Here is a 57,671-nt window from a genome sequence, read left to right as displayed (position 1 = left end):
GACCCGTCGGGCGTGTCGCAAACCCGGGCGTGTCGCGCGCGGCATATCCTCAGCATCGCTCGCCCGGCCGCCGGTGCCTGCGGTGCTTCCTATGGGGGTGAACCGCTCGTGAGAGCGTCGCCACCCGGCCGTCGACGAGTTCGCTTCCTGCCTACCATGTTGGCGCGCGCGGACGTCCGTGCGGCCGGAGAACCCGATTGGCGGCAGGCACATGAGCGCCCGTGATCCCGACGCGTCCAGGATGCGCACCCGGTGGCAGCGCGTACGCCGCTCCCCCATCCTGCATCTCGTGGCCGCACTGCTGGCGCTCTCTCTCCTGCAGGCGTTCGTCGTCAAGCCGTTCCAGGTACCGTCCGAATCGATGTCGCCGACGCTCGAGGCGGGTGACCGCATCCTCGCCGACCGGATCACCCTCATCGGTTCGGATCCTCGCCAGGGCGACATCGTGGTGTTCTCTCGCCCCGAGGCATGGGAGACGGATGCCACGGCGCCGAGCCCGCTCCGTCGGGCGGTGGGCTGGGTCGGAGATCTCGTGGGCTTCGGTCCGAGCAATCTCGATGCGCTCGTGAAACGGGTCATCGGCGAGCCCGGGACGACTGTGCAGTGCTGCACGGCGGATGGCCGGGTCGAAGTGAACGGGACCGCGCTCGACGAGGACTACGTCCGCAACGACCTCGCATTCGCCCCCGGGCAGCTGGATTGCGACAGCGTCCCGGCGTCGTCGCGGTGCTTCGGCCCCGTCACCGTCCCCGACGGCTCCTATCTCGTCATGGGCGACAACCGGGCGAGTTCGTCGGATTCGGTGGTGAAGTGCCGCGGCACGACGTCGATCGACGGATGCGCGCGCTTCGTCCCGCGCGATCAGGTCATCGGGACCGTCTTCTCGATCGTCTGGCCGCTCGACCGGCTCTCCTCACCACTCGGCTGACGACGACGAAGCGGCACCGCCCGTCCCCGGGCGGCGCCGCTTCGTGTGGCTCCGGGTCAGGCGTTGCCGATGTGCTTGTCGACGTTCTGACGCACCTCGTCGACCTTCGCGTGCTGCTCCGCCGGAACGACCTTCTTGATGGCATCCGCCGCGCCGTCGAGGATCTTGTCGCTGACTTCTTCGGCTTTCTCGCTCTTCAGCGCCTCTTCGATCTTGTCGCGATTCTCATCGAGCAGCTTCTTGCCCTTGTTGATGATGTCGTCCACGCCCATGCGCGTCTCCCTTCAGGACCGGTGCCGGCGGGGATGCCGACGGGTTGCGGTTCATTCTTATGAATCGGCATGCCCCCCACCACCCCGCCGGGTGCGAGGTGAATGACTTTTTGCCCCTGCGGGAAGCAGGTTTACATTCATAAACAACTTTCAGGTATGCGTAAGGTCGTGATCGTGAAGGGCATCAAAGTCGGAATCTGCGCGCTGGCATTACTCCTGTCGTGCTCGGGGTGCTCCTTCGGCGAAACAGCGTCCGAGCCCGCTTCGCCGTTGCAGAGCGATAGTGCGCCCACCCGATCCACTTCTCCGGACGAAGGCCCGTCATCTTCGGTTCAAGATGCGCCGAATGAAGCGCAACCCATCACACCCGAAAACGAAGCGCAGCTCGCCATTGGTCCCGAAGAAGCTTTTTTGAGCGCAGTCTCGAATGGATGGCAAGGCGAGGCGTCTTCCGAATCTTCGTGGATCGAACTCGGAAACAACGCGTGTTCCGACCTCGAATCCGGCATCCCCCTCGCCGAGGTAAACATCGTGAACGAGGACTCGGACGCCGCCCGGTCCAACAACAGCCTCATCGTCTCTCAAGCGCAGAAGAACCTCTGCCCTCAGTTCGGATGATCGCGGGCCGATCTTGACCCCCGCCCGAAGCAAGACCCCTAGACACCTTTTGCACCGCAGAACGATCGAGGAACAGACATGACAGCGTCCGAACACCCCTCCCCCCATGCGAGCGCCACGACGCAGTCCCGCCGAGGTCTGCTCGCTGCCGGGGTAGCAGTAGTCGGCGGAATGGGAGCGGGAGCGCTCCTGCCCTCGGCTCGGGCGCGCGCGGCGGACGGCTCGGTTTCCTCCGTGAACGGCCGGTCAGGGCGGGTCGCCCTCACCGCGGCAGACGTTTCGGCGGTAGATTCCGAGACTGTCGATCTCATCGCTGTGGTGGCGACCCCGGAACGATTCCCGGGTCTCGATCCGAGCGGGGCCGCGGACTCCGCCCCCGCGCTGAAGGCTGCCATCGGAGCTTGCCCAGATGGTGGGACTCTCATCGTTCCCGCGGGAACCTACCGCCTCGCATCAACACTCTCGAATGAGGGGAAGAGCATTACGCTCCTCGGCAACGAGGCGACGCTCGTTCGCGCGCACCCCACGGCGGCCGCAGTGCTCCTGACAGGCGCATACGACGATCCGATACAGGTGACGTCGATCACACCGGTAACCGTTGAACTGGGCGGTGGCCAGCAACCCGGGGTGCAGCTGGCGATGACGTCAGCACCTGGATGGGCGCGCGGCGACGTCGTCAAGGTTTACGCAGACGACGAGATCCCCGAGGTGAGGCAGGACTCGGGAAACAAGTCACGAGTAGGTGACTTCATGATCGTCGACCGAACGTCAGGAAATTCCGCGGTTCTCGTCGGCACGCCCAACGGACCCTTCACGTCGAACATCAGAGCAGCGCGTCTACGCGACGTTCCGGTGCGGTTCGAGGGTTTCCGAGTCGACACGGACCCGAACGGCCTGAGCGCGGGCTGGGGTGGAACCACGATCGTCGTCTCCGCGCTCATGCGCCCCGCCGTGCGCGACATACACGTTCGCGTGTCGACAGCAACCGCCATACTCATGCGCGGCTGTTACGCCTATGACGTCGAGAACGTGCAGATCGACCGAGCGGTGGACAACCCGTCTGCCGGTCAATTCGGATATGGAATTCTTGACAACTCGAGCGCTTACGGCGTTGTCCGCAACCTCCATGCCCGACGAGTAAGACACGCCTACTCGGACGACACTCCCCGCATCGCGACCAACTCCTCCGTGGTCTTGTATGGAGCAACCTACGGCACTCGCATCGTCGACTCGGTGTGCCATGGCGCTTCCGCGGCAGCCTTCGACACTCACTCCTGCTCGGAACTGGTGACGTTCGACAACTGCATGGCCGTGGATAGCCGTGAAGGCTTTTCTCTGCGGGGACGCAAGCACGTGATTAAGGATTGCACGGCGGTACGCTGCACCACCGGGGCTCAGGTGATCACTGAATCGAGCGGGGCGGATGCGTCATGGGGCCATATCATCACGGGCTTCCTCGGTGATGGGCTCTCGGGTGCCGGCATCCGCATCATCCCGCGTACGTCGTCTTCCCACTCGCAGTACAACCGGCGTGAGACGCGAGGGGTGCTCTTGCAGAACATCACCCTCCGGAACTCCGCGATGCCCTTTCTTCAGGCAAACAACATCGTGCTCGATGTACACGGCCTGCATGCCACAGCACGAGCGCAGGTCGACGACGTCGCGAACGGCGCGATCCTGAGCAACAGCGTTGTGCAGGCGAAGGATTGGACGATCGATCTGCAGAACGTCACCTCTGGATCATCGCTGCGCGGGCTGCAGAGCAGGCAGACGGGCGAAGTGAGCGTTGACGGGATCGAGCTTCGTTGGCGCGACGGGGACGGTGGCCGAATTCAGGGCGTGGTTGTCGGAGAGTCGTCCGTCACAGTGACAGTGAAAAATGCTCGCTTCCCGGAGTCGCTTTCCACGCCTTCCGTGGGGTTCGCGCGAGGGTCGACGATTGACTGGACCACAAAGACACAAGCGTCACGCCTCATCACCCGACGACAAGATGAGGTGAGTAACAGCGAGACGGTTCGACTCATCTACCGCGCCGGGGACCCACAGGTGATTCTGTTGTGCACCGTGACGGACGGTCGGACCGTACCCGCACTCGTCGCGAGCGCCGTGCCTGGCCAGATTCTCTACGTTGTGAATTCCGGCGAGAGTTCAGCTACCGTGACCGTGCGACACGGTGCCACCTATCTGACCAGTTTGCGCGGAGCCGCCAACCGGCGCATGACGCCGAACTCGATGATGTCACTCGTCTGGACCGGAACCATCTGGCAACAGCTCGCATAGGCGAGCGAAGGACCATGGCTACAGTGATCTGGTGAAGAGCCAGCATTCAGTAGAACCCCGGCCGCCAATCGAAGTTCTCATGCGCCCTTCGAAAGGCACCAATCCTCGTGCCCCGATACACGCCTTGGTCTCCGCGCTACCCGATGACATCCGAGTGGTCAAGTTCTCCTGGAGACGGGCTCTCCTCGGACGTTGGGATGTCATTCACTTGCACTGGCCGGAATCGACCATTCGCGCGTCATCGAAGACGCGCCGGTGGATCAAGTACGCTCTGTTCGCGACCCTGATGCTGAGGATCCGAGCACGACGAAAGCCTTCGGTGTGGACTGTCCATAACGAGTCACCACACGAGCGAGGAACGTCCGCAGAGTCACGGCTTCTGAAATGGTGGGAGTCATCCGCCACCCGACGGGTCTACTTGTATCCCTCCGTGACGCCCGATGCGCCGGAAGCGGTGTTCATCCCCTTCGGCGATTACAGCCAGGTCGCGAACGAGCTAGCCACCGGTCCCGACCTCGCGCGGGATGCGCGTCGCATGCTCTTGTTCGGACTCCTGAGACCCTACAAGGGCATCGAGCAGCTCGTCGACGCATTTACGGCGCTTCACCTCACGGATAAGACGTTCCGCCTTGCCATCATGGGGCGGCCGGTCGATCCCGCATACGGGCGAGAGGTTGAGACGCGGCTCCAATCAACAGGATCCGACGTCGAGTTCCGCGCCGAGCTCCTGGAGTACGAAGAGCTCGTCGCCGAGATTCGTCGGAGCGCATTCGTCGTACTGCCATACCGGCGCATGTACAACTCGGGAGCCGCGCTCCTCGCCCTGAGTTGCGGGACTCCCATCCTCGTGCCCACTTCAGCCACGATGAACGACCTGATGGAGGAGTCTGGCCCCGAGTGGGTGCAGACCTACGACGGCGATCTGACTCCGGAGATCCTGCGCGCAGCATCGCAATCGTTCGAATCGACTGCTTCCCGGCGCGACGGCAGGAACGCCCTGCCCCGCCGATCGTGGTCCGCCGTCGGTGCCGAGTACGGACGGCTCTACCGTCAGATCACTCGCGGTCCATCCGATCAGGAGGACGGAAGCAGCTCAGACCGCACGCGCTGACCGAGCGTTTCGAGGCGGTTACGGGCGCTTGCCACTGCATCGATGAGTTGCTCTCGACGATCGGCAATGACCATCCCGCGCCGGACAATCTCTTTTGTCTCGAGACCCCGATAGTCGAACGAGACATCGTGGATGCCAGCTGCTGCAAAAGTCCGGTCGAGCTTCTCGGAGGAACCGCTGGTCGCCCCGATGGGAAGGGCACCCTCGGTAAGCCCGATCACCAAGGCGTGGAGACGGTCGCTCATGACGAGCTGAGTTCGCGCGTAAACATCGCGAACAACGCGCTCGAAGTCGTCGTGGGGGCCTCCGGACCATGGTGCGATGTATTCCACGTCCATGGCGTGCGCCATCATGGCGGAGCGGGCCTTATCCCGCACGACTTGGTTGATGACGACGGGACGCAAGCCGCGTGCCGTGGCGAGCGTCTTCACTGACTCGAAGAACGCCGGAGTCGGCTCTGGACGGTCGCCGCGCATGGTCACAACGAGCAGATCCCGTGCTCCCGACCTCGCGCCCGACCCATGGAGCGCGAAGGCCCAATCCGGTGTCACTTCACCCACCCCCGCGTAATCGCGGCTCGGCTGATCCCTCCACGTGGCGATCTTGCTCAGACGGGAGACGATGGCGATCTGCCACGGAAAGGGACCATGCGGCTCACGGAAGGCCATCCCTGTCTGAATAGGCACGCCCCCGCGGGCGCGCACAATTGCAGCAGTAGGTATGTCCGCGACGGCAATCTTGGTGCGTCTTCTGTTCAACTGCACCTCGCCCGCATTGGTCACAAAGCCCGCTCTCTGCTGTACCGCCGAGGACAGGGCTGCGCGTTGCCACCGGGCTCGCGAGGCGTACACGCGGTCATCACCGGTAAGGCCAAGACCAGCGGTGTAATCGCTGCCGCCATGCTCGACAAGTACGTGACGCTCGATTCTCGTGTGAATGAACGCGTCCAACATCGCTCGCCGAAGAACCGAATCTCCCAGGTTGTCGGGCTGGCCGTGCGCGGCAATGAATACTCTCAAGACTTATCTCCCTGCGGTCGGCGGTACTCGACGACCACGTGACCTCGCGCCGCATCCAAGACGCCCCAACCCCGCATCCACGTGTTGAGTGACGAACTGTTCAGCGGATTACGCCGCACACGATCAAACATCAATTTGGCGGAGCCTGCGACGATACGAGCGACACCTTCGATCCACGCGCGCGACCGCCGCCCGTCCTCGACGAGGAGCCGACCCCTGACGTTTCCGGTTCGACGAGCGCGCTGCCGAAGCCAGGGGAGGCTCATTCGGCTCAGCGGAACGTCCTCGTACACGATCGCCTCGTCGCACCACACGATGCTCCCGCCCGCGTTATGGATGCGATGGAAGAGGTGCGAGTCGCTGCCGCCACTCTCCGAGAAGCTTTCGTCGAACCAAGGATGCGCCAGCTTATCGATGGAGGCGCGACGCACCAGCACATTATTCGTCGCGGCCTGATCGAAGATGGTTCCCGTTGCGTATCTCGATCGACTGAAGAATCCCCCTTGGTGGACCCACGCCGGTGTCTCGGGTGGAAAAACAGATACGACCGGACCCCACACGGCATCGGCTCCGCTTCGGGCGAGGCAGTCGCGAAGTGTTCGTAGCCAGCGCGCATCGGGGTACTCATCGTCGTCGATGAACGCGACGAGGGGCTCTGTTGAGCCTGCAAGTCCGGCGTTGCGAGCCGCGACGATGCCCGGTTCAGGCTCCCTCAAGTACTCCACGTCAATGTTCGAGTCGGTCGCGGCCTGTTCTCCCGTGCCGGCAGGGTCGTTGTCGACGACGTAGACGCGAAATGGGCCTGCGTCTTCTTGCTTGCTCAGGGCGTCCAGAAGCGTGCGCAACTGGCTGGGTCGCTGGTAGGTTGCGACGCACACTGCGATGGGATCAGGAATGCTCAACGCCCAGCCGATCCAAGAGCGCAACGGCCTTATACCGCCAGGTAGTTCCGGCAGGAATTGTGGTCGTCTCGCGTGGGACGCGCTCACCCCCGGCGATGAGCGCAGCGAAGACCGACTTCTGGGTTTCACGGCCCGCGACACGGACACCCGTCAATCCTCTGTCGTTGGCTCCCAGTACGGGTGTCGTCACCACGGGCAATCCAGCTGCTCGGTATTCGTAAGTCTTGATGACGTCGCCACCGACCTCCCCTGCTCCGACACGATGCGGAACCCAGCCGATGTCGAACGTCTGAAGCAGCGCCGGCACTCGGTCGTAGTGAACATCGCCAAGAAGGCGAATGTTTGCTTGGGATCGCAGTGGCGCCTCATACTCCCTGTCGAGAATCGGCCCCGCGAAAGTGAAAACGACTTGGGGAAATGCTGCGGCAATGCCGAGGACGAGCTCGAGATCTACTCGCTTGCCGATCTTGCCGACATACCCGACTGTTGTCGGTCCTTGAGCAAGGGATGATGTGGGGAAACGCTCGGGATCACACCCGTTCGTGACCAAATGAGCGTCAGATCGACCGAATGCGTGAGCTGTCGCCAAGGTCGCTTCCGAATTAGCTGTCACGATATCGACGCGGTCGAAGAGACGCTGATAGGCGAGCTTCACCTCACTGCGGATCACCTCGAACGCATAGTGGTCAGTCCAGTCATCCAGCATGTCGAACGCTATCCTGCGCCCCGTGTGAGCAACCGTGTCCCATACGTTCGATACGCTCACGAAGGGATTCCAGATGACCGTCGGGGAAGACGTGTCCAGACCATGCGTGGAGTACGAGTCGCGGGAGGTCCACCACCATCGTTGGCGCGGACCCTTCGTTGGTACCCGCCAGCTCCAGCTGTCTACAGCGATCGTGTTCTGAGCCAGAGCACCCGTCCGATGGACCGGACGGAGTGCCTGCGGCTCGGGTCTCGATCGGACAGCCACAGGCCCGCTGCCGTCAAGAAGACGACCGAACCATTCAATGAAGTGTCCGTCCCGTGTTCGATATCCCTCATTAGAGAGCTTGCGCTGCCCATGCATCGGAAAGGTCACAAGGCTTTGTTCCATGGTCACTTCCGCCTCACACGATCGAGTTCGGCTTCATACGCCGCACACACGAGATTCCACGAGTAGTAATCGGCCGCTCTGGCCGTGACGACCGCCGCGAGCCGAGCGCGCTCCTCTGGGTCGTTCATCAGCGAGTTCACGCCGTCAGCGATCTCTTGCGGACGCGGCAGTACAAATTTCCCACCCTGCTCCGAAAGAACCTCCCGGTTGAATACGGTGTCCCTGGCCACCGTTGGGGCACCGCATGCCATTGCCTGCACAAGGGCCGGATTAGTTCCGCCGACACTGTGCCCGTGGAAGTAAACGCCGCAGTGTTGCCAAAGCGAGAGGAGAAGATCGTCGTCGCGTACATGCCCCATCCAGGTCACGTTCGCGTTCTCCTCAGCGAGCGACTTGGCCCGCTGGTCGAACTCGCCTCCGTACCCGGACGAACCCACGATCACGACACGATGCCTTTGCGCAATCAGTGGGACGGAGTCAAAGAACTCGCCGATCGTGTTCTCCGGGACGAACCGGGCGACAATAAGGACGTAGGCTCCGCTTTCCATACCCGCAGGAGACGCGCCGACCTTCGGCACATCACCGCCATAGGGGATGAAAACTCCCGTGCGTTGGAACTCCTTCGCCCAGTAGTCGCCGATTGCGCGGGCATCGAATACGAGAGAATCCGCCCACTTCGCGGTCGCGAGCGCGCCCGTCCGGAAGACGGCCTTGGCTAGACGACCCCATTTCTCACGCTCCCACTCGATCCCATCGACGTTGACGACCGTTGGGATTCCGCGCGCTTTCAGGAGGGGCAGCCAGTAGCCGTTGGCTACGTTCATCACCAAGGCGACGTCCGGTCGACGGCGCATAGAGTCGAGGGCCGAAGTCGCTCCATACGACAATGTGCTCAGCGACTTCGTTTCTACTCCCCGCGTCGTGCGTGCTGTCACTCGAGAGTCCGGGACGAAACCTGAACCCGCAGCAGTTCCCCCAGGCCGCCCGTACACCGTGACGTCCCATCCCTTGTCGGCAAGGTACGGCGCAAGCGAACGAACCGCCGTCTCAAAGCCTCCGTAGAAGCTTGGATACCCGCGCGTTCCGAGGATGGCGACGCTCCGCCGCGACGATGAAGAGCCATTCATTTCCCCGCACTCTCCAACTCAATCCATGCACGTCTCACCGATCTTTCTTCCAAGTACTTCTTCGGCGAGTAGTTAGTGAGAGCCAACGCGAGATAGGCGTACTTCCTCAGTGGGTTCTTCGCTAGGTGATACTTGATCCTGTAATAGGAAAGGCGCAGATGACGCCTGTCCCGCAGGCGCAGGTGTGCTGCGTGCTTCGCCATGTAGACCTTGGTCCCGGCAGCGCGACGTTCAGTGTTCCCCGTCAGCTGACCCGTGCCGTGTTTAACCTGCAGGGCGAGGCGGTCAGGGACGGATACATATGTGTTACCGGCGAGCAAGAACCTGAAGAAGAAGTCAGTGTCGTTCTTCACGGGGATGGCCTCGTCGAATCCACCCACCCGGAGGAATGCGTCGCGAGTAACAACCATATTGCTGCCTGTCGTCCCTAGGCTCACGGCAACGACGTCTTGTGCAGTCTTGCCGGACTCCAATCGCGGAGCCGCGACGCGCACGTCGCCCTTGACCATCCACCGGGCGACGACGGTCATGTCAGTGGCCGCGGCCGACCCAGCATCGATCGCCACCCGTAGGTATTCAGGCTCCCATGAATCGTCATCGTCCAGGAAAGCGAGGACGTCGCCTTGCGCGACCTTCGCACCGCCGTTCCGCGACGCCGAGGCCCCTCCCAGAGTCTCGGGGTCGTAGATGTACCGCAATGGAACTGCGGTCGACGCAGCCAACTCCGTGACCATTGCTTCCGTTGCGGCATCCTCAACGTCGCTGCAGACGATGATCTCCAGCGGAGCCCTAGTTTGCGCCAGAACCGAACCGACGGAGGCGCGCAAGAAGTGGGCGCGCTGATGAGTGGGAATGACCACCGAGACCCGCGAGGCGTCCCGGATTGGGTCGGAAGCAGCCACCGACGCTGTCTCACCCTCGCTGCGCAACGGCGCAAGCCCGTCGAAGTTCTTGGCTGATAGAGCGTTGACGGTGGGCAGCCGGTCCGCGATTCGGCTTCTCATCGACTCCAGGAGACGCGAGTTAGCGACACGCTCCGCAATCACCTCGCCGAGTCCACGCTCAGCGGAAACGGCAATCTCATCGCATCCGAACAGCTGCCCTAGGCCCTCGACTTTTCCCTGGGTCGAAATAACGAAGGCGGGAACTCCGAGCGAAAGAGCCATGATACCCAAGTGCATGCGCCCGGTAATCACCACGTCTGTCAGGGAGAGCAGCGCTCGGATCTGCGCAGGCCTCAGCAACTCTTGAACGACGTACCAGGCCTCACCGGGGCTGGCGTCGACGACCGCCTGCACCGCCGCCTTGTCTCCTCCCGCTCCCCTGTGCACGTGAGGCAGCAGTACGGGGAGATAGCCCTGGTCGCGAAGCGCGGCGAGAACACGGCTGTATTCGGAGGGCTGGTCGAGCCGCTTCGAAACCAACGCGCTCGCGTTCACGAGGGCGATTCGCCCGCCCGCCGCGCGGGCCTGGTTCAACCGGGCGAAGACGTCGGTATCCGGGTCTTGCTCGTGAAGCGAGAAGACCGTGTCGCTCGCCCCAACGGTGGGCCCGATAGACGCCTTCGCCATGCGGGCTCGGCTGAGCGGGTCACGCACGTAGAGCTGGACTCCAGCTCTAGCGGCCGTCGCCGCCGCGTAGGACACGGCTCGCGGAGCCTTGCCGTTCCAGCTGAAACCCAGGATTCGGCTTTCCACCCCTCCGCGCTGAGCTGCGACAGCAAGCCTCCACCGAAAGAGACTCGCGTCGGCGTTGTAGCCGCCATCCATGATGTCCGCGCCGGTAACAGAAAGCGTCTGGGCACCACGGAGCACCCGCGCGATACGGAAGAAGGCAGGGATGAAGGTCAGTGGGTTGCGCGACATCAGGCCAGCAATCACGACGCCTTCCCGGGCGCCGTTCCCATATTGCGGAACCACGACGGCATCTGGCTTCATGAGGATCATGTGCACGTCGCCGACGACCTGCTCGCAGAAAGCATCGGCCATAGCCTGGTCACCGATGTTGCCTCCACCAGGAGCTGCGAACAGGACGTGGTATCGACCACGCCGTCGGCCAGCCAACGCGCTCCGCACGGAGAGACTAAGCGCGGCCCCTCTGACACCTTCCAACACAGACAAAGTAAATTTTCTCGGGTTCACCATCGCCTCGAAGCCCCCATCTCAGTCAACGACGCACGACACGGCACACGACGCGATCTCCACCATTCTATGAGGAAGCCCAGAACCTCCAACTTCGGGGACGTGTAGACCCGTAAATCAGCGTCCGGCCTCATCGCTCGGCGTGCGAGAACCGTCGAGTGATTTACGATCGAGCTGGACACACGTGCGATTTCTACGAGCCGGAAGGACGAACGTGCCAACTCTCCTTCTGGGTTTGATCGCCGTCGCCGTATTTATCGTGATGCTCGGAACGCTCAGATGGTGGTCGACCGCGCTGATCGCAGTCATCATCGCGACGACGCTCGTTCCGCGACCCATCGGCTTTGAGATCGCTGGAGTCCCCCTGCAGACATACGACGTCGTCATCGTCGGAGTCTTCGTGATCGGGTTCGTCGTCAGCCGTCGCCCGAACTTCGCGCTCTTCCTCCCGTTCCTCGTTCTGCTGGTCCTAGGTGCGATCTTTGAGTGGGAGCCCGACCCGCAACTATCAACCAACGTGCTGTACCTCCTGGTGGGCGTCGCCGCGTGGGCCGTGGGCACCTACTTCGCTAAGCACTACGTTCCTGGAAGTCGGCACGAAACCGTACTGATCGTGTCTCTGACCGTCCTCATCCTCTTTCAGGCGGTAGTCACCGTGCTTCAGGCCAGCGGAGTTCCCATCTTCGCGCTCCAGGGCCGCACTGCCGAGCTTGAAGGCGGCCGCGCGAGCGGGACCTTCAGTCATCCTGGAACCGTCGGCAAGGTCATGATCCTTTTCATGGCTATCCTGCTCCCGCTAACGGGATCGGCGACGGCCCGCACTCGCCGGCTCGCCTACTTTGCGGTCCTCGTGGCTCTGGTACCCGTTGGCTTGTCGGAAAGCCGGGCGAACTTCGTGGGTTATCTCCTCGCGCTCCTCGTGTGGTTCATCATCATGCCTGCGAGGTCAGCAAAGGCTTCTCGATTCGTCGTGCCGGCTGTCGTGCTCGCGGGAGCCCTGATCTTCTCTGGCACCATCATCGACCGCTTCACAGGTGACCCCGAGGGAGGTGCACGTCAACACTTCGTCGAGGTCGCTCTCGAGGCCATCTCCAAGAACCCCTGGTTGGGCGTGGGCCCAGGAAACTACATACCGGTCGTTGGGCAGACTGACAACTTGACCGCCCAAGGATGGCGGGTTCACAACGTGTTCCTCCTCGAGATCACGGAACTCGGGATCCCGACCGCACTGTTCTTCTTCCTGCCTGCCGTGGTTCTCATCATTCTGAGCATTCGTCTGATGCGTCGAGTGGATGACACCGGAGCCTGGGCGCGAGGCGCCATCGCGGCAGCCGCAGGAACCCTCGTGACCGCGGTGACCGGCTGGGGCCTAATGAACGGGTCGATCTTCATGATCTGGTTCCTCTGCATGGGGTTCAGCTTTGGGATGCTGGGGCGGCGGGGCTCGCCAAAGTTTGGGCCCACAGCAGCCACGGCTCGCGCCAAACGAAGTACCCGCACTCGTCAAGCACGAGTGACCGCGGCATGATGCTCATCGCAGGAATGAAGCGCGCCGGATGACTTCGCTTGCAGGAGCCGCTGCTCGGGGCGCTGCGCACACACTGTTGGCTCAGTTCCTGAGATTCGCCATTCAATTCGGCGCGTTGATGATTCTCGCCAGGCTGTTGACGCCCGCAGATTACGGCACCGTGGCTCTGGTCACGGCTATCACGGGATTGGCGCTTCTCCTCGCCGATTTCGGCCTTTCCTCGGCCGCGATCCAGGCGCGCGAGATCACGCACCATCAAAAGTCCAATCTGTTCTGGCTGAACACGGTAGTCGGCGTTCTCGTATCTATCGTCGTCTTCTTCGCCGCTTACCCCATCTCCTGGTTTTACGGCCGGCCCGAGCTCGTACAGGTCGCTCAAGCGCTCTCTGTGGTCTTTCTCCTCTACGCTGTTACCGCGCAGTTTCGAGCAGAAGCGTCGAAGGCGCTCCGTTTCAAGGCGATGGCAATTGCCGATGTCTCAGCTCAGCTACTGTCGTTTGCGGCGGCCATCGTCGCAGCAATTTTCGGTGCCACATACTGGGCACTCGTCCTCCAGCAGGTTCTGTCTGCGTTCCTTCTTTTGATTTTCCTTTGGGTCGCGTCTCGATGGACGCCGACCTGGCCATCACGCAAAGCCAGTATTCGCTCTTTCATCAGTTTTGGCGTAAACAACCTAGGCGTACAGCTCGTCACATACGCGAGCAACAACATCGACTCAGTACTGATCGGGCGATTCTGGGGCGTTGAGCAATTAGGTCTGTACAGCCGCGCGTACCAGCTCTACAGATTGCCGCTACAGCAGTTGGCGGCGCCGATGACGCGGGTGGCCTTTCCTGTACTCTCCAAGATCGAGGACGACGCTACTTTCCAGCGATATGTGCGACAAGCGCAGCTGTTGCAGACTTATGTCATAGGCGGCGTGTTCTTCGCAGCTACAGCCCTGTGCTCCCCGCTCGTGGAAATCGTCCTGGGACCTGAGTGGGATGAGACAAAAAGCCTCTTCGCTATCTTGGCCATTGGCGGTGTCTTCCAGACGCTGGGTTACGTGTACTACTGGGTCTTCCTGTCGAAGGCACTCACTGGAATGCAACTGCGATACACCCTCCTGTCTCGTAGTCTCATGATCGCTCTCATGTTCGCAGGCGTCCCGTGGGGCGCCATAGGGGTCGCGATCGGCATGACGATCGGGCTGTTGCTGAACTGGGCCATCTTGACCTTCCGCGCGATGCCAAGAGCTGGGCTTGCCCCCCGCCCGATGGTCGTGGCTGCCGCCCGACCGGTCGCTCTTTATACGGTGATGCTGTTGATTACTGCGCCCGTCATCTGGTTGACGTGGGATCTCGCCCCCTGGTGGCAGGTCCTCGCCATTCTGCCCACGATGAGCGCAGTGCTGCTCGTCGCCTACCTCACCGTTCCCGCCATCCGCGTCGACGTTGCGGATGTCCTACGTATGGCCAAGCGGGGTCGACGGTGACGAAGCCGCCGCCCCAAGACGCCGGCCCAATTCCGGCGGGAATGACATCGCACAGCCGCCGCGAACTTCTTGCCGGCGGGCTCGTCGCCGCAAGTGGCGCAGTCATCCTAGATCGAGCCCTACGGACCACTCTGCAGCCTCGACCGTCAACGGGACCCAGCTCGTCATCGACCTCCAGCGCCTCGGTGTACATATCCTCGGACACCTATCCGGGGATAGACCCGACCGGGAGGAACGAATCCGGCCGTGCACTGTCAGACGCACTGCGGACCGTCCCTTCCGGGTGGGAAGCCATCATCGCTCCCGGCACCTATCAATTGAGCAGTCCCATCGCGGCCTCTTCTGACGTGCTGCGGCTGTCTGGTTACGGTGTGACACTGGTGCAGGTCGGCGCCGCGCCCGTCATTTCAGTAAAGGCGGAGTGGGGGACGCCATTCACGGTAAAGTCTCTAACGTCAGTTAGGACGGGTGACAGCGCGGCTGGGTCGACCACAAAGATCACGATCGATGGCAGTGTTGGCTGGCGCGCCGGAACGCTCATCAAGGTGTTCTCCAACGATCCCATCCCCGGAGCGCGATCAGCGTCGGGCGATCGCGTCGCACGAAGTGGTGAATACGCGATCGTTGCCTCCAGCAGCGACGGCGAGGTGCTGACGATGGCGCCCCTTCGTCAAAAGCATTCGGACAACACGCGCGTCGTCGAAGTCAGTCGTCGGACCGCCGACATTCGCGGATTCACTGTAGAGGGACGATCTCCCACTGCGAAGGTCGTTGGCGCACCACTGATCTATCTGGCTGGACTACTCGCCCCGTGGGTGGATGACATCCGGTGCATCAGTGCGCACGGTCCGGTCATCCACATGAAAAGTTGCTACTCCTTCACCGTTTCGCGACTCGATGTCGCGTTCGCGGAGGACGACGCGCCCCGACTCCTCGGCTATGGCGTGCTAGATAACTGCAGTGCGTTCGGCACGGTGCAGAACAGCACCGTGCGACATGCACGGCACGCATACACGGACGACGCGCCACCAATCTCCGCCAGCAGCACCGATCCTCATGGATATGGAAGCTCCTACGGAAACAAGGTCGTCGCTTGCAGCGCCGTCTCGCCTTCGCGATCGGGATTCGACACGCACCACCCGAGCGAGGGAACGTCATTTCTGGGGTGTTCAGTCAGTGCCGCCGCGGATGACGTCGCCGCGTTCTCTCTTCGTGGGAGAAACCACCGCGTGATCGGTTGCTCGGCAGAGGATGTGGGCACCGGCGTTCGAGCCTTCACCGAAGCGACGCGTGGAGGCGAATCCTTCGGCCACATCGTGCAGTCCTTCAGCGCGCGCACGATACGTGGGGCCGCCGTAGCCGCCGATATCAACCCGACGGGCCACCCTAGTGCGGGAAAGTTGGAGTCGCGCCCTGTGCTGACGATCACGGGGGTAACCGTCGACGGTGTTGTGAACGCAATCCGAGCGAGGAACGCATCCGTCTTCGTTCGCGATGCGTCGATTTCCGTGACGGCGGATCAAGAAGGATCGAGCTTTGTTCAGAACGAAGGCTCCGATTTGTACATCGACGACTCGTCGTTCCGCGCTGACGTGACCGCGAAGTGGTCACCGATCGCCTCGACCGCAGTGGAAGGTCGAAGCGTGAGACTCTCACTACGCAATGTGGCCTTTCAGATGAGCCCCTCATCAATGGCCCAGGCTGACACGATCTTCACCGGCGCGGCGCCGAGGGCGGACCTCCGCGCTGTGACGTTCTCAGACCTTCCCCCGAACGGTATAGGCGCGGTCGAAGAAGGAAGTTCGTTGCAGTGGGAGACTCAGTCATCCGACCCCAGGACCCCATCGCTGTCCTCCGCGGCCCACAAGTTCAGTGGCGACCTCGCGAGTCAAATGCCTGAAGTATGGAAGTCGGCTGACGCACACGTCGTCGTTGAGCTCAGCGCGGACAGCGACCGCGCTTCCTCGGTGCCACTGCAGGCGGCGCAACGACAGTTCCAGTTGTTGACCCTTATTTGCGCACCTGAGAGCGTCGCCCTTCAGCTGGTGGGCTCTCCGACGGCACCGTTGAATACGCAGAGCGAGACAGCCCGATCGATTCAGCCCGGACAAGCCGTGACACTTGTGTGGTCCAGCCGCGGTTGGACCACAACGGCGTAAGCCGCATGTAACAAATTGCTCAGTGATCCATGATCACTGTCGAGACCTCGCGCCGAGGCGACCGCGCACGTCTGTGGCCACCGCGACCGTACCCGATAGCCACCATCATGATGATTAACTCCGAGTCCTCCGCATTCAGGTGGCGTCTCAGCGCCTCTGCCTTTGGCGTGGGCACACTCATGTTCAGCATGCAGGAGTCCAGGCCGAGTGCGTGCAGAGCCCACACGAAGGACATCGCGAAGATGCCACCATCGATCCATCCCTGATTGCGCTCTTTCGCGCCTGCGAAGGCGCGCGCGTCAACGCTTATGACAGCCACCGCAGGAACGATGTCTCGAAAGCCTGCGCTCCCGTTCTGGAACGTCAGCGTCTGCCTCGCCTCTTCCCCGTGACGGAAGTAGATGCGCCAGCTCTGGCGATTGCAAACGGATGGTGAGTTCAACGCGAGTGCTACCGCGCGCTCGAGGACGTCCGGCTCGACCGCACGGGTGGAAAAATCGCGCACACTGTGACGAGTTCCGAAGAACGAGGCGGGGTCAGGAAGAGCAGGGTCACTGGCGAGCTGTCGCACGGGGCTGATTTCTTCGGCGACACCGCCTCCGGTATTCCACTCTTGGAGTGCGGCAAGCGCACTCTGAGCGTGCTGGACGTATGGCGCGGTCGGATCGGCCATCGGCAGGAGCCGCTCGAGGCGCTTCTGCACTTCGAGACCAAACGGCCGGCGTGGCTCCTTCAGAGCCAACCCCTTCTCGATGCGGTGGTAGTCCTTCGTTATCTGCGCCTCAAGATTCATTCCTGAAAGCGAGAGACCGATCGCCCTGTCATCGGGGAGCATGGACGCGGCATATCGCCGCCGATCAGCAGCGAACTCCCGGCGGACATCCTGGTGAACTTTGACACGTTTGATGAACCGTCGGAGCGCGCGCGGCGCCAATTTATTCAATGAAGGCATGACTTCCTCACGAAATGACGACCGGCTTCCGGATCAGCCGTCAGAGATGCGACAGCCAAGGACCCTCACAACAATACGCGTTAGCGCACCGCATGGCTCACGCTCAGCTCGCTCTATTCAGCAAACCCGGCGAGGAAGGGGTCGCACGACGCGTCGATCGTCACGGGAGTGTCGTTCGCCGTCGGCGTGTGACGCAGGTCGAGGGGACCCAGCGGTCCCGCCGGCAACTGCACCGTGTACGAGATCGTCCGGTTTTCGTTCTGACCAAGGGTGACCATCCGGCTCTCGCCCGTGTTGTTGTCTTCGACGCCGCTGCGTGAGAGCGACGGGATGTCGCCATCTCCCGGGTCCATCGCGGTGATCGTCGCCCCCGGAGGGGCGAAGAAGAGCGCGTTGAGCATCATCGTGGTCTTCGGCAGACCGTAGTCACTGTTCCGGAACCCGAGGGTGTAGGCGTTGGTGATGTCATCGGTGATGCCGTTGTGCATGTTCATCGAGACGTTCACCGTGCGATCGGCCGCGTTGCACGTGGCAGAGACATCGGTGGTCAGGTGGTACTCGAGCTTCCCGATCGAGAAGTCGTTCAAGTAGATCCCGAGCTGCGTCGAGGTCGTGTTGTCGGGACGCAGTCCCCCATCGAGCCCCACCTCCGTCACGAGCGCCTGGGCCTGCTCATCCGTGAACCAGAGATTGATGCGTTGTTCCTGCGCGCTCCGCGTCAACTGATCGAACATCGCGATGGGGTTCCACTGGCCTCCCGCGAGGCGCGAGAAAACGGTGGACGACACCATCGCGAAGAACTCGTCGGACGAACGCCCGTTGTCACCGGCATCGCCGAAGCGCTGATAGGCGTCACTCAGCAGGAGTTTGACGGCGTTCTCGGAGGTGATCTGCTCGCCCGTCGGCAGATCGACCGGCCCGAGCACCTCGAGCATGTGCGCGAGTACGACCGGATCGATCGACATCACGCCGTCGAACTGCGAACCGTCGGTTCGCTTCCACAACGACTCGAACAGTCGCGCCGTCGTCGGGAAGTCGGGGGTGAAAGTGTAGTCCTGCGAGTAACGCGTGAACGTGTCGGGGTAGAGGGACAGCGTGCTCTCCGGAAGGTCCAGCACGGAGCGCCCGGCCTGTCCCGCCGCGTAGAAGGCCATCGAATCGGACTGCTCTTTGAGCTCGATTCGTCCGTTGTCGACGACCATGACGCTGGAGGCAGCCGGGTTGCCACCGGTCGCGCGAATCTCGGCGTTGTTCTGGAACACGACGAGGTACGTCTTCGGGCCGTCCCCGCCCGCTGCGGCGAGCAAAGACGGGAGGTACTTCTGGACCAGGGTGAGCGAGGGAGCCGCCTGGTCGACGATCTGCGCCACCTGGTCGAGCGGCTCGGTGACGATCGGGAGCAGGTTCGTCCGGTCGATACCGTCAGTGACCGCCTTCGCATCCGTGAAGGCGCTCGTGATCTCCGGAAGAGCGCCCTCCGCCTGCCGGAACGGCTCGAGATTGATACCCCCACCCTCGACGGCGAGAGAAGAGAAGTCGGATGCCGACAACAGGGCGACCGTTGGCGGCAGGGCGCGGCCGGTGAGGTCGCGCGTCATCGCCGTGAGCTCCTGGACCGCCTGGGTGTTGTCCTTCACGAAAGGGATCGACGACGCCAGGTCCCACAGGGGGCCCGAGGATCCGGCATCCGCGCGTTCCGTCATCTGGAGCACTTCACCGGAGACCTGGTTCAGCCCGTTGATGTCTCGGTTGGCAACGATCTGCGGAACGAAGGACAGCTTGGTCTGCGCTCCGAGGAGGTCGGTGCGCACGACGCCCGCCTGCTGCATGAACGCCAGGGCGACGACGCCGACCGCACACAAAGCGAAGCCAAGGACACCCAAGGTCCACCCGAAAATCGCCCCGGCGACCCTGCCTCGATCGCGCGAGATCGGCTCCGGTGATTCACGACGTTGGCCGCGACGCGTCTGATGCTCGGGCACCGCCGTCATGCGGTGCCACCTTCGATTGGAGCGGTCGGGTCGGGGTTCGGGATCGACGGTTCCGTCGGTTCGGGCTCGGGATCCGGCGTCGGTTCCGGTTGGGTGGGCTCCGGCGACGGCTCGGGGTCCGGCGAGGGAGCGGGCTGAGAAGGCTCCGGCGAGGGGGCGCCTGGTTCGGAAGAGTCCGAACCGCCGCCGCTGTCGGTGCCGCCGTTCGGATTGCTCGGCCGGTTCGGCGTGGCCTCCCGCTCCGCCTCCTCAAGGGCGACGACACGCGCATTCTCGGCGCGCAGCGCGTCCACCGCCGCGGCGTACGCCGGCATGTCGGAGAGGCCGTCACCGCCAGAGCGCTGAGCGGTCACGATGCGTGCCGCGGCGTCAGTCACCGCAGATCGGAAGCTGGACCCTGCCGAATCGTTCTCAGCAACGAGCTTCTCTGCCTCCGCCTGGATTGCCGTCCCGACCGAGGCGAGCGCCGACCTGTACTCGTCAAGTGCCGAAACGACGGTTGAACGCGCGTCACGAGCTTTGGCAACTAATGGTGGGAGTGTCTCACGCGCGAGGCGGACATCGTCGATCGCCTTGCCGACCTGGTCGAAGGACTGCTCGTCAATCTGATCCCGTGCGTATACCGGGACAGCGACCGGCGCCGTCGGGGTCGCCTTCTGGAGCAGAGCAAGACGAGCGCTTTCCGCAGAAGCCAAAGCCGCCGCGTCAACGCGTCCCTGAAGCCCAGCGAGAACGGGAGCGCTGGTCTCGGCCAACGATGCAGCGTCCGCAATAGAGCCCGCGTAAAGGTCGACTGCGGTCTGCAGCACCTTCGTTTCGTTGGCCAGTTCCGCTTCCCGCTCGCGCAAACTGATCATGGCTGCATCCGCGGGGTTGGCGGTTGCGCGCTGGACGACGGCGAACGACGCGGTTCCGACGAGCGCGATGACAGCTAGCGCCGCCACCGCCACGCTCATGTAGTTGACGGCGCCCGCTTTCCTGCGGCCACCAAACAATGGTCTCCGACCGGCCTGCGCGAGGTCGGGCGCCCGCCACCCCTCGTCCGCACCTCGCAGGTCTGCGCTGGACTCAATCAATTTCGACAGATCCAGTCGTGCTCCTGCCCGGCCCGACGTCTCCCGCGCCCCAACAAGCGCGGTCAAGTCGGCGGTGGTTGCCGTTTCCGAAGCACGAGGCGGCCCCACGAGATCCGAGAGATCGGGAACAGCGGAGGAAGAAGCCGTCGACGACGCGCCAACCAATTCTCGAATGGTTCGTGTAGAACCTGACGGCACGTTTTGCGTCGTCACGCCTACCAACGCCTTCAATGAGGCCGAGTCGGGTGACGGAACACTTTTGCTCGACTCCGCCCCATCGCGTTCCACAGTCGACCAGAGCAAGGTTCGCAGGTCGTTCATGGGGTCTCCTGGGCGCCATCTCCAGCGCCGTTCGTCGAATGTCGTAGGGTAGTCGAGGGGGCGCCCAGTTCAGCGCGGATTTCCTAGGAAAAGGATATCCCGAGAATCTACGGACTATAAACGGCCCTCCATCATCTTCCACCAGGGAATGGACGAGGCTTGGAACTGCGCGACTATCTCAGGATTCTGCACCGCAACTGGATCCTCATCCTTGCGCTGACGATCCTTGGCGGGGCCGGAGCCTTCGGCTACTCCTTGCTGCAGACACCTTCGTACGAAGCGAACACGCAGCTCTATGTGTCCGTTCGCTCCGACAGTTCCGGAGTGAGCGAGCTGGCCCAAGGCACGAACTTCGCACGACAGGCCACGGTGAGTTTCGTCGACGTCGTAGACAGCGCCGTCGTGCTGGATCGCGTCGTAGACGACCTGAACCTGAACATGAGCGCGCAACAGCTTGCGCGTTCGGTGGAGGCCTCGTCGCCCCTCAACTCGGTGATCATCTCAGTCAAAGTCACCAATACCGACCCCGAGCTCGCCGCGGCGATCGCGAACTCGGTCGGCTCCAACTTCGCGGATGTCGTCGTCAACAAGCTGGAGAAGCCGGAGGGCGAAGCGGCGAGCCTCGTCCGAGTAGAGACAATCGAGCCGGCTCTCGTTCCCACCTCGCCGGCGTCGCCTCATACCGCGCTGAACATTGCTGTCGGGGTGGTCCTTGGCCTCGCCCTCGGGCTCGGAATTGCCCTGCTCCGCTCGGTCCTCGACACACGCATACACTCCCTGCACGACATCGAGGCAGCGACGGAGGCACCGGTTCTCGGCGGCATCGCTCTGGACCCGGATGCCAAGAAGCGACCGCTCATCGTGCACGCCGACCCTCGCAACCCTCGTGCTGAGTCGTTCCGCAGCCTGCGCACGAACCTGCAGTTCATCGACGTCGACGGGACTTCGCGTTCCTTCGTCGTTTCGAGCGCCGGTCCCGGTGAAGGAAAGTCCACGACCACGGCGAACCTGGCGATCGCTCTCGCCGAGACGGGTGCCCGCGTCGTGCTGGTCGACGGCGACCTCCGCCTCCCCCGCGTCGCCGATTACATGGGTATCGAGGGCGGTGTGGGCCTGACCGACGTTCTCATCGGCCGCGCGGAGCTCGTCGACGTCCTGCAGCAGTGGGGCACCGGCAAGTTGTTCGTCTTGCCTTCGGGCCGGACGCCCCCCAACCCCTCTGAGCTCCTGGGCAGCCAGGCCATGCAGCGCACGCTCGCCGCCCTGGCGGATGCGTTCGACTACGTGCTGGTCGACGCCCCTCCGCTCCTCCTCGTCACAGACGCCGCGGTGATTTCGCGATTCACGAGTGGTGTCCTCATGGTCGCCGCATCCGGCACGACGAAGAAGCCTCAGCTCACCGCAGCCGTCGAAAAGCTCCAAGCGATCGGGAGCCGCCTCTTCGGTGTCATCGTGACGATGCTGCCCTCGAAGGGACCGGACAGCTACGGCTACGGCGCGTACTCTTATAGCGCTCCGGAGGAGCCCGCCGGGACGAGCAAGGGTGAGCGGCGCTCGCGGCGCGAGAGGTCGGACGAGAAGTGACCTTCTCCATCCTCTCGGTGTGCACGGGCAATATCTGTCGATCCCCCGTCGCCGAGTTGCTGCTCGCGCACGCCCTGTCGCCCGTGGCAGATGTGCGGGTGGAGAGCGCCGGCACGGGGGCGCTTGTCGGCAGCGGGGTACCCGAGCAGGCCCAACGTCTGGCCGCCTCCCGCAGTATCGACGCTTCGATGCACCGTGCACGCCAGATCGACAACAGCCTCATCCGCGGAGCCGATCTCATCGTCGCCATGGCTCGCGAGCATCGACGCCTCATCGTGGAGTCACTTCCGGCCGCCATGCGCCGGACATTCACGCTGAGAGAACTCGCCCGCATCGCAGAAGCCGTCGAGCCGCGTCTTCCGCAGGCTGTCGCCGAGTCCGGAGCCACCAGCGCTGAAGACGGGATGCGAGCCGGCGTCGCCCTTGCAGCGGCCCTCCGGGGCACCGTGGAACCGCCGTCGAGCCCGGAGGACTTCGACGTCGTGGACCCTTACCGCCGGTCAGACGAAACCTACGAGCGGTCGTTCCTGGAACTCGCTCCTGCAGCCGATCGAGTCGCGTCCTACCTGGAGGCGGCGGCGCGCTACGCCACCTCCCGCTGAGACGACACAGTCCCGCACAGAATGACCTCGACAATTTGTCGGGGTCATTCTGTATTGCGGCGCCAGAACCGGAATCCGACGATGTCACCTTCAAGTTGGTAGGACGACGCCACGAATGGCGCCAGTCCTTCGAAGTGAGCTTCCTCGGGAGGGCACTCGATCGAAATCCCACACGACTCGGGAGACTCGACGATGAGAGCCGGAGGGAATGACACCACGTCGGACAGATACTGTGCGGGCAGTCCGTCGTATCCCTGCTCGACAGGGAGCGAATAAGTGATGGAGGTCGGAGAAAGCCGCTCGGATGCAGCAAGAATCCATGTCTCGGCCCCGTGCACGAGCACGCGATCGTTCGAGCTCGTCTCGGCAATGACGCGGTCGACGAGCTGCGCCTGGTAGGAGCCCGGCACGGCGACCCCTGCCCCCAGGGCGATGCGCGTCCACTGGAGTGCGTTCGTTGACGAGCTCGCAAGGACGAGCAGGACCACTCCCCCGGCGGCGATCCAGCGGGAGAGGTTCCGACGACTGCCCCGCCACTGGCTCACGCTGGACGACTCGAGGAGAAGGTGCGCCAGCATGACAACACCCGCGACCACGAAGCCGGCGATGGCGACGACGAGATAGTGCGGATACGGCCGGCCGGAGATCATCTGGGAGAGCGCATCCACGCCCCCGACCGCTATGAACACCGCCACGACCAGAGGGCGAGTTCCGGTGGCGCCATCCGCCGTCCGTTCGCGAAGAAGCCATGCTCCCGTGAGCGCGAGAACCGCCGCAACGGCGGCGCCGGAAACGAGCAATTGCGCAAGGGTACCGAAGGCGCTCAGACGCTCCCCCATGCTCGCTCCGCCTGAATAGAACAGGTTATAGCGCAGGTACTGATCTACAGCGGCACGGAGCGCATTCCCGCTCCATAGCCAGAGCGACAAAGCGGCGCCTACGGCGACGACCACCGCGAGGATTGCCACGCTGAAGATGAGTCGACGTCGGAAGAAAATCGCACCGCTCACCGCAGCGAGCACAAGTCCTACGACGTTGTTCATCCTGGTGAACAACCCGACCGCGAGGGCGCATCCGATCAGGAGACCTGCGAAGCCGGCGGCTCGGGACGACGCCTCTCGTCCAAACCGGAGAGCGAGGTGCGCGACGACGGAGTATGCGACGAGCTGCAGCGGGAAAAGCCAGGTTTCAGTGAAATTGCCACCTTCGAAGACGCCGAGATATGTGACTCCCACTACCAAGACGGCGGGAATGGCCGCCCGCCCGATGAGGCGAACCCATACGAGTCCGGCTATGGCCAGGCCAGTGAAGAGCACGAGGCCCTCAAGGAGCGGGGCACCCGCGATCCCCCCGCCAAGCTGCCATGCCATAGCCTCGATGGCCGCCAGAAGAGGGCCCTTGTGGTCCCACGAGTCGACATACGGCATTCCTCCTCGGGAGATGACCATCCCGGTGTAGAGAAAAACACCCGAGTCTCGGGTGAGATGTCCGCTGACGAGCATCGGGAGATACGCCGCGGTGCTGACGAGGAGCGCAGCTGACGCGGTCGCAAGGCCAGCGAGTGAGAAATGACGGGTCATTGGGCCGGGCCTCTCACGGCGACGAGATTATGCTCGCGCCATGTGTCGATAACCCGGCGGTCGCGAACGTGGACCAAGGTGACGACAAGCGCTGCCGCGGCGACGCCCACCCACCCACCCAGCGAGTTGGCAACAACGTCGTCGACTGCGGCAAATCGCGCGGGCAGGAAGAAGAACTGCGCGAGTTCCAGAGTTGCGGACAGCGCCGAAACCAGCAGCAACGAGATCCAGCGAAATTTTGTCGCGAACATCAGCGCCAGGAAGAAGCCGACTGGAATGAACATGAGGACATTCGCGAAGAATTCGAACCAGTGATATCCGAACCATTCCGGTGCACCGCTGCGGCGGAGAACCGACAAGAAGCGTTCGATGACAGGACGATATCCGCGGTCGATAGGTGTCGGCGACAACGTAGCCAGGAGAACCACGATCATGCAGATAGCGAGACCCGTGACGGCGATCTTCACGCGCATGCTCAACCGCGCACATCTCCTGAGGAAGGTCGGCGAGACCGCGCACCGACGATATCAATCCACCAGAGTTCGGCGAGCGCACGACCGGCGAAGCGCACGAGACGGGGAGGGGGAAGAATGACGCGCGAATGACCGCCTCCCCACATCGTGCCCTGTGCAACCGCCCCCCGACGAGGGATGCTCTCGACGGCGACGTACCGAACCCGGAGTCGATCTCGTGCCTCGGCGATAGAGAAATGGACATGCGGGACGAGCGCGTCGGCGGGAACCCCGTCGAGCAGACGAGCGAGGGCGTCAGGACGATACGCACGAAGGGGCGTGTTCACATCAGGAACGGACTGACCACACAAGAAAACAACTGCAAACCTCACCAGAGCGCTCAGACAGCGACGGAACCACGGATCGGAGCGTCCGCGCCGCACACCATGGACGACATCGGCCTGCGATTGGTCTAGAGCGACCGCGACACGGACGATGTCGTCACCATAGAACTGACCGTCACCGTCGACATGGACGATCGCCCCCGGAGCGCTGCGCAGACCTTCGCCGTAGGCCGCGAGCGCGGTCGGGCCATGACCGCGATTGATTGGAGACCGAACTACCCGCGCGAAGGAGGAACCGACTCGGGCCGTCTCGTCAGTCGACGCGTCGTCCAGGACGATGAGTGTTGCGGTTCGGCCCACAGCGGCAAACGAAGCCTGTATCTCGGCAAGGAATGTCGGCAGCGCCTCGGCCTCGTTGAAGGCTGGTATCACAACCGTGACATGATCTTGCGCCTGCACCCTGGCATCCCCGCTTCTCTCCGGGGCTCGATTCACCCGCCATCTCCCCCGAACCTGTAGCGTATGACACTCGTGGGGCGCACCAGGAATCTTCGTCGCGCGGGCGCACTGTCCGTGCGGTTCCTCATCGTGGGAGCGATCAGCACCGGGATCGAGATTGCGGCCTTCAACCTGCTGATGATCGCGGGGGTCGGCCCGGTCGCGGCGAAGGTGATCGCCTCACTCATCGCCCTCATCAACGCCTACTTCGGCAACAGAGAGTGGGCGTTCCGCTCCCGCTCCCGTACGGGCACAGGTCGGCAAATCGTTCGTTTCCTCCTCGTCAACGCGCTCTGTACTGGCGCCGGCGCCGCGGGCGTGTGGGGCGGAGAGCGCGCTCTGGAGGCGATCTACGGGGAGGCGGGGGCCCTGGGGCTCAACATCGTCAATCTCGTGTCGATCGCATTTGTCACCGTTCTGCGCTTCGCGCTTTACCACTTCTTCGTCTTCCCACCCGCCCGGCCGATTCCGGCGGCTGAACAGCGCTCGGGTAGGCTCGGCCCGTGAAGACCGCCCCCCGAGTCCTCGGAACCCTCTCCCTGCTCGCCGCGCTGGCGTCCCTCGGCTTCCAGCTGATCGTGGTGCTGCGCCTATGGGCGGTCTTCATCGAAACGATCTCTCTGACGAACACGCTCGCCCTCGGGACGGCAGGCGCCTTCCTAGGCCTCGCTCTCGCAGTCGCGGCGGTCATCGTCCGCCGCGGGTTCGGCTTGCTCGCACCTCTTGCAGGTCTGATGAATCTCGGATTGCTGGCGGGCTACGCGTACGTGTTCTCCGTCCTCTGACGGCGATCGCTTCCCTGAAGTCGGCGCTACGGCGCCACGGCCATCAGTTGCCGCAAGGGACCTCGACGACGGTAGCCGTAACGGGATTCACCATCGGGGTGTGCACAAGCGAGACAGTGCCACCGTCATCCGGCTCGCCCTCGAACTTCACGGCAAGAGTGTGTTGAGTGCCCATCGGATTCACAATCCACATCCGCCCGACCGGACGCCCCAAGTGTTCACCCGTCGTGATCGAGACATCCACTCCGTCGAGCGCTGCGTTGACGAACTTGCCTCCCGCGGGGCCGTAAAACTGCAAGTCCGTACCTACCGTTCCCTTGTCGTACCTGCTGGCGGTGTCGACGTACGGGACCAAACCCTCGGCGGTCAACGGGTCCAAAGTGTTCGCAAACGTCATCACCGTGGTGTACGTAGGCGTAGCCGAGCAGCGATTCACCTGCACCTCGGTCGCAATGCTCGTGTAGAAGCTCAGCTTCGACTGAGTCAAATCATTGACGAATACACCCAGAGTCGTCTGCCCTTCGCGCTCGTTCGCCGGAAGCGGCCCTAGCAGGCGCGAGCCTGCCAGAGCACCGCGCGTCGCGTCGTCGAACGGGTAGAAGTACAGTCGATTCTCGTTGACCGCCTGGTTGACTGCTTCGGCGAAGGCGACGGGCTTGAAATCGCCCGATGACACCGCGTCGAAGATCTCCACCGCGGCCGAGGCAAAGAACTCGTCTTGGTCCGCGTTGTTCGGATATCGAGCGTAAACGTCGCTGAGCAGCGTCTGAACGGCATTGCTTGCTGTCAGCTCGTCCCCGGTTTTCAGCTTCACGGGCCCCGTCGCTCGAAGAACGTACGAGAGCGCAACCGGATCTATAGACATCACACCGTCAACGGAGGTGCCGAAAGATTCCTTCCAGTAGGCTTCGGCCAGATGAGCGGACAGCTCGAAGTCAGGCGTGGACGTCATGTCCTGCGACCAGCGGCCGACCTTGTCGTCGTAGAGCTTCACGACATCGCCATCGAGCGGAAGAATCGGCGTTTCGCGCTTGTTCTTGAAGCTTCGACTCGTGGCCTGCTTGACAATCTCCATCTTGCCGTTCTCCACACGGAGTTCGACCACGGAGGCCGGAATCCCGCCGGTACCGCGTGCCTCAGCGTTGTTCTGGACAAGGAGGAGGTAGTTCTTGGGGCCGTCCTGTCCCATAAGCGAAGCCAGCTGCGGCATCAGAGCGTTCGCCCGGGAGAGCGCCGGCTGGAGAGTGGCCACGGCGCCCGTCAGCTGTGACAGCGGTCCGCGCAGCATTCCTGGCGTGTCTTGAAGGTCTACACCGGACAACGCGTCCGCCGCACGCTCACCTGAAGCCGCAGCTTCCGAAACGGGCCCAACGAGTTGCGACATCGCATTCACATCGAACGCTCCGCCGGTCGGGCGGAGGATCGCTGGATCAACGTCGACGAGCGCGGGCAGAACCCCTTGCGCCAGTTCGTCAACGGCCACGGTCGATTCGCGGACGGCGTGCAGGGACGGCCCGATGAAAGGAGCCTGTTCTGCAATCCACCACAGCGGCGTGTCAGCGGCACCGCGAGCAGAGGCCGCGTGCCCTTGCAACTCCGACACTGACGATGCCAGCGCGGCACGGTCATCCGACCCGAACTGCTCCTGCATCTTCGACACGACGGGCACAGCCGCTCGCAGCTCCTTCTGCGCAATGAAGCCTCCGATGGCCACCGCGGCGGCCAGGGCGACAAGGACCGCGCTCAGAGCCCCGAGGGAGATCCAGGCGATCGTGCGAGGTCGAAGGCGGCGCGTGGGCTTACGTGACATTTTCATCCGATCACGCCGCGAGTCGGTCATCCGGCGTCGGGCGCGACGGGCACCTGCCGCGCGATCGGTATGCTACCTGAGTCGGTTCAGAGCATTCCGGGAACGAGCAAGTCCGGCCGGGAAATACAAGGGCGGGACGCGATGGCATTCGCCTTTCTTCCCCGGCGAGGGGGTTCTGCTCTCGGGAAGATCCCAGATTTCACCGTGGATTCCGGGGATACTTCACAGGGGGGCTCGACAGGGATCGTCGTGCGGCGCTTCGTGGTCGGTCTGAACGAATGGACAATTTCGGTCCGACCTCTCAGCCTCCGTCCTCGCCCGCATTGCCAAAGGACTCGCTGAACAATGGGAATTCTGCACAAGATCGTCGGCGAACAGCGCGAGCGACTGCGCGAGGTCGGCAGCGATCGGTGGCAGATCGTGAGCGCGCAACTCGCGACGAAGGTCGGGCCCATGGCCCTGCGCGGCGCAGCTCTTCGCCCGCGCCTCGGCTCCGCACGCGGCCTCCCTCTCATCGGGCGTGGCGTGCGCGTGCGCAACGCACACCTCGTTCACGCCGGCACGGACCTCATCGTCGAGGACTTCGCCGAGATCCAGGGCCTGAGCCGGGACGGCATCCGCTTCGGTGACCGCGTCTCGATCGGCACCGGAACGCTCATCCGCCCGAGCAGCTACTACTCGCGCGCGATCGGGGTCGGACTCGTCATGGGGGACGGCAGCAGCCTTTCGCCCGGCTGCTACATCGGGTGTTCCGGCGGGGTCACGATCGGCGAGAAGACCATGCTCGGGCCCGGGGTCCGTGTGTTCGCGGAGGACCACGTCATGAGCGACCCTTCGCGTGATGTGAAGTCCCAGGGCGTGGAGTGGGCGCCGATCACGATCGGCTCCGGGTGCTGGATCGCGAGCGGTGTCACGATCACCTCCGGCGTGACGATCGGCGACGGTGCAGTGGTCGCTGCCGGAGCGGTGGTGACTCGCGACGTGCCGGCGGGAGCCGTCTATGGCGGCATCCCGGCCCGCGAGCTCAAGAAGAGGGTCACCTCGTGAGTCGTCGCCGCGCGATCGTCGTGCACCCCTCCGACGAGATGTACGGCGCCGACCGGGTGCTCCTCGAAGTCCTGCGCACGGTCCCCGACGATCTCGACCTCGAGGTGTGGCTGCCGACCGACCTCGACTACCCGGAACGCGAACTCTCGCGTCGGCTTGCCGAGCAGGGCATCCGGGTTCGGCATCTCCCCCTCCCGATCATGCGTCGCGCCTACCTGCGTCCGTCACGTCTTCTCGGACTCGCCCGCCGCGCCGTGGCGACCGGCATGCGACTGATCGCCGCGCGTCCGGCCCTGGTCTACGTCAACACCGCCGCCGCCGCGCTGACCGCGCCGCCCGCTCGACTGGCCGGCGCCCGTGTGGTCCTCCACCTTCACGAGCACATCGGGTCGAGCTCACGCGCCGTGATCCCGTTCCTGCGATACGCCCATCACATCATCGCGGTCAGCTCCGCGGTGGCCCGGGCGCTCCCCTCGCACCTGCGCGGGCGCACGACGGTCGTCCACAACGGCTTCGACAACGCCCCGCCAACCGATCTCCCTTCGTTCGCGAACGGCATCCGCGTCGTGATCGCGAGCCGCTGGAACGCGTGGAAGGGCCATCGCGTCTTCCTGGACGCGTGGAACCGCATGGCGCGGACGGACCTTCATCTCGAGATCCTCGGCGACGCCCCGCCCATCGGTGAGGCAGTGGACGTGCGGGCTCTCGTCGAGGCATCGCCGCGACGGTCGCAGATCGACGTGATCGGTCGCACAACGGACGTCCGCACCCACCTCGACGCCGCGCATGTCGTCGTGGTTCCGAGCGTGCTACCCGACCCGTTGCCGACGATCGCGATCGAAGCGCTCGGTGCGGGTCGGGCCCTGCTCGTCAGCGATGCCGGCGGACTCCGCGAGATCGTGGGCGAGAGCCCGCTGCTCGTCACTCCCGGCGACGCGGACGCCTGGGCGAAGGCCCTCGATGCGCTGGACGAGGGCGCGATCCTTGCGGCCGCCGCCGCCGCGCGAGAGAGATTCGATCGGCTTTTCGCGAGAGACACCTTCGACCGCCGCATCCGCGCCGAGCTCTGGGACCTGGTGCCCCGATCGTGAGCCTCTTCACCGCCTCCACGGCCTACGCGCGACCGAACCTCACCGCGCGGACGCGGCTGATCACGCTCGGGCTGATCGCCGCGGTCGTGGTGAGTTCGTTCCTCGGACGTTACGACGCCGAGATCGTCGGCTTCCGGGTGCGGGTGGAACAGGTCGTGCCCCTGCTCCTGGCCGGCTGGATGCTCGTGCACCCCGTCTTGCGGGGAGCGTTCTTCCGTGCGCTGCGGCATCCCGTCCCGCTCGTGTATGCGGCCTTCGTCGTATGGAATGTCGTCACGACTCTGCTCTTCTCGCCGAGCCTGACCTGGAGTGCGTCGATCCTCATTTGGCTCGTCATCGACCTGCTCCTGCTGGTGTCGATGATGGCGCTGGCCGAAGGCGCGGATCTCGCCGCGCGGCTCGGTCGTCTGTCCGTGGCGCCGTGGGCCCTGGTCGGCTTCGCGGCATACGCCGTGGCGAACCTCACGCGCGGGCAGGTCGCGCTCGGCACCGACTTCGACTACCTCTACGAGGTGTACGTCGCGCGGGTGACCGCGATCGAGGCGAACATCTACGCGTCGATCCTCATCTTCTGGACCCTTCTCACGATCACCCGCAGGGGTATCGGCCGGTGGGAGATCGCCGCCGTCGCGGTGGCGGTGCCGCTGGGGCTCGTCGCCTCTCAGACGCGGACCGCCGTGTTCAGCCTCGTCCTGGGGCTGGGCATCTTCGCCGTCTTCACGCTTTTCTCGCTGCGTTCCTCGTGGCGAGAGCGCATCACCCGCATCCTCCCCGCGGGAATCCTCATCGCGACGCTCGTGGTCACGTACGGAATCATCGCCGCAATGGGAGGCACCGCGCCCGCCGACCGCACCCTTCCCGCGACGGCGAGCCCGTCGGCATCCGTCTCCACATCCTCGACGGAGACCACGCCGTCACCCGCGCCCACGCGCGAGCCCGACCCGACGAACCCCGAGCAGCAGAACAAGATCGGCGACGTCGACTTCGTGGGCGGCACGATCGGGTTCCGGCTCGAGGTCGCGGGGCTCGCCGCCCAGGAGATGAAGGGCATCAACCTCTGGCTCGGCAACGGGACGAACACGTTCGGCCTTCGCCACGAGCAGCCCGGCACGCCGGGGATCAGCGGGCACATCATCATGCTGCCCGTCCAGGTGCTCTACGACGGTGGGATCGTCGGCCTCGGGGTGCTGGTCCTCTTCTTCGTGACGGTGTTCGTCTGCGTGCCCCGGGAGCGGAAGCCCGTCGCAGCCGGCCTCCTCGCGTCGTACCTGCTCTCGGCGACCCTGACGAGCATGTTCTGGTTCGCTGTCACCTGGATCCTCATCGCGGTGCTGCTGCGGCCCCTCACCGAGGACGAACGTGACCTCGACCGCGTCTGAGGCACCGCGCCCGCACCGTGCCCGGAGCGTCGCGCTGCTGACGGCCGTCTCGGCGGTGTCAGCGATCTCGCCCCTCATCGCGCTGCCGCTCATCACCCGCGCGGCCGGGCCCGACGGCTTCGCCGAGATCGCGATCGGCCAGGCGCTCGGCACCCTGGCGGCCACGATCATCACGTTCGGATGGGCCGTCCGCGGACCCGTCGAAGCCGCGCGCTCGTCGCACCCCGCCCGGGTCTTCCGCGCCAGTATCGTCGTTCGGGGCGCCAACAGCCTTTTCGTCCTGCCGCTCGTCGCCGTCGTCGCCGCCTTCGCGAGTCACGCCGACGACCACGCGCTGGCGATCGTGTCCGCGCTCGCCTTCTCGCTGCAGGGACTGTCGCTCAGCTGGTACGCGGTGGGCGTCGGCCGACCGTTGCTCTCCCTGATCTTCGACGCCGTGCCGCGCATCGTCCTCAACCTCGCCGGAGCCCTCGCCGCGCTCCTCACGGCCACTCCCCTGCTGTACCCCGCGATCCTGCTCGTCGGCACTCTCGCGGCCTTCCTCGCCGCGACCTGGTTCATCGGCCTCCGGGAACGGTTCTCCGTGCGAGCGGCCCTCGCCGACGCGCGGGGCGCCTACCGGGGCGGCTGGCGTACCGCACTGGCCGCGGGACTCCTCACTTTCTCCGAGACGGCTCCCCTCTCCACGCTCGGCGTGGCGAGCTCTCCGGCCGCCATCGGATTCGCCCCGTTCGACCGCGTGCTCAAGTACGGCTACATCGGCGTCTACATGATCACCGGCTCTTTCCAGGGCTGGGTGTCGTCGGCCTCCGGTGACGCGGGCCTCCGACGCATGCGCCGGGCCGTCGGCATACACGTCGTCCTCGCCGTCGCCCTCGGCGCGGGGTTCGCCCTGGTCGTGCCGTGGGCGACGCCCGTGGTGCTGGGGCCCGGCTTCGAGATCTCGTCGCTCACGGCGCTCTTCGGGGGGATCGCGCTGGCCGCGATGACGCTGGCCACCGCCCTGGGGATGTGCGTCGTGCTGCCCGCGGGCCGCGACGGCGCCTACCTGGCCGCCGTCTGCGTCGGAGCGCTGCTCATCGTTCCGGCGGTGCTCGTGGGGTCTTCGCTCGCCGGCGTCGCCGGGGCGGCGGGCGGGGTCGCCGTGGTTCAGCTGCTCGTGCTGACGGTCTTCGCCGTCACGGCGCTGCCTGTTCTGCGCAAGCGCTGACCAGGCACGTGGGGGTGTCGTGAACCCTCGCTCAGGCGAGGACGAATCCCGCGATCGAGAGCATCACCCAGACGCTCGTGAAGACCAGGCCCATCAGGAGCGGTCCCCAGAAGCGGCGCGACAGAGCGACGAACACGGATGCCGCGATCCCCAGCCCGACGGGGAGGGCGAACGGCATACCCGAGACGTTTCCCGCGAAGACGATCGGGATGACGGCGAAAGCGACGGCCGAGACCGCGCCCGAGACGACACGGGCGATGGTCAGCGAGAAGCGCGTCGACGCGTAGGCGAGAGCCGCCGGATAGACGAAACCGATGGCGAAGAACGTGAGCATCATCACGACGAGGAACGGCGCCGCGACCCCCAGGATCAACCACCGCAGCGACAGCGCCTCGAACGCGGGCCACCCACGCGAGACCGCGCCGATCCCGGCGATGAAGGGCATGATCGCCCCGAGGACGAGCCCCCACAGCACGTCGAGGCCGCGCACCCGGAAGAATCCGGCGGGACGCGTGCGCGCCATCAGGCCCAGCCCGGTGCCGCCGACGACGATGGATGCCAACACGCTGCCCGCGCTGCGACCGGCAGCGCCGTCGAAAGCCACCGTCACGATCAGCCCGACGACCACGGCCACGACCAACGCGGCTGCTGCCGCGACGAGCGGCTTCCACGTGCCGAAGAAGCTCCCGGAAGGGCGCTCGACGGTACGCGACGCGGACCGCGAGTCGGTCTCGGCGCGCGACGAGCGCTGCTGCTCAGTGCGGGTGACACCGTCGTCGACACTGGTCGTCCGGTCTGTCGTGGGGGTGTCGACGGCCGCTCGGGCCTCGCGACGGGAGCGCCGACTCGGCTCGAAGGGGGTGTCACTCACCCGTTCAGCTTACGGGTTTCACCCGATCGGCCCCACTTCGCGGGCATCGGCTCCCCCGCACCGCCGTCTGGCTCAGGCACCGAAGCCGTGCGACGTGCTCCTCTCGTGCCGGCCCGGGGTGTCGGCATCCGGCGCTGCACCCGGTAGCGGCGTGAAGGACCGGCATCCGGGAACGACATCCGGGAACGACGAAGGGCCGGGCCCGAAGGCCCGGCCCTTGCCGAGTGAAGTCTGGAGAGACTTACTTGAGGATCTTGGTGACGGTACCGGCACCGACGGTGCGGCCACCCTCACGGATCGCGTAGCCGAGGCCCTCTTCCATGGCGATCGGCTGGATGAGCTCGACCGACATCTCGGTGGTGTCACCGGGCATGACCATCTCGGTGCCCTCGGGCAGCGTGATGACGCCGGTCACGTCCGTGGTGCGGAAGTAGAACTGCGGGCGGTAGTTCGTGAAGAACGGGTTGTGGCGGCCGCCCTCTTCCTTGGACAGGATGTACGCCGTGCCCTCGAAGTTGGTGTGCGGGGTGACCGAACCGGGCTTCACGACGACCTGGCCGCGCTCGACGTCGTCACGCTTGGTGCCGCGGAGGAGCAGACCACAGTTCTCGCCGGCCCAGGCCTCGTCGAGCTGCTTGTGGAACATCTCGATACCCGTGACCGTGGTCTTCTGCGTCGGGCGGATGCCGACGATCTCGACCTCGGAGTTGATCGCGAGGGTACCGCGCTCGGCGCGACCCGTGACGACCGTTCCACGACCGGTGATGGTGAAGACGTCCTCGATGGGCATGAGGAACGGCTTGTCCTTGTCACGCACCGGGTCGGGGATCGACTCGTCGACGGCTTCCATGAGCTCGACGATCGAGTTGACCCACTGCTCGTCACCCTCGAGAGCCTTGAGGCCCGAGACGCGGACGACGGGGGCGTTGTCGCCGTCGAAGTCCTGCGACGACAGCAGCTCGCGAACCTCGAGCTCGACGAGCTCCAGGATCTCCTCGTCGTCGACCATGTCGCTCTTGTTCAGCGCGACGAGCAGGTAGGGAACGCCGACCTGCTTGGCGAGCAGAACGTGCTCACGGGTCTGAGCCATCGGGCCGTCGGTGGCGGCGACCACGAGGATCGCGCCGTCCATCTGAGCGGCACCGGTGATCATGTTCTTGATGTAGTCGGCGTGGCCGGGCGCGTCGACGTGAGCGTAGTGACGCTTCGGGGTCTCGTACTCGACGTGCGAGATGTTGATGGTGATACCGCGCTGACGCTCTTCCGGCGCCGAGTCGATCGACGCGAAGTCACGCTGGACGTTGGTGGCCGACGGGAACTTGTCGGCGAGCACCTTCGAGATGGCAGCGGTGAGCGTGGTCTTGCCGTGGTCGACGTGACCGATCGTTCCGATGTTCACGTGCGGCTTGGTCCGCTCGAACTTGGCCTTAGCCACTGGGTCCTCCTCAGGACGTAGTTGCGAAGTCTCGGGCGCTGGATTGCGACCGATTCTCCACGGGGATGGTTCTCAGGTTACTAGAGAGTCGGTATTGAGTTTGAGTGGATGCCGGGAACCCGAGCAGGAACCCGGGTTCCCAGCATCCGGAGAGCGGTGTTACTCGCCCTTGTTCTTCTGGATGATCTCGTCAGCCACGGCCTTCGGGACGTCGGCGTAGCTGTCGAACTCCATCGAGTAGACGGCGCGACCCGAGGTCTTCGAGCGCAGGTCACCGATGTAGCCGAACATCTCGGACAGCGGCACGTTGGCCCGGACGACCTTGACGCCGGCGGCGTCTTCCATCGACTGGATCTGGCCACGACGCGAGTTCAGGTCGCCGATGACGTCGCCCATGTACTCCTCGGGAGTACGCACCTCGACGGCCATGATCGGCTCGAGGATGGTGGGGTTCGCCTTGCGGACGGCCTCCTTGAAGCCCATCGAGCCGGCGATCTTGAACGCCATTTCCGACGAGTCGACATCGTGCGAGGCGCCGTCGAGGAGGATCGCCTTGACACCCACCATGGGGTAGCCGGCGAGCACGCCGACGTTCATGGCGTCCTGGAAGCCCTGGTCGGTCGGCGAGATGTACTCGCGCGGGATACGACCACCGGTGACCTTGTTCTCGAACTCGTAGGTCTTGTCGGCCGTGACCTCGAGGGGCTCGATCGCGAACTGGATCTTCGCGAACTGACCCGAACCACCGGTCTGCTTCTTGTGGGTGTAGTCGTGACGCTCGACCGACTTGCGGATGGTCTCGCGGTACGCCACCTGGGGCTTGCCGACGTTGGCCTCGACCTTGAACTCGCGCTTCATGCGGTCGACGAGGATGTCGAGGTGGAGCTCGCCCATGCCCTTGATGACGGTCTGGCCGGTCTCGGCGTTCTGCTCGACGCGGAACGTCGGGTCTTCCTCAGCGAGCTTCTGGATGGCGACACCCAGCTTCTCCTGGTCGGCCTTGGTCTTGGGCTCGATCGCGACCTCGATGACCGGCTCCGGGAACGTCATCGACTCGAGGACGACCTGGTTGGCCGGGTCGCACAGGGTGTCACCGGTGGTGGTGTCCTTGAGGCCGATGACGGCGTAGATGTGGCCGGCGGTGACCGACTCGACCGGCATCTCCTTGTTGGCGTGCATCTGGAAGATCTTCCCGATGCGCTCCTTCTTGCCCTTGGTCGCGTTGACGACCTGGGCGCCGGAGTCGAGGTGACCCGAGTAGACGCGGATGTAGGTGAGGCGACCGAAGAACGGGTGCGTCACGATCTTGAACGCGAGGGCCGCGAAGGGCTCGTCGCGGTCGGCGTGGCGCTCGATGACGACCTCTTCGTCCTTGGGGTCGTGCGCCTCGATGGCGGGCACGTCCAGGGGCGAGGGGAGGTAGTCGACGACGGCGTCGAGCATGGGCTGCACGCCGCGGTTCTTGAACGCCGAGCCGCACAGCACGGGGTAGACCTCGCTGGCGATCGTCATCTTGCGGATGGCGCCCTTGATCTCCTCGTGGGTGAGCTCTTCGCCACCGAAGTACTTCTCGAGCAGCGCGTCGTCGGACTCGGCGACGGTCTCGAGGAGCTTCTCGCGGTACTCCTGCGCCTTCTCGACGAGGTCGGCCGGGATCTCCTGGATCTCGTACTTGGCGCCCATGGTGACATCACCCTTGGCGTCGCCGGGCCAGACCAGAGCGCGCATGTAGACCAGGTCGATGACGCCGACGAAGTCGTTCTCGGCACCGATCGGGAGCTGGATGACGAGGGGCTTGGCCTTCAGGCGGTTGACGATGGTGTCGACCGTGAAGTAGAAGTCGGCGCCCAGCTTGTCCATCTTGTTGACGAAGCAGATACGGGGGACGTCGTACTTGTCGGCCTGACGCCACACGGTCTCGGACTGGGGCTCGACGCCCTCTTTGCCGTCGAAGACGGCGACGGCACCGTCGAGCACGCGCAGCGAGCGCTCGACCTCGACCGTGAAGTCGACGTGACCGGGGGTGTCGATGATGTTGATCTGGTTCTTTTCCCAGAAGCAGGTCACAGCAGCGGAGGTGATCGTGATGCCACGCTCCTGCTCCTGCTCCATCCAGTCGGTGGTCGCCGCACCATCGTGCGTCTCACCGATCTTGTGGTTGACGCCCGTGTAGAACAGGATGCGCTCGGTCGTCGTGGTCTTGCCGGCATCGATGTGCGCCATGATGCCGATGTTGCGGACCTTGTGCAGGTCGGTGAGCACGTCTTGTGCCACGGGTGTCTTCCTTACCTGTTGGGAGGTTGGTGCCGGGCCCATCGGAGGGTCCGTGACCGGGTTCGGTCACAGACCCTCCGCGGGTTTTACCAGCGGTAGTGCGCGAAGGCGCGGTTCGACTCGGCCATCTTGTGGGTGTCTTCGCGGCGCTTGACCGCGGCACCGAGGCCGTTCGAGGCGTCGAGGATCTCGTTCTGTAGACGCTCGGTCATCGTCTTCTCACGACGACCCTTCGCGTAGCTCACGAGCCAGCGCAGCGCGAGCGTGTTCGCGCGGTGCGGCTTGACCTCGACGGGAACCTGGTAGGTCGAGCCACCGACGCGGCGGCTCTTGACCTCGAGGGTGGGACGGACGTTGTCGAGCGCCTTCTTGAGCGTGGCGACGGCGTCCTGGCTGTTCTTCGCCTCGACGCCACGGAGGGCGTCGTACACGATCGCCTCGGCGATGGACTTCTTGCCGTCGACGAGGATCTTGTTGACGAGCTGGGTGACGACGGGGGCGCCGTACACCGGGTCGTTGACGACGGGACGCTTCGGGGCGGGACCCTTACGAGGCATGGTTCTCAGCCCTTCTTCGCGCCGTAGCGGCTGCGAGCCTGCTTACGGTTCTTGACAGCCTGGGTGTCGAGCGCACCGCGGACGATCTTGTAACGGACACCGGGGAGGTCCTTCACACGACCACCGCGGACCAGCACGAGCGAGTGCTCCTGCAGGTTGTGGCCCTCACCGGGGATGTACGCGGTGACCTCGGTGCCGTTGCGCAGCTTGACGCGGGCGACCTTGCGCATGGCCGAGTTCGGCTTCTTGGGGGTCGTGGTGTACACGCGGGTGCACACGCCGGCCTGCTGGGGGTTCGACTTCAGCGCGGGAGCCTTGGTCTTCGAGACCTTCGGCGAGCGGCCCTTGCGAACCAACTGCTGAATGGTTGGCACGTTCTCTCCTTGTTTGGCCGGGCGGTTCCTTTCGGACCGTCCGGGGTGCTGCACGGTGACAGCGGTCGTGTCTCCCCCGTCATGTCGCTCATCTTGCGATTCGTGACGTGTCGGGCTCACGTGTGATCCACCGCGCGTCAGAATGATCGGACGCGGTTTGTGGTGGATATGCCGTGGGGGCGACCTGTTCGCAGATCGATCCCTGAGATGGTGCGAGCGTTGATCCGCACCCCCTGCCCGAAGGCATGACGCACGGCGCGCGTGAACGCACACCCGGTCAATGATACGTGGTGTTCGGGGGTGCGGGCAAACGTGAGGCGATCTCGCAGCACACGGTGCGCGACCGTCCGCGTGATCGCTGCGTTCAGCGGACGAGCGCGATGAAAACGGCCAGGCCTCCCGCGATCACGGCGACGGTCGCTCCGCCGATGACGAGCGGTGCGAGGGCGCCGCGACGCGAGGATCGGGCGCGCACGCGCGCGGGATCGCGCTCGGGGCCGCCCCTCGGCGCGGGCGCGCTGCGCGGCACGCGAACGGCGTCGTCGATGCGAGGCCGGTACGTCTCGGCGGTGTCGGGGTCGGGGACGCGTGCGGGTCGCGGAGCACCGTGCGCATCATCGACCGCGGGCGCGGGTGCAGAAGCATCTCGTGAGGGAAGCGCGTCGCGTGATCCCCGGGACCCCGGCGCCGTCTGGTCATCGTGCTGCACGGTCCGCGACGAGCGCGCCGTCTCGTCGACCTCGGTGCGGAGTGGCGGCGCGGTGTCGTCGTCCGCCGACGTTCCGCGCGCGGAGCGGACGGTGTCGTCGACGAACGTGCGGGAACCGGGTGCGGTGTCATCGTTCACCTCCGCCGCGACGGGCTGCTCCTCACCGCCTCCGGCGTGGTCCGCGCGAACGGTGTCGTCGTCTCCGCGGCGTCGGGTGACCAGGGTGTCGTCGTCGACGGCTCCGGAACGGCGACGACGGGCGACGACCGTCTCGTCGGCGTCATCTTCCCCGGAGTCGACGGGCGCCGTCGGCCAGGGCCGGAGTCGGCCCGCCCAGAGCGTGACCTCGTCCGGGTCGTCCGGTTTGTCGTAGGGGCCGCTCACGCGTCCCTCCGGGACAGCCGCACCTCCGCGTCACCCAGGAAGAACCGTTCGCCGGCTTCGATCTCCTCCCCCGGAGGCGCCTCGATCTCGGTGCCCATCAGGGTGGCGAACAGGACCCCGTTCGTCGAGTCCAGGTCGGTGACGAACCACGTGTCCCCGCGGAGCTGGAGTCGCGCGTGGGTTTTGGACACCGTGCGCGTCTCATCGGTGATCGCCACGAGCTGCGCGTCGGGGAATGCGGTGTCGGCGGCGGGGCGGCGGCCCACGATGACCACGGACGACGTGAGGTCGATCGGGTCGCCGCTCGGCGGGACGAGCGCCCACGGGATCCGGCGTCGACGAGCCACGACCGTGCGATCCAGGGCGTCGAGGTCGTCGTCGCCGACCGGGTCGGCGGCGAACTCCGGCTGCGTGTACAGCGCGGCGACCGAGGTTCGCGCGGAGCGGGGGGCTCCGGCATCCGGAGCACCGGAGACCGCCGAGACCGCCTCGGACAGCTCGGGGAACTCGTCCGGGGTCGCCTCGGCGTCGGAGGCGGGCGCCTCGGACTCCGGCGACGCCTCGGGGGCCGGCGGCGCCTCGGGGGCGGGACGCGTGAGGGGAGAATCCGACACCGGGGTATCGACGACCTCTGCCCGGCGCGGCGGCGCCCACGGCTCCGGCTGCGGGAACGTCTGCGCGGCGCGCGGCGCGGGCTCGACCTCGGACTCCGTCGGCGCGGGGGGCACCGCGGCGGCGCCCCGCCCGCGGAAGGGCAGACCCGGGGTCAGGGGGACCGTGGGCTGGAAGCCGTTGTCGTCGGGGTCGGACGAGGCGGGCGCCGCATCGGCGGTGCTGCGACGCGGAGCGGGCTCGCTCGCGTCGGCGCGAAGGGCATCGAGGACGTCGAACACGGACGTCGGGGGCGCGGCATCCGGAGCACGGTCCTGCGCGCGGGACGAGGCGGGGCGCTCGGACAGCGGGGCTTCGTCGTCCCGGCGGGACGGCGCCCAATCCACGGCCGAGGGCACGGCGTCCGACAGGGAGCCGGAGGGGGCGGCGAAGGGGAGCACGACGGGCTCGGAGCGGGGTGAGTCGCCGTCGGTGGCCGTGGCGGGCGGCTCGGGCGTCCAGCCCCCGACGAGGGGCACGTAGGGACCGGCGAAGTCCTGGCCGCGTCGCGACGGGGCGGAGTTCTCGTCGATCGCGGACGAGCAGATCGCCTCGTGCCCGTACCAGCGCGCGGAGCCGAACCCGAGAACACTCGCCCACACGACCTGCACGAGAACGCCGAGCACGGTCGTCCCGGCCCCGCGGTCGAATCCGACGCTGATGCGGTGCACCGCGACGATGAAGACGATCACGAACGCGATCCCGCCGAACAGCGGCACGAGGTTCAGGAGGACGAGCCAGGGCGAGAAGCCGCCGAGCTTCAGGATCGTGGCGAGGTTCACCAGCGGGACCCAGGCCTTCCACGACGGCTCGCCGGTCTTGGCGAACATCGCCGACAGCGCCAGGGCATACCAGACGTAGACGATGACGAACAGGACGGCGGTGGACAGCCCGAGGATGGCGCCGGTGGAATCGTTCATGTCGTGTCGCGCCGCCGTGGGGCGGGGCGCTTCCCCCTCTCGTCGCGGTGCGGCGGCCGTCGGCGCGTGGGGCGCGGGGCGAGGAACCGCAGGAACGATCTCAACGATACGGCCGCGAGCAGCCGCCGCCATCCGCCGCGCTGACGCGTGAGCGCGCGGCGTTCGGCGTCGACGATCCTCCAGAACGCCGTGGCCTCGTCGGCCGTGACGGTCCGGGACGAGAAGACCGCGCGGTCGGCCTCGTCCGCGAGACGTTCGCCCCCGGCCGTGCCCCACGCCGAGATGAGCTCTCGGCGGGTGGATGCCGGCGGGAGTTCGCGACCCGCGTCCACACCGGCATCGACGTACTCGTCCCACCCGCCGGCGATCGCCGCTCGCGGGTCGGGATCGCGACGGCGGCCGCGACGACGGATCACCTTCGCGATCACCACCGCGAGGAACGGGCCGAACAGCACCAGGACGACGAGAAGCGAAAGCCCGGTGACCCGCAGGATCGGCCACAGCCAGGCGAGATCGAGACCGTCGTCCGCACGGTTCTCATCGTTGAGGGTGTTGTCCTCCTGCAACGGAGCCGGCGGAACGACATCGTCGACCGTGTCGGGGCGCACCTCGGTCACGTTCTCGGGGTCGCGCTGCTCGGTGACCTCGAGGCTCGGCGATTGCTCCCGCTGCGGGGTGACGTCGATCGCCGCCCACTGTCCGTCAGTGCCCTGCACCTCGGTCCACGCGCTGAGGTCTTCGGCGCGACATGTTCCGGCGTCGCACGTCGGGAGCGCGGGATCGGCGGACGCCAGGCGCGCGCCGACCACGACGCGCGCGGGGAAACCCAGCTCGTGGGCGATCAGGGCGACGGCGACGGCGAACTGCTCGTCGTCGCCGACGGCGGCGACATAGTTTCCGGATGCCGTGGCCCGAGGGTCGTCCTCCCGATCGAGCAGGCGCTGGAACATCGTCTCGATGCGGGCCAGGGAATGGCCGGACGCGCTCGGCTGCACCTGATAGCCCGAGAGATCGGCCGCCCATTTCGGGGGTGCGGAGCCGGGGGCCGGTGCCAGTCCGTGGCTGAGGTACCCGCGCTCCCGCAGGAGCTGCACGAGGGAAGCGAGAGCCGTCCCACCGCCGCCGGTCGCGTGCTCGTCGACCCACCGGCGGAGGTTCTCGCCGCCCGAGACACCGCCGGGAGCACCGGGAGGGGTGAGGCTCGCGATGTCGGCCGCAGCCGTCTCGGTCCCCGTCACCCGGTAGCGGTCGCCCGGCTCGAGCCCGCCGTCGGCGATCTGCACGCCCGCCTCTGCGGCGGAACTGTAGTAGAACCGGTCGGCCAGCTGGTTCGCCCGGTCGCCGACGAAGGTGGCTTGGACGAGGCTTCCCGCCGTCGGCATCCAGATTCCGCCGAGGTCGCCGATCTCGATCTCGGCGTCGATCGGACGCCCCTCCCCCGACGGCAGTCGCGACGGGACGCGGACGAAGCGCCCCTCGCCCGTGCCCGAGGAGCGGAAGATCTCTCCGTCGTAGGAGTCGAGGGTGGCGACGCGGATGCGGTCGGGCAGGGCACCGTCGCCGCTCACCTGGAACAGCACGTCGTCGACGCGGGCGTCCGAGAACATCGCCCGGTACGAGGACAGCGGACTCACCGCCTCCGCGATCTGCCGCTCCGGACCCGTGGCCGACCGCAGCACGCGCCGGTCGGCGTCGGCAGCCGCCCACGGGACCACGGCGACGGTCGCGAGAGCGGCGACGAGGATCATGCTCGCTCCGGTGAGGGCGCGACGCCGACCCGTCCGGGATCGCCGTGTGCTCGGCGCGACCGTCGCCAGGGCGGTGGCGCGACGGAGTGACCGGACTCGCTCGTCGTGGGCCCGCCACGCGAGCCAGAGCACCGCGGAGAGCAGCGCCGCCAGCCCCACCGCGGTCTCGATCGGCGCGGGGAGCGACAGCGGACCCCAGACGAGCGGGGAGCTCGGGGACGTCCGGCCGAAGAACAGACCGAACCCGGTCATGAGCAACCCGCTCACGACGGCGGCCGTCGATCGCCGATCGGCCCGCACGGCGAGGGAGAGCGTGAGCACCGTGCCGACGAGGAAGACCACGAGGGCGGGAACGAGCAGGTTGCGGTAGTCGCCCACCGGGAGGTCGACGGTGACCAGGTCCTTCCAGGCCACGAGGACGCCCGCGGATGCCTCGCCGATGCCCCGCAGGATCTCGAGCGGCCCCCCGAGCCGCGACGGGACGGCGAGCGGCACGCACAGCACGAGGAACGCGACGACCGTCGCGGCCGCCGTGATCCACCCACCGCCTCGGCGCCAGGTCACGAGCGCGACGATCACCGCCGCCGCGAAGGCGGACACGACCACGAGCACGAGGAAGGACCGCGAGGCGTAGACCGGCCAGGCGGCGACAGCGGCGAGCGCGACCGTCACGAGCGTGTAGAGCGCGGCGGCGACGACGCGCCCCGGATGCCGGGCGGCGGTCACGAGGTCGCTCCCCGCACGAGGAGACCTGCGAGATCGTCGAGGGTGCCGATGGTCAGGACGGTCAGGCCGGCGATGCTCTGCATGCGCGGGTGCGCACGCTCGTCGCACACGACGGCCGCGACCGCGGTGTCGGCGGGGAAGGCCAGCGCGGCCTGACGCAGGTGCGCGACGGGAACCCGGGAGCCGACGACGACGAATGCGATCGAAAGACGCTCGTTCGATTCGGATGCCAGGCGGCAGACGTCGGAGACCGGCATGGTGTTGTCATAGCGCTCGAGGGCGCTGAATCCGTCGAGCATCTGTCGCGGAGTGATCGTCGGCACGTGACGGATCGCGCGCAGACGGCCCTTGACGACGCGCGGGATCTCGGAGCCCGTGACGATGTCGATGTCGCGGGCGTCGCGGACGGCGCGGAGCCCGAGCGACGCCGCGGCGGCCACGGCGAGCTCGTACTCGTCGGCGTCGAGGTACTCCTGCGAGGCGGCTCCGAGAACGACGGCCATGCGGGAGCGGCGCGATTCCTCGTACTGACGGACCATCAGTCGGCCGGTCTTGGCCGTGGACTTCCAGTGGACCTGCCGCTGCGAGTCGCCCGGCGCGTACTCGCGGATGGCGTGGAACGACATGTCGGCGTCGACGAGGCGACGGGTCGCGTTGCCCTCGAGGTCGCGCACGAGACCGGCGCTCGTGGAGGGAAGGGCGACCGTGCGGGGGTGGACGAACAACTCGTGCGCGTCGTCGAAGTCGTGCTCTCGGCGCAGGAGCCCGACGGGATCGCTGCGGACGGTCGTGACCGGACCGACACGGACGATGCCGCGCGGCAGCGGCGGGATCTCGAGCGCCTCGGTGACGCTCTGCCCCGGACGAAGGAGCGGGACCCCGAACTCCACGAGGCCCTGCCCGACGGGGATGTCGAGGCGCCCGGGGAGCGCCACACGCGAGCTCTCGTTGTGCACGACGATCTCGCCCGTCACACCGTGACCGGCCACGACGCGCTCACGCGCGAGGGTCAGATCGACGGCGTAGGCGCGGGCACCGAAGAGGAAGGGCACGCTCATGAGCAGCAGAAGGAGTGCGGCGCTGCCGGCGACCATCCACTCGACCCAACCGAAGACGACGCCGAGCAGCAGGCCCCCCGTCGCGGCGAGCGTCACGACGGCGCCCGCCGGGCGCACGGTGCGCCCCGCCCATCGCGTCGCCGTGACGGCGGCATCCGTCGTGACGCGCCACGCCTCGGCGACGCGCACGACGGCGCGCACGATCCGCCGCTCGCGCCGCGTCGAGGTGGACGTGATCGAGGTGCGCGAGCCGGTGACGGCCGTGCCGGCGGACGTGCGCGTCAACCGCGACTCGGTGAGGTTCACCTCCGGCATGGGCGAATTCCCCTCGCAACGGAGGTCATCGCGCGCGCTCGCTCTCGCGCTGCGTGGGCGGTGCGACGTCGAGGAGCACCTGCCCGATGACCGCCTCCGCGGTCACCCCGTCGAACTCGGCCTCGGGGTGCAGGATGAGCCGGTGCGAGAGCACCGCCACGGCGAGCGCCTTCACATCGTCGGGGGTCGCGTACGTGCGGCCCTGCGCGGCGGCGCGGGTACGGGTGGCCCGGGTGAGGGCCAACGCCCCGCGAATGCTGACGCCGAGGCGCACCTCGTCGGCGGAGCGCGTGGCATCCACGAGCCGGGCGATGTAGTCGAGGACGAGGGCGTCCACGTACACGGTGGCCGCGAGGTCGGCCATTCCGACGAGAGCCTGCGGGGTGACGATCGGGCGGAGGTCGGCCGTCGAGACGGCCGCTCCGTCGAGGATGCGCACGGTGGCGGCGTGATCGGGGTAACCGAGCGAGGTCCGTAGGAGGAAGCGGTCGAGCTGCGCCTCGGGGAGGCGATAGGTGCCCGCCTGCTCGACGGGGTTCTGCGTCGCGAGGACGAGGAAGGGCACGCCGACCTCGCGCGAGACGCCGTCGATGGTGACGCGCCCCTCTTCCATGACCTCGAGCAGGGCCGACTGCGTCTTCGGACTCGCCCGGTTGATCTCGTCGGCGAGCACGATGTTGGCGAAGACGGGCCCGGCGTGGAACTCGAATCGTCCCGTCTTCTGGTCGTACACCGTGATGCCGGTGATGTCGCCCGGCAGCAGGTCGGGCGTGAACTGGATGCGGGTGTTCGTCCCCTGCACCGACTGGGCGACCGCGCGCGCGAGCGAGGTCTTCCCGGTACCCGGCACGTCCTCGAGGAGGACATGCCCGTCGCTCAGCATCGCGGTCAGCACGAGCTCGACCACGTGCCTCTTACCGAGCACGGCGCGCTCGACGTTGTCGGCGATCTGCGAGAACGTCTGCGCGAACCAGGTCGCCTGTTCCTGGGTGATCGTCATGTCGGTGGGTCTCTCTCTGGGGGATGGATGCCGGGGGTGGGGCTACGCGGGGGTCGAGGCTTCGCGGGTCAGGGCTTGGCGGGTCAGGGCTTCGTCGGGTCAGGGCTTAGTCGGGTCAGGGCTTCGTGGGCGTTCCGGGCGAGCACGAGCCCGACACGGTGAGCGTCGCCGCGTCGAGTCCCCACCCCTGGGCGGACCAGTCGACGGTGACGACGACATTCTCGACGCGCTCCGCGCCCACGGGGACGCGATCGCTGCCTTCGGCGCGGGGCACGACCGCGCCCTTCGCGTCGCGGAACACCGCCTGAGAGGTGTCGACATCCAACGATGCCTTGTCGTTGCTGGAGCTGCGTGAGATGTCGAGCTCGTCGCCGGCGACGCACGAACGCACGTAGGCGGAAGCCTGCACCTGATAGGGCGCGCTGCCCTCGGCGGGAGCGACGCGACCCGTCTCGGACTTCGTGCCCCACAACTCGTGCTCGAAGTAGACGCCGATACCCGGGTCGCTGTCGAAGACCGTCGACCTGTTGTTCTCGAAATTCGTGTACACGGGCACGTTGTTGCGCGGAGGCTTGCTACCGGCCTGGATCGTTTCGTCGATCCGCCAGCGCGCGATGGCGCGACCGCCATCACGATCGAGAATCGGCTCCGCGTCGACGCGGAACGTGTACCCCTGCGGCGCCGCGCGATCCTGATCGACCCGCTTCGTGTCGGTCACGGGGGCGGCCGAGCCGTACGTCTTGCCCTGGTAGACCGAGTCGACGCAGGCGGTGAAGGTGTACTCCTCGCCGTCCTTCTTGCCGGGGAACTCACGGCGTGCGCCGTCATCGCCCGTCCGGCAGTTCGTCCCCTCGACGATGCCGAAGCGCAGCTCGGAATCAGTGCCGTTCGGATCGGCGGTCGCTTGGGCCACGATCGTCGCCGACCCGTCGGACGCCGTGCGCGAGGTGAGGGTCAACGCGAGCCCGGTCGGTTTGCCCACGCCGTGGGCGCGGAAGGTCAGGACGCCGCCCTCGACCGAGCCGCCGAGGCCGGCGGGGACGTCGAAGCGCGACAGCGGCGTGACGCGGACTTCCGTCGACGCGTTGCTGCCGACGCGGAAGCCCTTGATCGGCACGTCCTGCTGGTTGCGCCCGACCGAGACGGTCTGCGTCTCGCCCGTGCTGCTCCGGATCTGGAGAGACCCCGTCTCGGCGGCATCCACTCCTCGCACGAGGAGGTCGACGACGTTGCCGGCCCCGTCGTCCGTGACGGTCGGGGTCCAGTCGACGCTGTCGGGCCGCGGCGGCGGGTCGTACGCCCACGCGGTCGTGCGCACCGATCCGCGGGACTCGCCCACGTCGTTGACGGCCGTGACGACGTACTCGCGCTGGTCGCCGTTCGGCGCGGCGATGGTGGGGCAGCCGCCGTCCGGCGCGCAGCGGGCGACGATGTCGCCGCGGTATCGCACCACGAAGCCGGTGAGCCCGGGGTATGCGCGCCGCGCCTCACCCGCGTCGACGCGGAGCGTGAGCGAGCCGTCGGCGTACGCGGACTGGCGGACGCTCGCCGGAGTGCGCGGGTAGCCCTGGAGGTCGAGCACGACGCGCGCGTCGCGGGGACCCGCGGTGCTACGCCCCTGAGCGTCGCGCAGGGTCACGCTGGCCGCACAGGTCGCGCCGGGGGCGTCGCCGGTCCAGGATGCCGCGATGCTCGTCGCCGAAGCCACCGCGAAGCTCACGCCCGTGCAGGTTCCCGTCGACCGGACGCCGACGACCTCGAGCGGTGTGCGTGGGAGCGGGTTGACCTCTCCGTCGGCGCCGACCACCTCGATCGTGCACGAAGAACCGTCGGCCTGCGAGCACTGGCGGGAGGTCGTGCCACCCTGCGGGAGGGTCGACGGAGCTGAACCCACGCGCAGGAGGAGACGGGCGGGAGCCACCGCGTTGTGACTCGTCACCGTGATGATCGCCGCGTTCTCGGTTCCCGGAACGGCACGGTCGGCACCGGTCACGGTGACGGTCGAGCCGTCGAGCGTGACGGACGAGAACGCCGACCCCGAGTACTCGAGCACGTAGCGGATGCTGTTCCAGTCCTCGCGGCCCAGCTGCCACGAGGTCATGTTGCGCAGGTCGAAGGTCGCGGTCTCGCCCGGCCCGACCGTGAGCGAGCCGGGGCGGAGCTCGGGCTGCGGGTCGCGCGCCACGATGCCGATCGGGACGGAGAGGAGCGTCCACTCCTGCGTCCCCGCGATGCGCACCGGAACGATGCAGGCATCGGCCCACGGTGACCCGGTCCCGGCTTCGTAGGTCACCCGGGAGCCCGACACCGTGCACCGCGCCTCGGCGCGCGCGCCGGTCGTGGTGGCCTCGGTGCCGACCTCGAGGGTGGCGCGCCGAGGAAGGGCGACGAGGGATGCCATGTCGAAGTCGACCGACGACAGCTCGTCGACGCGCTGCGCCGAGTTGGGACGCAGGGCGAGCGTCACGTCGTCGTCACCGGGGACGCGGAGGAAAGCGTAGGTCGTGACCTCGGAGCCGCCGACCGTGCCCGTGACCGCGAAGGGGATGATGCGGCGCGTCGCCGGCAGATCCCCCGAGATGCGACGCCCTTCGACGCGGACGTCGGACGGATTCCCCCACAGCGAGACCCTCAGGTCGCTCACGTCGCCGCCCGACCACGTGGCGCGACCGGCGAGAACGTCGACCCCTGTCGTGAAGTCTTCGCGGTCCTCGAGGGTGAGCGCCGTGTCGGCCACGACCGGATAGTCGGGCACGCTCTCGCGAACGACCTTGACGACGATGAGTCCTCGCCCGGTGTTCCCGGAATCGGATGCCACGTCGTAGAGGAACGACATCGTCGCGGGGGCGTCTCCCGCGCGGATCACCACCCCGGTGTCGGTGACCGACTCGACCCGCTCGGCCAGGCGCGCGTACTCGGGGTTGTCCTCGCCGTCGACGAGTTTCTCGGGGAGGTCGGGACGCACACCGGTGAGCGTCAGACGACCCTGCGTGGGATCGATGTCGTTCGCGAGCGGGCTCACGCGAAGCCGGCTGTCTGCGCCCGCCTGCACCTGGACGTAGTCGGTGAAGGTGATGGGGCTCGGGTTCGCCTCGGCGTCCAGGACGCCGATGCGCACGGTGCCCTCGCCCGTGGCGCCGGCAGTGTCGGAGACGCGGTAGCGGAACGACACCTGGCCGCGATCCCCGGGGACGGACGCGTAGACGATGGAGAGGCCGTCGGGAGAGATCGACGCGGTCCCGCGATCGGGCTGGCTGACGATCCGGTCGAGCATCACCGCGTCGCCGTCGGGGTCGACCCCGAAGCCGGAGAACGGGATGGTCGTCGTCCCGCCGCTCAGCACCCGACCCTGCAGGGTGTCCGGCACCGGCGCCCGATTCGCGTCGTTACCGAGGACGGTGATGTGCACCGTCGCCTCGTCCCACAGCGAGGGCGCGCCGGTGGTGTACACCCGGTACGTCACCTCGTACGAGCCGGGAGTGGTCGGCGCGAGGTAGCGGAGCACCCCGCCCGAGGCGAAGGCGAGCGCGTCGCTCGCGGGTTGCGCGCTCACGCTCGCCGGGTCGAGGGTGGGTCGTCCACCGGCCGGCGACACGTCGTTGTCGAGCACGGGGATGTCGACCTGGGCACCGGCCCGGACGGTCACGGTGTCATCGACCGCGATGGGGGCGATCTCGGGCGCCGGCGGCAGCAGGTAGACGGTCGCCTCCCCGCTGACGCGGGCCCCCTCGTCGTCGGTGCCGTCGCTCACGCTGTAGGTGACGGTGCCGAGGAGACCGGCCTCGCCCGTGGCGGTGCTCCCCGAGACGCGGAGATCGTTCTGGCCGACCGTGTCGACGCTGAGCGAGGCACCGTCCTCGGCCACGGCGACGACATCGCTCAGCAGGAGGACGCGTCCCGTCGGATTCGACACCGCCGAGAACACGTCGAGGGTGGCGTCCTCCTGCGGGCGCACGAACGCGACGACGGGAGCGGTCGACAGCTGCGCCGGGGCGTCCGCGGCCAGCAGGGTGATGCGGGCGGTGCCCGTGGCATCCCGTCCCCCGTCGGAGACCGTGAAATCGACCCGGTACACGCCCGGTTGCGACGCGGTGAAGTCGAAGGTCGTGCTGCCGCCGATAACACCCGCGGTGGCCGCGGCCTCGTCGAGGATCCGGACCGAGCTGAGCGAGACGGCCCCCGCGGTCCCGGTCACGTGCGGGCCGACATCGACCGTGAGGCTCGACCCCACCGTGTCGACGACGGCGAAGGACTGCACGGCGAGGCCGGGGTCAGGGGCGACACGGATCAGCAGCGGCTTCGTCGCCACGGCTCCCCGGGTGTCGGCGACGGTGACGTCGAGCTGGATCGTCTGCTCGCCGCCGGAGCCGTCGTCGGCGTGCTGGTAGACGACCTCGCCCGCCGGGGTCGAGGTGACACTGCCGACTCCGCCCGGGTTGTCGACCGACAGCAGCAGCAGCGGGTCACCGTCGGGATCGACCCATCCGGGGAGGACGGGGACCGTGATCGTGCCGCCGCGCGCGACCTCCGGGGTGGGCCAGGGCTGAAGACACTTCTCGACACCGCACCACACGGGGGCGGCGTTCGCCGCTTCGGCCGAGACGGTCAGCGTGACGGTGGTGGGGGCGGATGTCAGCCCGTCGGGCGTCGTGCCGTCGGTCACCGCGTACGAGAACGTCGCCGTGCCGGTCGCCTCGGGGCGCACGCGCACCGCGAGGCGCTGATCGTCGTCGGTGAGACTGAGCTCACCGAAGCCGGGATCGAGACCTGTGACGCTCTCGCCGACGATGCTCAGCACGTCTTCGTTGGGGTCGTGGTCGTTCAGCAGGACCGGAAGGGTGACGAGGCGGCCCGCCCGCACGCCGAACGCGTCCGGCTCCGCGATCGGGGGCTTGGGGTCGAGAACGACGCTGAGCTGCTCATCGCTCTGGACCGCGGCTTGCTCCGTCCTGTCGTCGAGGCTCCAGTTCTGACTCGACGCGACGAGCGTCCCGTTCGGGACGGTCCACACCCAGCCGCTGCGCGTCTCGTTCAGGATCACGGCGTGGTCGGTCGCGACGAACACCGGACGACGCTGATCGGGAAGCGTTCCCCCCGCGTAATCGAGCGGCGTCTCGCCCGCGTCGGAACGCCAGAGCGTTCCGCCGGCCTCGCCGGGGAGCAGCCACGCCGCGTACGCGACGCCCCCGTGCGAGATCGGCTTGGCGGGCTGCCCGAGAACGGTGCCCCCGCCGCCCACCTCGCGGTTCGGTCCGGAACCGTCGACGGGAATCGCCCACAGCGACTGCTCGTCGGCGAGGTAGACCGCGCTGCCCGCGGAATCGGGAGAGCTGACGACGGCCTGGTCGACCACGGCGACATCGACCGGGTCGGCCCCGCGCACCCACACGCGCCCCGCGTCGCCGTCGACGAGAACCCAGGTGTCTCCGGCCGCCGAGAGGAGCGGGGTGGACACCTCGGCGGCGAGCGCATCGCGCGCGCGCACCTCGTCGGCGGCGATGTCGTAGCGGATGACGGAACCGTCCGCCGAGGAGTACGCGAAGAGCATTCCGCGGTCGTCGAGGGCGATGGCATCCGCGGTGTACGACGGGGAGTCGCCGCCGGTCGAGCCGAACGGATCGAGTTCGGATGCCGCCTGCCCGGCCTCGCTCAGCCGGCCGGTGAACAGCGTGCCGGTGTCGGTGCGGTACACGACGAAATCGCCCGCCGTGACCACCGAGGTCGTGCCCGCGGGGGTGTCGGGGGCGGACGAGAGCTGCTCCTCCTGCAGGTCGACCGGCTGGGCCTCGTCGATGCGCGAGAGCTTGCTGTAGCTGTCGGTGAACAGGTACGCGCCGTCCGCGCTCTGCGCGACCTCGCTGGGATTGCCTGCCGACCGCACGGTGTCGAGCTCGCCCACCGAGGTGTTGACCCGGGCGTAGCGCTGGCCCTCGCCGGTCTGCAGAGCCCAGACCGAGGTGTCGACCTCGGGGGTCTCTTGCGCGTCGAGGCCGGGCCAGACGACGCTGGCCGTGATCACGAGAGCCGCAGCCGCGAGCGTGGAGGCGAGACCGACGACCGTACGTCGCCGCATCACAGCACCCCCGTGGCGTACAGCGCGGCGACGACCACGGCGCCCGCGGCGACGACCGTCGCTCCGGCGAGCGCCCAGGGCAGGACGCGGTGCGACGCCGGCCCGGGAGCCGAGATGTCGGTGTCTTCGTCGCGGGCGAGGCCCGTCACCCCGGAGCGGTCGCGGAGTTTGCGCGCGCCCTCGCGCTCGATGTGCGAGCGCGTGGGCCCACGCAGCGCCGTGTCGGAGAAGTCGACCACCCCGGCCGACGGCGACCAGGCGGCGCTGGGCACCTCGAGAGGGGTCGCGGCGAGGCCGAGCTCGGTCTGCACGTGCTGCAGGTCTTCGCCGAGAGCGCGCGCGCTCGGATGCCGGTCCTGCGGGTTCCGTGACATCGCGCGGGCGAGCGCGGCCTGGAGGGACGGCGGCACGTCGGAGCGGGATATCTCGGTGTACGACGCGCGCGCGATGCGGCGCCGCAGCTGCTCGCGCGAGTTCTGCCCGCGCTCACGACGCTCGAAGGGACTGTGCCCGGCCAGGAGCGAGTAGACGGTCGCCCCGAGACTCCACACCTCGCTCGAGACGGTGCCGGCGGTCTGTTCGGCGATCACCTCGGGGGCGCTCCACGGAACCGACATCGCGAGCATCTCGTCGGCGTCCTGGCGCACCAGCGACGACGAGATCCCGAAGTCGGCGAGGACGGGCGCCCCGAAGGTCGTGACGAGGATGTTGCTCGGCTTCACGTCGCGATGCACCAGACCCGCGTGATGAGCCGACTCGAGGGCTCCGGCCATGCGCACGCCGATGGCGAGGACCTCGGGCACGGGGATCCGTTCGACCCGGTAGCGCTGGGCGAGCGATCCCGGGCAGTACTCCATGACGATGTAGGGCCGGCCGTCGGCGGAGATCCCGGCCTGGTACACGGTGACGATCGAGGGGTGCGCCGAGAGGTGCGCGAGCACGTCGGCCTCGGCGTTGAACATGCGGCGGAGATCGGGATCGCGCACGTCGCTCGGGAGGACCTTGACCGCCACCTCGCGACGCGGCATGTCCTGCCCGTAGAGGAAGACGTCGGCGAAGCCCCCGGAGCCGAGCGGACGGATGTACGCGAGCCCGGGCAGGATCGGCGGCGACGAGGGGAGGCGCTGCGGCATGGTGCCCCCTCCCGGACGACGCGCCCGCGTCTGGCCGGGCGGACAACCCGGCAATGCTAACAAAGGCGCCTCCGGGATCCCGGGGGCTGTGGACAAGCTCAGGATGCCGCGTCGCCGGGGTCGCGCGGATCGAACGGCGCATCGAGGGAACGCGTCAGTTCGTCGAGCATCGCCGCCACCTGCGGCTCCACGTATTCGGCGATCGCACCCTGGATGCGCAGGCGGTGGTGCAGCAGGATCGTGCACACCTCGCGGCCGATCATGTTCGCGTAATCGTCGGCGAGACCGACCTCCTGACGCAGCGCCGCCTTCGCGGCATCCGACAGCGGAGGGAGGGCGGGGATCACCGCGTCTTCTTCGGCGGCCAGGCCGGTGAGGGTGAAGAGGAACGGCGCTCCGGGCTCGGGCTCGGGGTCGAGCGGCAACCCCTCGAACTCGGGTTCGAGCCCTTCCGCCGGACGGTACGAGCGACGGCGGTTGCGTTCGGCCTGCTGGTCCAGTTCGGCCTGCAGCATCGGGAGGTTGCGTGCGGTGTACTCGGCAACGGCGTGATCGACGATCGTCTTCACGCGGGTGGACAGACCGTGCTGGACGCCGTGGGGGACGTCGGAACCGAGACCCGCCGCGGAGAGGACCGGGGATCCGAAGCACCGACGACACGGCGCGATGCGGCCGCGGTGGTTCGCGGGCTCCCACCGGGGCAGCCATTTCAGCCAGGCGTCCACCGCCTGGCCTACCTGGGTCTCGAGCGACCGCTCCACACTCCTACGCTAGACCGACACGCCCGGGCAGCGGGGATCATCGTGTCTCCCGCGCGTCACACCCGCGCCCCTGGCGACGATCAGGGGGTGTCGTCGTCTTCGTCCTCCCAGGTCCACCGCGGGCGCTCGGTCCGCACGCGCACGAGGAACACTCCGAACACCGCCGCCAGCAGCGCAGCGGCCGCGAGCACGGCCCCGGGCCAGCCGAGGGCGACGGTCCCGGCCGCGGCGACCGCCCGCGCGGGGTCCGCCCCGCTGAACAGGCCTCCCACGACGATCCCGGCGAGCTCCCCCACGTAGGCACCGAGAGCGCACGGAACCGCGGTGAGATACCCGGGCGGCTCCGCTCGGAGCCCCCAGAGCAGGATGCCGGCGAAAAGCGCGGTCGCGACCACGAGGCCGATGACCCCGGGGATCGGGCCGAGACCCGTCACAGGGATGACGTCGCGATCGAGAACGAGGCTGGCGACCCCGAGTCCACCGATCCCGAGAGCGACGAACGTCACGGTCGCGAAAACGACAGCGACCGGCGGGGTCACCCCCGCCGGTCGCGGCGCGTCGGTCATGGCATCCCGCCTCAGACGACGGACACCTGCGGGCCCGCTTCGAGGGTGCGCTCGTACTCGCGCTGCGCCTCGTCGTTCAGCTCGGTCACGCGCCGGCCGCGACGCGCGACCCACGCGCCGAACCAGATCGTCAGCTCGCGCCCGAGGACGAATGCGACGATCGCAAGCGGAGCGAGGACGTTGTCGCCGAGGAGGTCGACGCCCTCTCGGGCGGTGAGCATCCAGAACGGCGCGGCGAAGAGGGCACCGAGGAGATGCCCGCCCCAGGCGATCACGCCCACGACGAGGCCCCAGACCACCCAGTGGCCCCACCGGCCGCGGTTGATGAGGGCCCCGAGGAACCAGAAGCCCAGGTAGAAAGCCACGGTCGGCACCCAGAGACCCCACGTGGCGAGGGCGCCGAGAGCGGCATTCGCGAGCCCGGACACCTCGAGATCGCCCGTCAGCAGACGCAGACCGAGGGTCGCCGCAAGGTAGAGGACGGCGAAGCAGAGCGCGGCGAGCAGACCGATCGCGCCGGCCGCGCCGCGGTTGCCGCGCGGACGCGGGGCTTCGGGGGCCTGGACGAAGATCGGCTGCGCGGCGTTCGCGTACGCGGTCGGGGAGGCCGTCGTGGGAGCGTCCGTCGATCGTGTGTCGTAAGCGGTGGTGGACGCCACCGGAGTCGAGGACGCTCCGGCCGCCGCGGCACCTGCGGCGACGGCTCCCCCGGCAGCCGCGGCCCCGGCGGTGTCGCCGTAGGCGTCGTAGCGTTGCGTGGACGCGTCGGTCGTCGCCGCGGCGGGCGCCGCCTCGGGCTCCGCCGAAGCCGCGTACGCGGCCCAGCGGGCGTCTTCGTCATCGAGGTCGGTCGTGGTCGTGGGGGCGACCGGCGACGCGTCGTGAACGGTCGCCGTGGTCGTCTCGGTCGCCGCGGGCGTCGACGACACGTGCTGGTCGCGCTCACGCTCGTCCCAGGCGGCGGCAGCCTCGGCGGGGTCGACGGCATCGCGCTGGGCGGCCTCGGCGTCGGCCAGGCCCTCGTGCGCGCGCCCGACCACGTCGTGCGCCTCGTCTTTGGGCTCGTCGACGGGGTCACCGTACGACTGGGGGTCGCTCATCGGGGTCTCCTCACGCGCGCAAGTATCTGCGGCGTCAGGCTAACCCGCGCTCGTCGCCGTACGGCGCAGGCGTGCCGTCGTGTGTCGGTCTCGACCGTGTCGGTGGCGGCATCTAGGGTGACTTCATGGCCCGTCGCGTGTTTCGTCCGACCGGCGCAGCCGTGTTCGCGGTCGCGGCGGTGCTCGCCCTGAGCGCGTGCGCGCCGGACGACGGCGGCTCAGCCGCACCGACGGCACCGGCGGCGGAGTCGCCCGCCTCCCCGACGGCGACACCCATCCCCACGATCACCCCGACCGTCGCCCCCGCGGCCATCCCCACAGACTGCCGCGCGATGCTCTCGGCCGACGTCCTGGCCCAGTTGGCATCCGTCCCACTGAATGACCCGTCGGTCGGTGCCTCCGGGCCGCAGCCCGACGGCTCGCTCATCTGCATCTGGCGCGATCCCGGCGCCGACACGACGGGCCTCGAAACGCGTATCACCCGCGTCGACCGCGGCCCCGCCCTCGACATGCTGAACGACCTCGTCGCCACGCAGGGCTTCAGCTGCTACACGCCCGACGACGGCACGCGGTGCGAGAAGACGTGGATCAACGACACCTACCCGGTCAACGACGGTCGCACGCTCTTCTGGCGCGACGACGTCCTGATCGACACGCAGTACTCCAACCTCGCGCCGACGGGTTACACCGCGAGCATCATCGCGTCGATCTTCGGCTGATCGCTCACTCGGCGAAGGCTCGGGATGCCACCGTCTCGGCGTACCCGTCCGGCATCCAGTTCGTGAGGGTCGACGACACCCACCGATCGCCGCGGATGTCATGCACCTCGACGACACCGCCCGCCGCGCGCTCGCAGTGGACCGTGTCGCCGGAGACCTGGCATCCGAATCCCTGCGACGACAGGGTCGCCTGAACAGCCGAGGCCCCCTCGGGGGTGACGGTCGACACCGTGGTCTCCATCGATCGACCCGCCGTCCCCCGCCAGTGACAGGTCACGACCACGGTCGCCCCCGACGCCGCGACGGCCTCGGGGGTCGACGCCGCCGGGGTCCGACGCTGCGTCAGGAGATTGTTGCGCGACCAGACCAGCGACGACCAGAGGTCCGCCGTGTAGAGCTCGCGACAGGTCGACGCCGGAGTCGGAGCCGGCTCCGGCGTGGCCGTGGGAGCGGACCGGGCCGCGCGGAGCGTGTCACCGACGAAGATCACGGATGCCGGGATGCCGGGGACCGCGAGAACGACCAGGACGGCGACCACCACGGTGCAGATGATTCCCACCGGCCACGCGATCCACACGTTCCGGCCACCGACTCGCGCCATCCGTTCCTCCCCGTCCACGGTAGGCGCACTCCCCCGACGCATCCGGCCTCCGACACGCCGCGGACGCCACACGTCGCGCGTTCGAAACGGCGCGGACACGACGAAGGCCCCCGGCATGAGGCGGTTTCTAGGGGTCGTCGCAACACCAACTGAACTAAACGAGTTCTAGCAGACGCTGGGCTGGGGTGTCCCAGCCCAGCGTTTTGCGTGGGCGGCCGTTGAGCTTCTGGGCGACGTGCTCGAGGTCTTCCGGACCGTAGACGGACAGGTCGGTGCCTTTCGGGAAGTACTGCCGGAGCAGGCCGTTGGTGTTCTCGTT

At 66.9% G+C, this 57,671-nt stretch carries 45 protein-coding genes and 1 pseudogene; 16 read left to right on the top strand and 30 right to left on the bottom strand.

Features of this window, described 5'->3' with window-relative positions:
* Positions 1-241 precede the first annotated feature (241 nt).
* On the top strand, positions 242-928 hold the full coding sequence (gene lepB, locus AB0O24_RS13555; RefSeq protein WP_275797914.1) for a signal peptidase I: 687 nt from the start codon (positions 242-244) through the stop codon (positions 926-928).
* Between the two features lie 56 nt (positions 929-984).
* Here the strand turns inward: lepB and AB0O24_RS13550 are convergent, their stop codons facing one another.
* A complete protein-coding gene (locus AB0O24_RS13550) occupies positions 985-1,200 on the bottom strand; it encodes a hypothetical protein (protein WP_275797916.1) in 216 nt (71 codons plus the stop codon).
* A gap of 156 nt (positions 1,201-1,356) precedes the next feature.
* Here AB0O24_RS13550 and AB0O24_RS13545 point away from each other — a divergent pair, with 156 nt between their 5' ends.
* The 3 genes from AB0O24_RS13545 (at position 1,357) to AB0O24_RS13535 (ending at position 5,209) form a co-directional block, all read left to right on the top strand.
* Positions 1,357-1,818 carry a DUF732 domain-containing protein gene (locus tag AB0O24_RS13545; RefSeq protein WP_363375581.1) on the top strand — a complete coding sequence of 154 codons (462 nt, stop codon included), beginning with the start codon at positions 1,357-1,359 and terminating at the stop codon, positions 1,816-1,818.
* A gap of 318 nt (positions 1,819-2,136) precedes the next feature.
* The gene (locus tag AB0O24_RS13540; RefSeq protein ID WP_363375579.1) at positions 2,137-4,098 is read left to right on the top strand and encodes a hypothetical protein; all 1,962 of its coding nucleotides are present in this window, start codon (positions 2,137-2,139) and stop codon (positions 4,096-4,098) included.
* Between the two features lie 430 nt (positions 4,099-4,528).
* Complete coding sequence (locus AB0O24_RS13535; protein ID WP_363375576.1) at positions 4,529-5,209, top strand: glycosyltransferase; 681 nt, start codon at positions 4,529-4,531, stop codon at positions 5,207-5,209.
* On the opposite strand, the gene AB0O24_RS13530 is transcribed toward AB0O24_RS13535, so the two are convergent.
* From AB0O24_RS13530 to AB0O24_RS13510, 5 genes are all read right to left on the bottom strand, one after another.
* Positions 5,173-6,228, bottom strand: a complete 1,056-nt coding sequence (locus tag AB0O24_RS13530) for a hypothetical protein (protein ID WP_363375573.1) — start codon at positions 6,226-6,228, stop codon at positions 5,173-5,175. The two genes, AB0O24_RS13535 and AB0O24_RS13530, sit on opposite strands and share 37 nt — an antisense overlap.
* Positions 6,225-7,130, bottom strand: coding sequence for a glycosyltransferase family 2 protein (locus tag AB0O24_RS13525; protein WP_363375570.1), 906 nt, complete (start codon positions 7,128-7,130; stop codon positions 6,225-6,227). The genes AB0O24_RS13530 and AB0O24_RS13525 overlap by 4 nt, the downstream gene beginning before the upstream one ends.
* Complete coding sequence (locus AB0O24_RS13520) at positions 7,117-7,896, bottom strand: glycosyltransferase (protein ID WP_363375568.1); 780 nt, start codon at positions 7,894-7,896, stop codon at positions 7,117-7,119. The genes AB0O24_RS13525 and AB0O24_RS13520 overlap by 14 nt, the downstream gene beginning before the upstream one ends.
* A 332-nt stretch (positions 7,897-8,228) precedes the next feature.
* Complete coding sequence (locus tag AB0O24_RS13515; RefSeq protein ID WP_363375565.1) at positions 8,229-9,353, bottom strand: glycosyltransferase; 1,125 nt, start codon at positions 9,351-9,353, stop codon at positions 8,229-8,231.
* Positions 9,350-11,341: a glycosyltransferase gene (locus AB0O24_RS13510; protein ID WP_363375563.1), complete on the bottom strand. Its 1,992-nt coding sequence runs from the start codon at positions 11,339-11,341 to the stop codon at positions 9,350-9,352. The genes AB0O24_RS13515 and AB0O24_RS13510 overlap by 4 nt, the downstream gene beginning before the upstream one ends.
* A gap of 367 nt (positions 11,342-11,708) precedes the next feature.
* Here AB0O24_RS13510 and AB0O24_RS13505 point away from each other — a divergent pair, with 367 nt between their 5' ends.
* The 3 genes from AB0O24_RS13505 to AB0O24_RS13495 all read left to right on the top strand — a co-directional run bounded on the left by AB0O24_RS13505 (position 11,709) and on the right by AB0O24_RS13495 (position 16,655).
* A complete protein-coding gene (locus tag AB0O24_RS13505; RefSeq protein WP_363375561.1) occupies positions 11,709-13,022 on the top strand; it encodes an O-antigen ligase family protein in 1,314 nt (437 codons plus the stop codon).
* 28 nt (positions 13,023-13,050) lie between these two features.
* Entirely contained in the window at positions 13,051-14,496 is a 1,446-nt protein-coding gene (locus AB0O24_RS13500; protein WP_363375558.1) for a lipopolysaccharide biosynthesis protein, read from the top strand.
* Between the two features lie 371 nt (positions 14,497-14,867).
* On the top strand, positions 14,868-16,655 hold the full coding sequence (locus AB0O24_RS13495) for a hypothetical protein (protein ID WP_363375556.1): 1,788 nt from the start codon (positions 14,868-14,870) through the stop codon (positions 16,653-16,655).
* A gap of 19 nt (positions 16,656-16,674) precedes the next feature.
* On the opposite strand, the gene AB0O24_RS13490 is transcribed toward AB0O24_RS13495, so the two are convergent.
* The 3 genes from AB0O24_RS13490 to AB0O24_RS13480 all read right to left on the bottom strand — a co-directional run bounded on the left by AB0O24_RS13490 (position 16,675) and on the right by AB0O24_RS13480 (position 20,995).
* The gene (locus tag AB0O24_RS13490; protein WP_363375553.1) at positions 16,675-17,607 is read right to left on the bottom strand and encodes a nitroreductase family protein; all 933 of its coding nucleotides are present in this window, start codon (positions 17,605-17,607) and stop codon (positions 16,675-16,677) included.
* Positions 17,608-17,720: 113 nt separating this feature from the next.
* Entirely contained in the window at positions 17,721-19,598 is a 1,878-nt protein-coding gene (locus AB0O24_RS13485; RefSeq protein ID WP_363375550.1) for a DUF4012 domain-containing protein, read from the bottom strand.
* Entirely contained in the window at positions 19,595-20,995 is a 1,401-nt protein-coding gene (locus AB0O24_RS13480) for a hypothetical protein (RefSeq protein ID WP_363375548.1), read from the bottom strand. Before AB0O24_RS13480 ends, AB0O24_RS13485 begins: the two co-directional genes overlap by 4 nt.
* A 159-nt stretch (positions 20,996-21,154) precedes the next feature.
* Here AB0O24_RS13480 and AB0O24_RS13475 point away from each other — a divergent pair, with 159 nt between their 5' ends.
* Complete coding sequence (locus AB0O24_RS13475) at positions 21,155-22,579, top strand: polysaccharide biosynthesis tyrosine autokinase (RefSeq protein ID WP_363375545.1); 1,425 nt, start codon at positions 21,155-21,157, stop codon at positions 22,577-22,579.
* Positions 22,576-23,181 carry a low molecular weight phosphatase family protein gene (locus tag AB0O24_RS13470; RefSeq protein WP_363375543.1) on the top strand — a complete coding sequence of 202 codons (606 nt, stop codon included), beginning with the start codon at positions 22,576-22,578 and terminating at the stop codon, positions 23,179-23,181. The genes AB0O24_RS13475 and AB0O24_RS13470 overlap by 4 nt, the downstream gene beginning before the upstream one ends.
* 44 nt (positions 23,182-23,225) lie before the next feature.
* Here the strand turns inward: AB0O24_RS13470 and AB0O24_RS13465 are convergent, their stop codons facing one another.
* Genes AB0O24_RS13465 through AB0O24_RS13455 form a run of 3 tightly spaced genes read right to left on the bottom strand, consistent with a single transcriptional unit; the run spans position 23,226 to position 26,016 of the window.
* Positions 23,226-24,761, bottom strand: coding sequence for a hypothetical protein (locus AB0O24_RS13465; RefSeq protein WP_363375540.1), 1,536 nt, complete (start codon positions 24,759-24,761; stop codon positions 23,226-23,228).
* Positions 24,758-25,228 (bottom strand): VanZ family protein, encoded by a 471-nt coding sequence (locus tag AB0O24_RS13460; protein WP_363375537.1) that lies wholly within the window; start codon positions 25,226-25,228, stop codon positions 24,758-24,760. The genes AB0O24_RS13465 and AB0O24_RS13460 overlap by 4 nt, the downstream gene beginning before the upstream one ends.
* Positions 25,229-25,236: 8 nt before the next feature.
* On the bottom strand, positions 25,237-26,016 hold the full coding sequence (locus AB0O24_RS13455) for a glycosyltransferase family 2 protein (protein ID WP_363375535.1): 780 nt from the start codon (positions 26,014-26,016) through the stop codon (positions 25,237-25,239).
* A 63-nt stretch (positions 26,017-26,079) separates the two neighbouring features.
* Between AB0O24_RS13455 and AB0O24_RS13450 the strand changes: the two genes are divergently transcribed.
* Together AB0O24_RS13450 and AB0O24_RS13445 are read left to right on the top strand one after the other, a co-directional pair.
* Positions 26,080-26,562 (top strand): GtrA family protein, encoded by a 483-nt coding sequence (locus tag AB0O24_RS13450; protein ID WP_363375532.1) that lies wholly within the window; start codon positions 26,080-26,082, stop codon positions 26,560-26,562.
* Positions 26,559-26,840 carry a hypothetical protein gene (locus AB0O24_RS13445; protein ID WP_363375529.1) on the top strand — a complete coding sequence of 94 codons (282 nt, stop codon included), beginning with the start codon at positions 26,559-26,561 and terminating at the stop codon, positions 26,838-26,840. Before AB0O24_RS13450 ends, AB0O24_RS13445 begins: the two co-directional genes overlap by 4 nt.
* 43 nt (positions 26,841-26,883) lie before the next feature.
* Here AB0O24_RS13445 and AB0O24_RS13440 read toward each other — a convergent pair whose 3' ends face one another.
* Entirely contained in the window at positions 26,884-28,650 is a 1,767-nt protein-coding gene (locus tag AB0O24_RS13440; RefSeq protein ID WP_363375526.1) for a DUF4012 domain-containing protein, read from the bottom strand.
* A 345-nt stretch (positions 28,651-28,995) separates the two neighbouring features.
* Between AB0O24_RS13440 and AB0O24_RS13435 the strand changes: the two genes are divergently transcribed.
* From AB0O24_RS13435 to AB0O24_RS13420, 4 genes are read left to right on the top strand one after another with little or no spacing between them, the layout of a single operon-like run.
* Positions 28,996-29,697 carry an acyltransferase gene (locus tag AB0O24_RS13435; protein ID WP_363338074.1) on the top strand — a complete coding sequence of 234 codons (702 nt, stop codon included), beginning with the start codon at positions 28,996-28,998 and terminating at the stop codon, positions 29,695-29,697.
* Entirely contained in the window at positions 29,694-30,788 is a 1,095-nt protein-coding gene (locus tag AB0O24_RS13430) for a glycosyltransferase family 4 protein (RefSeq protein ID WP_363375522.1), read from the top strand. The genes AB0O24_RS13435 and AB0O24_RS13430 overlap by 4 nt, the downstream gene beginning before the upstream one ends.
* Positions 30,785-32,167, top strand: coding sequence for a hypothetical protein (locus AB0O24_RS13425; RefSeq protein ID WP_363375520.1), 1,383 nt, complete (start codon positions 30,785-30,787; stop codon positions 32,165-32,167). Before AB0O24_RS13430 ends, AB0O24_RS13425 begins: the two co-directional genes overlap by 4 nt.
* Positions 32,148-33,377 (top strand): hypothetical protein, encoded by a 1,230-nt coding sequence (locus AB0O24_RS13420; protein WP_363375517.1) that lies wholly within the window; start codon positions 32,148-32,150, stop codon positions 33,375-33,377. Before AB0O24_RS13425 ends, AB0O24_RS13420 begins: the two co-directional genes overlap by 20 nt.
* A 31-nt stretch (positions 33,378-33,408) precedes the next feature.
* On the opposite strand, the gene AB0O24_RS13415 is transcribed toward AB0O24_RS13420, so the two are convergent.
* The 15 genes from AB0O24_RS13415 to AB0O24_RS13345 form a co-directional block, all read right to left on the bottom strand.
* A complete protein-coding gene (locus tag AB0O24_RS13415; protein ID WP_363375515.1) occupies positions 33,409-34,248 on the bottom strand; it encodes a hypothetical protein in 840 nt (279 codons plus the stop codon).
* 241 nt (positions 34,249-34,489) lie between these two features.
* On the bottom strand, positions 34,490-35,683 hold the full coding sequence (gene tuf, locus AB0O24_RS13410; protein ID WP_058595425.1) for an elongation factor Tu: 1,194 nt from the start codon (positions 35,681-35,683) through the stop codon (positions 34,490-34,492).
* A 159-nt stretch (positions 35,684-35,842) separates the two neighbouring features.
* On the bottom strand, positions 35,843-37,957 hold the full coding sequence (fusA, locus tag AB0O24_RS13405; protein ID WP_363338064.1) for an elongation factor G: 2,115 nt from the start codon (positions 37,955-37,957) through the stop codon (positions 35,843-35,845).
* Between the two features lie 86 nt (positions 37,958-38,043).
* Positions 38,044-38,514, bottom strand: coding sequence for a 30S ribosomal protein S7 (rpsG, locus tag AB0O24_RS13400; RefSeq protein ID WP_058595427.1), 471 nt, complete (start codon positions 38,512-38,514; stop codon positions 38,044-38,046).
* A 5-nt stretch (positions 38,515-38,519) separates the two neighbouring features.
* The gene (gene rpsL, locus AB0O24_RS13395; RefSeq protein WP_013584051.1) at positions 38,520-38,888 is read right to left on the bottom strand and encodes a 30S ribosomal protein S12; all 369 of its coding nucleotides are present in this window, start codon (positions 38,886-38,888) and stop codon (positions 38,520-38,522) included.
* A 364-nt stretch (positions 38,889-39,252) separates the two neighbouring features.
* Positions 39,253-39,981, bottom strand: a complete 729-nt coding sequence (locus AB0O24_RS13390) for a hypothetical protein (protein ID WP_363375512.1) — start codon at positions 39,979-39,981, stop codon at positions 39,253-39,255.
* On the bottom strand, positions 39,978-41,552 hold the full coding sequence (locus AB0O24_RS13385; RefSeq protein ID WP_363375509.1) for a DUF5684 domain-containing protein: 1,575 nt from the start codon (positions 41,550-41,552) through the stop codon (positions 39,978-39,980). Before AB0O24_RS13385 ends, AB0O24_RS13390 begins: the two co-directional genes overlap by 4 nt.
* Positions 41,549-44,026 (bottom strand): transglutaminaseTgpA domain-containing protein, encoded by a 2,478-nt coding sequence (locus AB0O24_RS13380; protein ID WP_363375507.1) that lies wholly within the window; start codon positions 44,024-44,026, stop codon positions 41,549-41,551. The genes AB0O24_RS13385 and AB0O24_RS13380 overlap by 4 nt, the downstream gene beginning before the upstream one ends.
* The gene (locus AB0O24_RS13375; RefSeq protein ID WP_363375504.1) at positions 44,023-45,399 is read right to left on the bottom strand and encodes a DUF58 domain-containing protein; all 1,377 of its coding nucleotides are present in this window, start codon (positions 45,397-45,399) and stop codon (positions 44,023-44,025) included. Before AB0O24_RS13375 ends, AB0O24_RS13380 begins: the two co-directional genes overlap by 4 nt.
* A gap of 25 nt (positions 45,400-45,424) precedes the next feature.
* Positions 45,425-46,399, bottom strand: coding sequence for a MoxR family ATPase (locus AB0O24_RS13370; protein ID WP_058595432.1), 975 nt, complete (start codon positions 46,397-46,399; stop codon positions 45,425-45,427).
* A gap of 115 nt (positions 46,400-46,514) precedes the next feature.
* A complete protein-coding gene (locus tag AB0O24_RS13365; protein WP_363375502.1) occupies positions 46,515-52,472 on the bottom strand; it encodes an Ig-like domain-containing protein in 5,958 nt (1,985 codons plus the stop codon).
* Complete coding sequence (locus AB0O24_RS13360) at positions 52,472-53,605, bottom strand: serine/threonine-protein kinase (RefSeq protein ID WP_363375499.1); 1,134 nt, start codon at positions 53,603-53,605, stop codon at positions 52,472-52,474. The genes AB0O24_RS13365 and AB0O24_RS13360 overlap by 1 nt, the downstream gene beginning before the upstream one ends.
* Positions 53,606-53,703: 98 nt before the next feature.
* Positions 53,704-54,366, bottom strand: coding sequence for a hypothetical protein (locus AB0O24_RS13355; RefSeq protein WP_058596744.1), 663 nt, complete (start codon positions 54,364-54,366; stop codon positions 53,704-53,706).
* An 80-nt stretch (positions 54,367-54,446) separates the two neighbouring features.
* Positions 54,447-54,932, bottom strand: a complete 486-nt coding sequence (locus tag AB0O24_RS13350; protein WP_363375496.1) for a hypothetical protein — start codon at positions 54,930-54,932, stop codon at positions 54,447-54,449.
* 11 nt (positions 54,933-54,943) lie between these two features.
* Positions 54,944-56,032, bottom strand: a complete 1,089-nt coding sequence (locus AB0O24_RS13345; protein ID WP_363375494.1) for an ABC transporter — start codon at positions 56,030-56,032, stop codon at positions 54,944-54,946.
* Positions 56,033-56,157: 125 nt separating this feature from the next.
* Between AB0O24_RS13345 and AB0O24_RS13340 the strand changes: the two genes are divergently transcribed.
* Positions 56,158-56,751: a hypothetical protein gene (locus AB0O24_RS13340; protein WP_363375492.1), complete on the top strand. Its 594-nt coding sequence runs from the start codon at positions 56,158-56,160 to the stop codon at positions 56,749-56,751.
* A 4-nt stretch (positions 56,752-56,755) separates the two neighbouring features.
* Here AB0O24_RS13340 and AB0O24_RS13335 read toward each other — a convergent pair whose 3' ends face one another.
* Entirely contained in the window at positions 56,756-57,352 is a 597-nt protein-coding gene (locus AB0O24_RS13335) for a hypothetical protein (RefSeq protein WP_363375490.1), read from the bottom strand.
* Positions 57,353-57,521: 169 nt separating this feature from the next.
* Positions 57,522-57,671: pseudogene (locus AB0O24_RS13330) on the bottom strand (IS30 family transposase); the annotation flags it as partial.

The sequence above is a fragment of the Microbacterium sp. NPDC086615 genome, from assembly GCF_040686055.1.
Taxonomy (GTDB): domain Bacteria; phylum Actinomycetota; class Actinomycetes; order Actinomycetales; family Microbacteriaceae; genus Microbacterium.
Note: the sequence above shows the minus strand (reverse complement) of the source record. Positions and strands in the feature narration are given on the sequence as shown.

Coding starts and splice junctions, on each gene's coding strand:
- AB0O24_RS13485 (WP_363375550.1), bottom strand. CDS start 19,598: ATGACGGCGGTGCCCGAGCATCAGACGCGTCGCGGCCAACGTCGTGAA.
- AB0O24_RS13350 (WP_363375496.1), bottom strand. CDS start 54,932: ATGACCGACGCGCCGCGACCGGCGGGGGTGACCCCGCCGGTCGCTGTC.
- AB0O24_RS13490 (WP_363375553.1), bottom strand. CDS start 17,607: ATGCCTTCATTGAATAAATTGGCGCCGCGCGCGCTCCGACGGTTCATC.
- AB0O24_RS13435 (WP_363338074.1), top strand. CDS start 28,996: ATGGGAATTCTGCACAAGATCGTCGGCGAACAGCGCGAGCGACTGCGC.
- AB0O24_RS13465 (WP_363375540.1), bottom strand. CDS start 24,761: ATGACCCGTCATTTCTCACTCGCTGGCCTTGCGACCGCGTCAGCTGCG.
- rpsG (WP_058595427.1), bottom strand. CDS start 38,514: ATGCCTCGTAAGGGTCCCGCCCCGAAGCGTCCCGTCGTCAACGACCCG.
- AB0O24_RS13450 (WP_363375532.1), top strand. CDS start 26,080: ATGACACTCGTGGGGCGCACCAGGAATCTTCGTCGCGCGGGCGCACTG.
- AB0O24_RS13545 (WP_363375581.1), top strand. CDS start 1,357: ATGCGTAAGGTCGTGATCGTGAAGGGCATCAAAGTCGGAATCTGCGCG.
- AB0O24_RS13375 (WP_363375504.1), bottom strand. CDS start 45,399: ATGCCGGAGGTGAACCTCACCGAGTCGCGGTTGACGCGCACGTCCGCC.
- AB0O24_RS13500 (WP_363375558.1), top strand. CDS start 13,051: ATGACTTCGCTTGCAGGAGCCGCTGCTCGGGGCGCTGCGCACACACTG.
- AB0O24_RS13365 (WP_363375502.1), bottom strand. CDS start 52,472: ATGCGGCGACGTACGGTCGTCGGTCTCGCCTCCACGCTCGCGGCTGCG.
- AB0O24_RS13480 (WP_363375548.1), bottom strand. CDS start 20,995: ATGAACGACCTGCGAACCTTGCTCTGGTCGACTGTGGAACGCGATGGG.
- AB0O24_RS13550 (WP_275797916.1), bottom strand. CDS start 1,200: ATGGGCGTGGACGACATCATCAACAAGGGCAAGAAGCTGCTCGATGAG.
- AB0O24_RS13385 (WP_363375509.1), bottom strand. CDS start 41,552: ATGAACGATTCCACCGGCGCCATCCTCGGGCTGTCCACCGCCGTCCTG.
- AB0O24_RS13335 (WP_363375490.1), bottom strand. CDS start 57,352: ATGGCGCGAGTCGGTGGCCGGAACGTGTGGATCGCGTGGCCGGTGGGA.
- AB0O24_RS13345 (WP_363375494.1), bottom strand. CDS start 56,032: ATGAGCGACCCCCAGTCGTACGGTGACCCCGTCGACGAGCCCAAAGAC.
- AB0O24_RS13370 (WP_058595432.1), bottom strand. CDS start 46,399: ATGACGATCACCCAGGAACAGGCGACCTGGTTCGCGCAGACGTTCTCG.
- lepB (WP_275797914.1), top strand. CDS start 242: ATGCGCACCCGGTGGCAGCGCGTACGCCGCTCCCCCATCCTGCATCTC.
- AB0O24_RS13360 (WP_363375499.1), bottom strand. CDS start 53,605: ATGCCGCAGCGCCTCCCCTCGTCGCCGCCGATCCTGCCCGGGCTCGCG.
- AB0O24_RS13340 (WP_363375492.1), top strand. CDS start 56,158: ATGGCCCGTCGCGTGTTTCGTCCGACCGGCGCAGCCGTGTTCGCGGTC.
- AB0O24_RS13510 (WP_363375563.1), bottom strand. CDS start 11,341: ATGGCCGATGCTTTCTGCGAGCAGGTCGTCGGCGACGTGCACATGATC.
- AB0O24_RS13515 (WP_363375565.1), bottom strand. CDS start 9,353: ATGAATGGCTCTTCATCGTCGCGGCGGAGCGTCGCCATCCTCGGAACG.
- AB0O24_RS13440 (WP_363375526.1), bottom strand. CDS start 28,650: ATGTCACGTAAGCCCACGCGCCGCCTTCGACCTCGCACGATCGCCTGG.